This is a genomic window from Enterobacter sp. UCD-UG_FMILLET (assembly GCF_000762975.1).
Lineage (GTDB): Bacteria > Pseudomonadota > Gammaproteobacteria > Enterobacterales > Enterobacteriaceae > Enterobacter > Enterobacter dykesii.
Genome location: NZ_JRJC01000027.1, coordinates 55,009 through 110,783 on the forward strand (window position 1 = coordinate 55,009; position 55,775 = coordinate 110,783).

A 55,775-nucleotide genomic window follows, 5' to 3' on the forward strand; every position below is an offset into this window, starting at 1 on the left:
TTATGCCTTTTCTTTTACTGGCGATCCGGTAACAGCCAGGGAGATTCATTCATTCCTGCGGAGGCATAAAACCAAGTCTTTCACATTCACTCCACCTGGTGGTGATATAGCCCTCTGGCGTGTTGAGGCTGACAGCCTTCAGCGAGTCACCCTGAATAAAAAAGTGGAAACCGTAACCGCAACGTTTGAACAGGCATTTGCACCATGAGCCTTAATGCTGATTATCAAAAACTCGAGCCGGGCAATGAAGTCCGGCTTTTTTCTGTCGATGGTACGGCCTTCGGCATGTCAGATGTGCTTTTCTTCCATGCGCATAATATCGCGCATACACCAGAAGAGATTGATGCTGCTGGTGGGGATGAAAGTAAACTGCCAGCGAAATCCATCTGGTGGCAGGGGCAGGAATACAAAGCGTGGCCCTGCCAGATTGAGGGGATTGAGGCTTCCACCAGTGGGAGCAGCGCGCAGCCTAAATTATCTGTTGCTAACCTCGACAGCTCTATCACTGCGCTCTGTCTTGCCTATGATGATCTGCTGCAGGCGAAGGTCACTATCCATGATACGTTGGCCTGCTACCTTGATGCCCGAAATTTTCCAGACGGGAACCCAGCGGCAGACCCTACGCAGGAAAAGGTGAAAGTATTTTACATCGATGCCAAAACCGCAGAGACGAACGAGTCCGTGGAGTTCACACTTTCAAGTCCGATGGACCTGCAGGGACTGATGATTCCGACGCGACAGCTGCATTCGCTCTGTACCTGGTGCATCCGGAATAAGTATCGCACCGGCGACGGCTGCGACTATGCCGGGACCAACTATTTCGACAAAAACAATAACCCGGTCAGCGATCCGTCCCTGGATGAATGCAGCGGCACTCTGACGGCCTGCAAACTTCGGTTCGGCGAAAATAACGAACTCTCGTTTGGTGGCTTCCCGGGGACGTCTTTGATCAGGAGCTGATATGCATCAGAAAACCATTGATGCCATTATGGCGCATGCTGCAGCTGAATATCCTCGTGAGTGCTGTGGCGTCGTGGCGCAGAAAAGCCGCGTTGAACGTTATTTCCCGTGCCGTAATCTTGCCGAGGCGCCAGAGGACAATTTTGTCCTTTGTCCGGAAGATTACGCAGCAGCTGAAGACTGGGGAACTGTGATCGCCATTGCTCACAGTCACCCTGATGCCACGACGCAACCAAGCGAACTGGATAAAGCGCAATGCGATGCAACGCTTTTACCCTGGCACATCGTGAGCTGGCCGGAGGGGGACTTACGCACCATTCAGCCGCGTGGAGAACTGCCACTGCTGGAGCGTCCGTTTGTGCTCGGACACTATGACTGCTGGGGGCTGGTCATGAGCTATTTCCGGCAAACCCACGGTATCGAGCTCCACGACTATCGGGTTGACTATCCCTGGTGGGAAAAGGGCTATCCGGACAACTTCTATCAGGATTGCTGGTACGAGTGCGGCTTCCGGGAATTCGACGGACCACCGAGGCCTGGCGATATGGTTATCATGCAGGTCCAGGCCGATAAATGGAATCACGCGGGGATCCTGCTTGAGGGCAATATGCTACTGCATCATCTGTACGGACATCTTAGCCAGCGCGTGCCGTATGGTGGTTACTGGCAGGAACGGACGATGAAGATTTTACGTTACAAATCTCTGTGCTAACCTTTTGCAAAACCAAAGGGGTTAGGGATATGAAAAAAACATTATTGGCATTTTCATTGTTAATTATGGCTGGTTGTTCGACAGAGCCAGTTCTCCCGCAGTATGCAAAAGAAGTGTCAGCACCAAAAGAATTTCAACAGAAAACAAACACAACTGCCGTGACTATCATTCGCGATAAAGGTTTCGTTGCTGGTGGGTGCGCTATTACAACCTATATCAATGGTAAGTATTTGGCTGAACTTGATACTGGGGAAAAAGTTACTGCTTTCTTAAACCCTGGCGATGTATTGGTTGGAGCAGGGTTTGCCGGGAAAGGCCTATGTAATGGCGCACCTAAAAAAGAACGGGAGTTTTCAATAAAAGAAAATGCTCCACGAGCTTTAAGGATATTTATCGACCAAAGTGGGAATGTGGACATACTCCCGATGTCGATAAACTAGAGTCTATTTTTAATATTAAAAGGCCACCTTCGGGTGGTTTTTTTATCGGGGTGATTCATGTCAGATGTAATGACACGCATTGAACTTGGCGGCGTTCTAGGAAAGACTTTTGGTAAAACACATTATCGCTCGATAAGCACAACCCAAGAAGCCTGCAAAGCCTTATCTGCAACGATTAATGGTTTCGAAAAATTCATGAATACGAGTAAGCAAAGAGGACTTTCTTATGCGGTTTTTCGAGGGAAGAAAAATATAGGCATTGATGAATTAGGTTTTCCTGTTAAGGGTGAGGTTATAAGAATAGTACCAGTGCCGATTGGAAGTAAAAAAGCAGGTGTATTACAAACTATTTTAGGTGCGGTATTAGTAGCAGTAGGGGTGGTATTGAATTTCACACCATTTGCAGGAGCATCACCATTTTTCTATCAAGCTGGTGGCGCTTTGATCCTTGGTGGTGTTGTCCAAATGCTATCACCTCAACCAACTGGATTAGCCAGCAAACAAAGTGCAGACAACCGCGCCTCATACGCGTTCGGTGGAGTGACAAACACCGCTGCTCAGGGCTACCCGGTACCGCTGCTTTATGGTCGCCGGCAAATCGGCGGAGCGATTATTTCAGCCGGAATTTATGTCGAAGATCAGCAGTAGATAACAAACCTTTTTTCAGGCCACCTTCGGGTGGCTTTTTTATGGGCGCAATATGGCTACAGAAAAAGTGTTAAAGGGCCGCAAGGGCGGCAGTTCCAGTTCCCGAACCCCTACTGAACAGCCAGATGATCTTCAATCTGTAGCGAAGGCTAAAATCCTCGTTGCGCTTGGGGAAGGGGAGTTTGCAGGGCAGCTAACCGGCAAAGATATTTACCTGGACGGAACGGCGCTGGAGAACTCCGACGGCTCACAAAACTTCAGCGGCGTGACATGGGAGTTTCGCGCGGGAACGCAGGCACAAAATTACATTCAGGGCATTCCCGGTACCGAAAACGAAATCAGCGTGGGTACTGAAGTTTCCAGTGTTACCGCATGGACACGCACTTTCACTAACACCCAGCTATCGGCAGTACGCCTGCGTCTGAAATGGCCGTCTCTGTTTAAGCAGGAAGATGACGGGGATTTGGTCGGCTATGCGATCAACTATGCGATTGACCTGCAGACGGACGGCGGAACATGGCAGACGGTACTCAATACCAGCGTGACCGGGAAAACAACCTCTGGTTACGAGCGTAGCCACCGAATTGATTTACCTCAGGCTGGCAGTACCTGGACAATCAGACTGCGTAAGATTACAGCCGATGCTAACAGCGCGAAGACTGGCGACACGATGACATTGCAGAGCTTCACTGAGGTGATCGACGCCAAGTTGCGCTATCCGAACACCGCGCTGCTGTACATTGAATTCGACTCCAGCCAGTTTAACGGCTCAATCCCGCAGATCTCCTGTGAGCCCCGCGGTCGTGTTATCCGCGTTCCTGATAATTATGACGCTGAAACCCGAACCTACAGCGGTACTTGGACCGGGGCGTTTAAATGGGCATGGACGGATAACCCAGCGTGGATTTTTTACGATCTGGTGGTTACCGACCGTTTCGGCCTTGGTAACCGACTTACTGCGGCTAACATCGATAAATGGACGTTGTATCAGGTGGCTCAGTATTGCGATCAGCAGGTACCGGACGGGAAAGGCGGAAACGGTACCGAACCACGGTATACCTGCAACGTCTATATCCAGGACCGTAACGATGCTTACACTGTGTTGCGTGATTTTGCCGCTATCTTCCGCGGCATGACTTACTGGGGCGGGGATCAGATCGTTGCTCTGGCTGACATGCCACGTGATGTTGATTACAGCTATACGCGCGCGAACGTTATTGACGGTCGCTTCACCTATTCGAGCAGCACCACGAAAACCCGATACACCACAGCGCTGGTATCCTGGTCCGATCCGGATAACGCCTACGCTGACGCGATGGAGCCTGTGTTTGAGCAGGCGCTGGTGGCACGTTACGGCTTTAATCAACTGGAGATGACGGCTATCGGATGCACCCGGCAATCAGAAGCAAACAGAAAAGGCCGCTGGGGCATCCTCACCAACAATAAAGACCGTGTTGTTTCGTTCGATGTCGGCCTGGATGGAAACATACCACAGCCGGGCTACATCATCGCCGTGGCCGACGAACTGCTTTCCGGAAAAGTTATGGGCGGCCGCATCAGCGCCGTTAACGGTCGCGTAATCAAACTTGACCGCGTGGCAGATGCGGCAGCAGGTGATCGCCTTATTCTCAACCTACCTTCCGGAGAGTCGCAGAGCAGGACCATTCAGGCCGTGAACGGTGAATTAGTCACAGTTACCACGGCATACAGTGAGACGCCACAGGCCGAAGCTGTTTGGGTGGTGGAATCTGACGAGCTTTACGCTCAGCAGTACCGCGTTGTCAGCGTAAGCGATAACGATAATGGCACCTTCTCGATCACCGCTGCATGGCACGATCCGGATAAATATGCCCGTATCGATACTGGCGCAATTATCGATCAGCGGCCAGTAAGTGTAATACCTCCTGGTAATCAGTCACCGCCAGCTAACATCGTGATCAGCTCGTTTTCAGTGGTTCAGCAGAATATCAGCGTCGAAACGATGCGCGTCAGCTGGGACCAGGCGCAGAACGCTATCGCCTATGAGGGGCAGTGGCGCCGCAATGACGGAAACTGGGTGAACATGCCGCGCAGCTCCACCACGTCATTTGACGTCCCGGGGATTTATTCCGGGCGCTACCTAGTGCGCGTGCGCGCAATTAATGCCGCTGAAATTTCCTCAGGATGGGGATATTCAGAAGAGAAGATCCTGACCGGCAAAGTAGGTAATCCGCCTAAGCCAGTAGGATTCACGGCCACTGGCATTAACTGGGGGATTCGTCTGAACTGGGGTTTCCCGGCAAACACCGGCGATACGCTAAAAACGGAAATTCAGTACACTGCCAACAGTGACTTTTCAGACCCACTCTTGCTCTCAGATGTGCCTTATCCATCTGCGGAATACACCCAACTCGGCCTTAAAGCAGGGCAGGAATTCTGGTACCGCGCGCAACTGGTAGACAGAACGGGTAACGAGTCCGGGTATACCGACTGGATCAGGGGGATGTCTAACGATAACGCCGATGATTATCTAGGTGATATTGCAGACGATTTCCTTACCTCTGCTGATGGGGAGCGCCTCACTGGTGACATCGATACCAATATTGAGGGAATTCTTCAGAACGCCCTGGCGAACCACGGAGCCGTCGAGCACCAGTGGGCACAGTACGGGGAAGTGCGTGCCGATATCCTGGTTGTTAAAACGACCGTTGCTGAAGTTGATAAGGCAATGGCCGAACTTTCAACGCAGGTGCAGGCGCAGATAGAGGACGTTACTGCAGCACTGGAGGACAAGCTTACCGCCGTCGTCGATGCCTCCGGCGCTTCGGCGATCTATACCCTCAAAGCAGGCGTTAGGATAAACGGCATTATGTATAACGCCGGGATGTCGATTGCCGTTCTGGCGCAGGCAGGGCAGCCGATCGTTACCCGCGTTGGTTTCAACGCTAACCAGTTCGTGCTGATGAGTGGCAGTGGAGATACCCAGTATTCACCGTTCGCGGTGATAAATGGCCAGGTATTTATCAGCTCAGCGTTTATTCAGGATGGCACGATCACCAATGCCAAAATCGGCAATTTCATCCAGTCAAATAATTATGTTGCAGGGGCGCAGGGATGGCGAATTGATAAAAACGGGACGTTCGAAATTAACGGCGTAGCTGGAGGGGGGAGAATGTTGATAACCAGCACTCTTATTCAGATTTACGACAGCAACAACGTGCTGCGCGTCAGAATGGGGTTATGGTAATGCCGCAGGGTTTACAATGCTGGGATAGTGCAGGGCGTATTGCTGTAGATCTAACTGATTATGCAATCAGATATATAGGGACCACATCTGTAACGTTTGCTGCTGGAGAAACGGTAAAAGACGTTTATTTTTCGGGTATAACTCAGCATGGCTCATTTATAACGATTGTATCGTCGGGGGTAACTGCGAATGAATATTACTGCCGCGCTTTTAATGGCGGCTTCACTGCATTCTATTTACCGATCACTGGCAGTCCTGCATTCACTTTCACAGTTGAGGTATATAACTTTCAATGAGCGGTTTCGAAGTTTACAACAGTGACGGAAAGTTGCTTGTTGACTCTCAAAACAGGTCCACCCTTTTTTATGATCAGCGCTCGCTGGGTGCTGTTACCGATAAAGGGTTTTACCGCGTGGATAGCCCGTTCGGTGACGGAAGTACGCTGGGTTTCACACAGCAACAATTCTGGAATGACGGAACCTTGCGGTGGCTTAAACTGGACGTGAACAAGTATGGTTTACCCGGAGCTGAGCTTCTTGAAGACAATGCAGGCAGCATGATCCGCACGACGAGAAACATCGGAATGCAGAGCGGCTACCTGGATGTTTTCGATAGTGCCGGAAATCTTATCTGGAGTGCTGCATCAGCATCGAAAATGCCAAGGGTTGTTGGCTTCTTTGACGTGCCGGCGAACTATGACCTGCAGAACAATACCTTTGTGATAAACCTCAGCTTTACCCCGTGGATTCTGGTGAATAACTGCCCCGGAAACCTCAGTGATGATGGAGGGGTAACGGGTTACTCAGGCATTGCTCTGAAGTGGACTGGCTCGCAGCTGCAGGGCCGATACATCTCAAAAAATCAGCGTAGCTGGAGCCAGACACTCCAGGGGCGTGGGTTACGAATCCCCATCGCTCAGTTTGTCGGCATTTGATGCTGGTGGAACGCGGGGGTAATGCGTGGCGATCATGTTTTGCCTAACCCCCTTTGCTGGCTCGAACCTGTACACAACATCAAAATTATCTGCTTTCTTATAGCAAATATTACTCAGTCGCTTATTAACATGACGGCTAAAAATACCATTGCTACTATCGGAAATAACGTTAACTTTCCTTTTTGCACAGTCGATGTTGACGTGAATATCACCACCAAGTGATAAGCGCGCTGCATCTACTTGGTAATCCATTTTGAAATTATATTCTTTTTCATGGCCAGAGCAGCCAAACATAAAAAATGTAATGGCTGTGAGTAAAAGACGAGTTTTCATGTAATTCCCTTTTGTTGTTATGGGTGAATTTTAATCTAATGATGTGTTTTTTCTCAAACACAAAAGGGTTTTTATCCTCAAAAATTTGACCTCGCACCGGCGGGGTTTTTTATTGCCCGAAAGGAGCGCATATGTCTGCAGGAACTATCACCCTGACAAACGGGTCCGCTATTGTTGGCGGTACCGGAACCTCATTCGAAACCGAACTCGTAGCAGGTGACTTTATTGTCTCTACTGTGGGCGGCGTGTCGTATACATTGCCCGTAAAATCGGTAGAGAGTAATGCGCAACTTACGCTGGTCAGCAACTTTACCGGGCCAACACAATCCGGCGCGGCCTGGTCAGCGGTTCCCCGTGTGGCGCTGAACATGGTCACTGCCGCGCTGGTGGCGCAAAGTGCTGAAGCGCTGCGTGGACTGAATTACGACAAACAGAACTGGCAGCAGGTTTACAGCGCAGCCGGAAACATCACTGTGAAGCTGCCAGACGGCACTACCTTCACCGGACCGTCATGGAAATATCTGTCTGACAATATGGCAACCAAGAGCGGTGGGGCAGTACCTGTTAACCAGGGCGGTACCGGTTCGACAACCGCATCAGGCGCTCGCACAAACCTCGGTTTAGGCACATTCGTTACCCAGGAAAATCAGAGCATCGTCTATGGCCCGTCGCAGGATCATGCGCTTGTCGTACGAAAAGACGAGTGGGGCGTCGTTGTTTCGGATAATGGTAATCCGGTACCACTCGGAACCCGATATGGTGGAACTGGTGCAACCACCGGAGATTACTGGGGAGCCTGTACTAATATTGGAGCCATAAGACAAAAGACAGCACGGTTTGCGCCTGGTGATACACCGACGAACATATACTGGAAAAACAGTACCGGCTTCATTACTGGCCAGGTTGAAGGTGGAGCCGTAGGGGCATGGATTGATATTACCTCTGCCGATGAAGCCGCCCGAATGCAGCTAATAGGTTTTTATGGCGACAATAATGGTAAACGTGGGTTCGGTTATAAGGTTTATAACCCCAACTCTCAGTCCTGGTACAATCTCGCCGTAGTGCGTGATACAAGCAACACAACCGTAGATAGCAACGGGTTTATCAAAATCGCGTCACCAATTGTGAAGATTTACGGTGACGGACGATATGAAACTAACGATGAATCAGAAGGCGTTACGGTCACTCGTCTGGATGTAGGCCAATATCTCATTGATGGGTGTGAATCACTCAATTCAGACGCTGCCTGGGGCGGTATCGACGGAGGGTTTGAGATTCCCACAGACCGGAATAAACAACCGCTGATTTGGCTGGATTATGAGGTTAATGCCGATGGTTCTGTGTTGGTCAAAACCTATCATCGTACACACTCTGATGCACCAGCATTCGCCAGGAACGAACAGGACGGTATAAACGATGGAGATCCTGTTGATATCCCTGCTGATCAGTTCGTCTGCGTTCGGGTAGAAATGCCGACTGATTGTTTATTCAACCAAAAAAATTAAAGTTGCTGAGACAGCCCCGACTTAAGTTGAGAAATTTACAAACGGCATAATTCGAAGCGCGTGAGAAACTTAGAAACGAAACGGCGAAGCTTTAAGCAGCCGCTGCTGGGCCTGCATCTTGCGGACACTTACAAATAAAACTACTGTATATAAAAACAGTCTTTGAGGTGTGTGCAATGGAATTCATCAGGCCAACAGAACTGCGAGAAATTATCGCTCTCCCGCTTTTCAGTGACTTAGTACAGTGTGGTTTTCCAAGCCCTGCTGCTGATTACGTTGAACAGCGTATCGATCTCAATGAGTTACTGGTTTCCCACCCGAGCTCAACATACTTCGTCAAAGCCGCGGGTGATTCAATGATCGAAGCCGGGATTAGCGACGGTGATCTACTAGTGGTGGACAGTTCGCGCACAGCTGAACATGGTGACATTGTGATCGCCGCGGTGGAAGGGGAGTTCACTGTTAAACGTCTGCAGCTGCGCCCCACCGTACAACTCAACCCTATGAACAGTGCCTACAGTCCGATTGTTGTTGGCAGTGAAGACACACTGGACGTGTTTGGTGTTGTTACTTTCATCGTTAAATCTGCGAGCTGAATATGTTTGCTCTCTGTGATGTGAATTCGTTCTACGCATCATGCGAGACTGTATTCAGGCCGGACCTGAGAGGGCGCCCGGTAGTCGTCCTGTCGAACAATGACGGCTGCGTGATCGCGCGCAGCGCTGAGGCCAAGGCCGCTGGAATTACCATGGGCGAGCCGTTCTTCAAGCAAAAGGAGCTTTTCCGGCGCGCAGGAGTTGTGTGCTTCAGTAGCAATTACGAGCTGTACGCAGACATGTCGAACCGGGTGATGACGACGCTGGAGGAAATGAGCCCACGGGTCGAAATTTACAGTATCGACGAAGCTTTTTGCGATCTTACGGGAGTGCGAAACTGCCGGGACCTGACAGAATTCGGTAAGGAAATCCGCGCTACGGTTCTGAAGCGTACGCATCTTACCGTTGGTGTGGGTATTGCCCAGACAAAAACTCTCGCTAAACTCGCCAACCACGCCGCAAAAAAATGGCAGCGCCAGACGGGCGGGGTAGTTGACCTGTCAAATATCGATCGGCAGCGTAGGTTGTTGGCGATCGTGCCTGTAGAGGATGTTTGGGGCGTTGGTCGCAGAATCAGTAAGAAGCTAAATGCCATGGGCATCAAAACGGCTCTGGACCTCTCCGAGCAAAGCACCTGGATTATCCTCAAACACTTCAATGTTGTACTTGAGCGAACCGTCCGGGAGCTGCGCGGTGAGCCATGTCTGGATCTTGAAGAGTTTGCGCCAGCAAAGCAGGAAATCGTGTGTAGTCGTTCTTTTGGCGAGCGTGTCACAGAATACGAGCAGATGAGGCAAGCGATATGCTCTTACGCAGCGCGCGGTGCTGAAAAGCTTCGTGGCGAGCATCAGTATTGCCGCTTTATCTCTGCATTCGTGAAAACCTCTCCCTTCGCGCTTAATGAGCCGTATTATGGTAACAGTGCGTCCATGAAGCTTCTTACCCCCACTCAGGATTCACGCGACATCATTAACGCCGCGGTAAAGTGCCTGGACAAAATCTGGAAGGATGGCCACCGGTACCAGAAGGCAGGGATCATGCTTGGGGATTTTTTCAGCCAAGGCGTGGCCCAGCTCAACCTGTTCGATGAGAACGCGCCGCGTGTTGGTAGCGAGAGGTTGATGGAAGTTCTGGATTATCTGAACGGGAAAGATGGAAAGGGAACGCTTTATTTTGCCGGGCAGGGCATACAGCAGCAGTGGCAAATGAAGCGAGAAATGTTGTCGCCTCGATATACGACGAGATATTCAGACCTGCTTAGGGTCCGATAAATTTTCCTGATGTCTTGGGCCGCGTCAGGAGGAAAATTATTGCCGAACGTCTAGCCCTTCTGCCTCCTGTCAACAAGCCTAGCTTTCTGAGATACGCCAGGCGCAAGGAAATCAATATTAACATCAAACGATTAATGCAACAAAAATACGATTAAAGATATTTTATTGCGTGCCGATAGTGCTTTTTTAAAAGGAGAAATCTATGTCTGTCACAATTCAGGGGAATGCCTCAACTGCCATTTTAAACAACTCCGCCCCGGAAGGAACATCAAAAATAGCCAAAATCATGAGACAAATTCAAGTGCTGACTGAAAAGCTTGGGAAAATCTCATCGGAAGAGGGGATGACGCCAGAGCAGAAAAAAGAAATGGCTGCACTAGTACAGAAGCAAATTGAAAGCCTCAGAGTTCAACTTGAACAGTTGTTACGGCAGCAGGCAGAGAAACAGAATAAGGATGCGAAAGTTCAGCCTGATAACAAAGTAGAGAGAAAGGACGATACAAATACTGCCGGCACCATTGATATTTACGTCTGAGTGGTTGCCGTCTCGACACACGCATTAATCAGTGGCGTATTATCCCACCATTCGGGCGGGTAAGACCACAGGACTGGATCAAGATGCAGCTGCTCGTTGCGTTTGCTCAGGAGCAGCACCTTGGTACCGGGCGAGACGATGTTCCTGCCTATAGGTTCCGGGTCGTATGGAATGTCGCGATCGACTTCATCGGCCAGATAGGCCAGATAGGCCAGATAGGCCAGATATTCTTCACGCGTTTGAGCTTGTGCAAAACGTCCGCACATAGAAACCTCCAGCCAAGTCTCAAACTCAAAGTATAGAGCAGGGAGAGAAGGAGGAGCGTAGCGAACCCATTAAGAGATTAATCAATAAAACCAAAAAGTGGTTATCAAAACCCAAAAATCATCATAACTAATCAATAGGTTAGCTTGTGGTCAAAAAAGTGTGATGAACGCGCCAATTATGAGTTTTTGATTGAAAAATCAATGCATCATGATTGATTTAATGAAATACTGCTGCGTCATATGGAGTGGTTCGAAGCCGCAGACCTGATCGTTAAAGGTATGGAAGGCGCGATCAACGCCAAAACCGTTACCTATGACTTCGAACGTCTGATGGAAGGCGCTAAGCTGCTGAAATGCTCAGAGTTTGGCGACGCGATTATCGCGAACATGTAATCCAGTTTCTGGGTTAAACAAGAGCGGGGGCCTGAGGGTTCCCGTTTTTTTTGCCTCTGCCTGCGGGAGACAACACGATGTTAGCCACTGTCCTTATCGCTGTCGTTGCTTTCATTCATCTCTACATTCTTGTGCTGGAAATGTTTCTGTGGAATACCAAAACAGGGCACAAGGCCTTTAATCTGCGTCCCGACTTTGCGCGCGACACCCGCGTGCTGGCCGCGAATCAGGGCCTGTATAACGGTTTTCTGGCGGCTGGTCTGCTCTGGAGCCTCTGGCTCGGTGAAAAGGGTATTCAGGTGGCCATCTTCTTCCTGACCTGCGTGCTGATCGCCGGGCTCTTTGGCGCAGCCACCGCCAGCCGAAAAATTTTGTATGTACAGGCCGCGCCCGCTCTCGCAGCGCTGCTTGCGTTACTCCTCTGAAGCAATGCTTTGGTTGAGATAAGGCGTCCGATATACTGATGGCTTTACCCGTAAAGATTAGCGACGAGACAGTTATGAACAACGATATCCCACTGAAATATTATGACATTGCCGATGAGTACGCGACGGAAGCCGCAGAGCAGGTCGCTGAGTCAGAGCGTGACGCGCTGGCTCATTATTTCCAGCTGCTGATCACCCGTTTATCGAATAATGAGGAAATTAGCGAGGAAGCCCAGCAGGAGATGGCCACTGAGGCCGGGATCCGTGCGGGTCGCATTGATGATGTTGCGAATTTCCTCAATCAGTGGGGAAATGAATAGTCTGCTTCAAAAGCCGTTATGCTGATGCTTTGCGATACAGCTCAGCATCACGCTATCGGACCACATGCATTTTTTCCGCAGAATATGCGAAGCGGGGGCGTCGATAAACAACGCGAAAATAACGGTCAGACAAAAGAGTACTACTGGGAAAAGTAAGGATAATTTCACGTTTTTAACCAAAATAGGAGTGTGCTTCAGGGTAATCTACCGTCTGATTGTGACGACTATATGTTTTTGCGTAAAAAATGGAAACGTCGGAGCGAAAAAAACGGATACGCCGGGCTTCGGGTTACGGTGCGACCCCGGTGAGTCGCTTCGCCAGCTCGCTCCGGGTGAGTGCTTTTGAAAAATACCATCCCTGAATCAGCGCATCGGGATATCTATCTGCAATAAAGCGATATTGAATTTCATTTTCCACGCCCTCGAAAACAAGCGTTTTATTTAATTTTGCAAGGGCATCGGAGAAGATTGCAAAGATGTTTTGCTTATAATGCTCGCTGATGCCGTCCACCAGCGACTTATCAATTTTAATTTCATCATATTCAAGCAGAGACAGGCGTGCGAGATTCGAATTTTGTACGCCAAAATCATCTATTGATATTTTAACGCCGAGCGATTTCAACTCCTGACAGAATCCCTCGAGGATATCTGCCGTGGAAACGGCTTTCTCAGAGAGTTCGACCTTCATCAGCGAAAGGGGAAGGTGATTGGCAAAACACGCACGACGCAAAATGGTAATGAACTGTCCATCTTCAATTTCCTTGTGCCCAACGTTTATTGAGACTATCAGCTGGTGTTTTATCGCCAGAGGGGCAATTTCGGAAAGGGATTTTTCGATAATATTACTATAATATTTTTTATACAGACCGATCTTCTTAATTAATGGGATAAACAGCTCCGGAGAGACGTCCCCGTGCTTTTGATCGCGCCATCTCGACAGAACTTCTACACCTACGATTTTTTGATCGTGAATGCGGATAATGGGCTGATAGTTAACGCTGATGGTATTCGTGATAACGGCTTTTATCAGCGTACGTTCCAGAGAAAAACGGTCTTCATAGATACGGAAGATAAATAACGTTATCGCGATCCAGATAAAAAAGAGAATAACCGCGAGAAGCGCAAAGATAAACGGAGGTAACGACGCCAGCCCGGCGTCGTGATGCTTCACGATGACGCACAGGTCCCAGAAGGCGCTGCACTGTGTCAGAGTCAGGGTAAACAACGTCGAATGCAGCCAGCTCTGCTGATTTAGTTCCGTGGCGGCCGAAAAAAAGACTCTGCCGAAGTCTTTGGTGGTTGCACTGAGCGAATAGCTTGCGGTAACCGGGGTGAATTTATCGTAAGCATAGCGTGAGGTGAAGATAATAATATTGTTATAAATTGCCGCATTGCCCGTGAAAAAGTCTTTTCTCGAAAACTGAGCCAGGAGAAAGCCCCTCGGCGTTTTATGCAGTTCTGCAGGAAGTGCAACGGGCGTCGCGAGTTTCCCCCAAAAAGCGGTACAGACAATTTTTCCCTTCTCAATAAAACCAATATCGGCGAAATAAAGATTATTAAGCTTAATTTGTCTGTAGCGATCGAGGCTGGATTTATCGCATCCCTGCGTCGTGATGCTTTTGAGACCCAGTGCCACGCTTTGGGACACGTCTTCTGAATAATGTAAAAGGGTACGGGATATTTCAAGCTGTTTGCTCTTCTGCTGACCGATGATTACAGCATTGACCACATAAAGAGACAGGAAGACCAGAAGCGTTGAAACGATAGCAACGGCAATGAGCTTTTTCATTTTCCAGATATCCAGTCCGCTCCCTGATTGCACAAATCTTAACACAGCCAGGGCATGGAACAAGCCTGATAGTAACGTCATGTGAGTAAATGCCGGCAGGTGAACTCATACGAAAGCATCAGTTTTTTAAGATAATTCTTAGCTAAGCTATTTTCATTGTTATAAGCAATACCGGGTTAGCACAGGCTCTTCTTTCAGAACATCGATGTTTGTTTTTTTTATTAAGGAAAACATCGTGCGCAACGTGATGATCCCTATTCTTAGTGCTCTGTTCCTTTTTCTGAGCGGCATTCTGATTATTAACTGGCAGCTATGGCAGATGGAGAAGCTGAGTTACACTTCCCTTCCCGGGAACGGCGTGTTGATTATACCGCAGACCAAAGGGTTGATGGCAAAAGTGGTGACCCAGCTTAAGCCGCTTTTGCCTAAGCTACCGGACGGGTTTCATATTGGGGTGAACATCAGCGCCAGACATATTAATGCGCCTTCATTTATCGGTGACTGTCGCGTCTTCGGGAAGGGGTTTCAGGGTAAAGAGGTCAAACTGGTTCTCGAGGTGACCGAGCGTGAACCGCTGATCGATAATCCTCACCTCGTGGAAAACCTCAACATGCTGCATAACGCCGGTTTTGTTATTGCCCTGGACGATTTTGGTACGGGTTATTCCGGGCTGTCATGCCTTAATGCACTGGCCATTGATTATATTAAAATTGATAAAAGCTTTGTGAACCGGGTTTCAGATGAAAAGGACTCAACGATCCTGCTGGACTGCGTCATTGACCTGGCGAAAAAACTCTCCTTGCGCATTGTGGCTGAAGGCGTAGAAACGAAAGCGCAGCTGGAGTATCTCAACCGTAATGAGATTACTTTGTTGCAGGGGTATTATTTTGGTAAGCCCGTCTCCTGTATCGATTTTATTAAAGTCATTTTATCTAAGCCCCGGGAGACGGTCAGTCTGTAAAACGAAATTAAGACGAGCTTCTGTTGTACGCTTAAGTGCAATTCATTTTCCTCTTATCCTGAGCTTTGTTACAGTGACACGAGTTGTCAGCCAGGGATGTCAGGCGTGATAAGGTGGAAAAGCTCGTGCATGTGAAAAATACTTTTTACACAACAACCATTACCGTCATCATTGTCTCATTGATCATCTCGCTGTCGCTTGCCGTCCAAATTGCCACGTCCAGACAGCAGTCAATCCAGCAAATTAATACCAGCGTCGCCAACCTGAGCCATACCCTTGATGTCTACACCGAGGGGATCATGCGCCAAAGTGAAATGTTAATTACTACCGTTTCCGACATAATCGAAATTTATGGCATGACGCCGCAACAGGCGAACCATATTCAGCGAATGATAAATAATCAGGACAATCTGCTTACCCAGATTAATAACGTGGTTGTTTACAATGCGCAGGGCGATATCTTCACCGCGCTGCAGGAAAGTTTTACGGGGCCACGCAAAGGCTCTGACAGAGAGTTTTTTATCTACCACAAGGAAAATAAAAATCAGCAGATTTTTATTGGCGAGCCCGTAGTCAGCAGAACCAATGGTAAATGGGTCATCACCATTAGTCGGCGCCTTGAAACCCACACCGGGGCATTTAATGGTGTTGTGGTGGTGACGCTGGGTATCGAGAATTTTCTCGCGCTCTACGGGCAGATTAATATTGGTCATGCGGGGGTCATTGGCTTAACAACCGAGTCAGGCGTGCTGCTGGTCCGTTATCCTTTTAAAAATACCTATATCGGCACGATTGTTTCTGATTCACCGCTCTTCAGGAAATACCTCAAGGTGCAAAATACCGGGATAGCCAGTTCCATTTCGCGATTTGATAAAATCGAACGCATTTATGCCTATGAGAAAAACCGACGCTACGGGCTGGTCACCACCGTGGCGCAAGCAGGCCATTCAACTGGCGCTACTCATTTTCGTTTTCACTGCGATACTCATCGTCGCGTCATACTTCCTGTATTCCGACTTATCCAGGAAAACCAGAGATAATAAGGCGCTGAAGATTATCGCCTCTGAGGATGCGCTAACCGGGCTTTACAACCGTCGCATTTTTGATGAAAAAATCCTCTCGGAAATCGCGCTTTGTGCCGCGCATGATGCGGCAATTTCGATATTGATTGTGGATGTGGACTACTTCAAAAAATACAACGATAACTACGGGCATCCGGAAGGGGACCGGTGTCTGGCTCTGCTGGCAAACAGTCTCAGGGAGAGCCTTACCCGTGATAATCAGATTGTGGCGCGCTACGGCGGAGAGGAATTTGCGCTGATATTACCTGATACGGATATCCAGGAGGCGCTTCGACTGGCGCAGACGATTATTCGCAACGTGTTTTCCCTGCAAATCTCGCATGCTTTTAGCCCCTTCGGGCGGGTGACGGTAAGCGTTGGGATTTCCACCGCGCGTGCGGTCGACATCGCGGGCAGCCAGCAGAATATTATTATTGCCGCCGACCAGGCGCTCTATCAGGCAAAGCGTGCAGGACGTAACCGGTACGCGTTTGTTGGGGTATGAACTAAAAAAAAGCCCACTCAGGAGTGGGCAAGAAATACTGGAAGCAATGTGAGCAATGTCGTACTGAATACCTGAGTGTTTCGCTCAACTATTCAGTGTTGAGAAAGATAATCTTTCTCAACAAAAGATGCAACCCCACAGTTTATGTGGCCCGTTCTTTTTGTTGATGAATAATTGCGCACTCTCTCTTTGTGATGCCTATCACAAATTTCCTTTCTGAAATCCTGTGCTATTCTTTTTTGTGTCGTTGATTTAATGACAAAAACCATACAGAGAGGAAAGTTATGGGAATTTTATCCTGGATTATCTTTGGGCTTATTGCGGGTATTCTGGCGAAGTGGATCATGCCGGGCAAAGATGGCGGTGGGTTTATCGTCACCGTAATACTGGGTATTATCGGCGCGGTAGTCGGCGGCTGGATCAGTACGCTGTTCGGTTTTGGTAAAGTCGATGGCTTTAACTTCGGCAGCTTTGCCGTCGCGGTGATCGGTGCGCTGGTTGTTCTGTTTATCTACAGAAAAATCAAAAGCTAAGGCTTACAAGCGTTAAAAAAGGCTGCCAGATGGCGGCCTTTTTACGTAGTGGCGTTTACCACCAGCCAAGCTGTGTGCCGGCAAACGCCGCGATGGCAACGATCAGCATAACGAGGGTCGTTTTTCTCATTTATGCCCCAGGCGCCGCGTAACCACCGACAAAAAACCATGCTAAAAAAATCACCGCCGTTATAAAAATAACGACCGGGAAGAGGATCCCTATTCTCATATCATCACCTGTTTCGGTTTTTGTAACGCCGTAGAGTGTACGGGGTTAATCCATAGTGAGAAAGCGTGTTTTGCTTTTTCCTTTCTTATCCTGATACATCGCGACATCCGCGTCGCGTAATGCGCTGTCCGGATCGGTTACCTCAGGGTCCACTTCGATAACGCCGAGACTTGCTCCGGGATAAATGAGGTTCACGCTACCTAGCCAGTATTCACCGGCAATGCAGGCGCTGAGGCGCGTTTTGAGCAGAGTGACCTGCGCGTTATCTCCGTCTCTTTGATATGCGCTTAGTGAAGCCACCAGAAACTCATCACCGCCCAGCCGGCCAATGATATCGTCCTGCTGTTTTTCTTCCGTCAGACGCTTGCCCACTTCTATCAGGAACTGGTCACCAGCCTCGTGTCCGTAGCGATCGTTAATCAGCTTGAAATCATCCAGATCGATGAACGCAATGACGGTGTTACGTTTAAGGTGGCGCGCCAGGGAAAACAGCGTGGTCAGATCTTCAAAAATGGCGCGACGGTTGGGTAAACCGGTAAGGGCATCCGTGTAAGAGTGGGCGATGAGGGCCGCGTTGGCTTCGCGAAGCTGAGTCATCAGCGACTCTTTCTGAATGGACTGGGCAATCAGCCCGGCGAATAACTTCAGAACCTGTTCACCGCGCTCGCTAAGCGGCTTTCTGGCCGTGCTGGTGGCGCAGAGCGTTCCGTAGAGTGAACCATCTGCAAGATGGACAGGAATACTCATGTAGGTCGTAATGCCGAGTGCTTTCGCCGCCTCGCACTCCGGCCAGCGTTCGGGAACGTCGTTGCTGAATACGGTGCCGCTATCCAGCGCGCGCTTGCACAGTGTTTCATCCCATGGGACGCTCAGCCCCTCAGGGATTGTCATCTGCTTGCTGTTGCGGGCGTAGAGGATATGCTGCAGTCGGGCTTCGATATCCACCTTGGTGAGGTAAGTCGACTCCATGTCAGTCACTATTTCCAGCATCTCCAGCAGTTGGCGAACGAGACCTTCAAGGGATTGTTCAGTGGCGAGGGTTTCTGAAACACGGGCAAGGATAATATCCGACATGACGTAGAATGACTCCCATGCAGAAGACGTCTGCATCTGCATGTTATGCTGAATTTTTAGGCTTCAGGCATAGTAAAACATGAATATAAAAAATTTAATATATGCAGGGAGGGGGCAGCAGCAGAGAAAAAAAGCCCCGTTGTTGAGACCGGGGCAAAGACATCTTGATTACGGAATGATGTTCTCTGGTCATATCGAGAACATGCCACACTATAGTGTTGAAAAGTGCAGTTAAAATGGAGAAATCATGGAGAACGCGGCGATGAACCGTTACCCTTAGATTGTAATGATGTCACAAGGATCAATGAGATGAGATTTCTGCTTCTGGCGCTGGCGCTTCCCCTGGTGGCCTGTACCGCAAAAACAACCCCACCCGATGCGCCGAAACCGCCGCACGCTGTCGGTATGGCGAACCCGGCCTCCGTGTACTGCCTGGAGAAAGGCGGGGAACAGATCCCGGTTCAAAGCCCGCAGGGCGTACGCACGGAGTGCAAACTACCGGGGGGTGAAGTGATAGATGAATGGACGCTCTACCGTCGCGATCATCCGCAACCCGCCAGGTGACAGACATATATTGCCTGCGATACACTTCTCTTTAGGATTAATCTTAGCCAGTTTCTGGCGTTAGTTTCTGCGAGAGAAGTATGTTCCAGCTTAAACCGGGCAGCATGGCGATGATCGTGGGTGCCCGCACGGCGTCAGGCCGTCGCAATATTGGTAAATCTGTTGAGCTGTTTGGCCTGTGCGAGCCTGGCCTGCGTTTCGTGAACCCGGTCAACGGCGTGATGACGCAACTTCCCGTAACTGCGGATCGCGCGCTTTGGCTGGTGACAGGCGACGTTTACGCCTTTGACAATCAGCACGGCTTTGCGTTTGTCCGCGCCGAACATCTGATGCCGCTCACTCCCGATGAAGCCCCACAAATTCTCGATGAGCTGGCGATCGGCTGATCAGAGATGGCGCAGCCAGTCGGCTAATACCAGGGCGTGATTTTGCTCTGTGTTTTTGGCAGCAAAGAGCAGGGTGACGGTCTGCCTGTTCGCCAGCGTCGCCAGACGTCTTCCCTCATCAGCGTGCTGCGCCAGTTCTTCCCGATAGGCCTTAGTGAAGGCGGTGAAATCAATGGTTTCGCTATGAAAGGCCTTGCGTAATTCATTCGAGGGCGTGAGCGCTTTGCACCATTCATCATACGCGAGGTCCGTTTTTTTGACCCCGCGCGGCCACAGCTTGTCCACCAGCACCCGATAGCCGTCGTCCGGAGCTGCCTGTTCGTATACGCGTTTGCATTGGATCATGATTCCACCCTCCCAATTTAAGGTATTGTGATAATTGCAGAAGATCGGTAGTCTGAGGTTCCTTATGTTATCTGATAATACTCTGGCATAAGGAACCTTTCATGGAACACCTCCCGGTTAAAACGACGCTGCGCATTGCGCTGGTTGGCGATTACAATCCCAGTGTTATTGCGCATCAGGCGATCCCGCTGGCCATTGACGACGCCGCCGCAGTCCTTGACCTCACCGCCGATTACGACTGGCTTGCCACCACGGAGCTGACGAGCCCTGAAGATCTGGTGGGCTACGATGCCATCTGGCTGGTGCCTGCCAGCCCCTATAAAAACACCGAGGCGGCCTTTATCGCCGCGCGCTACGCCCGTGAAAACGGCGTACCGTTCCTTGGCACCTGCGGCGGATTCCAGCACGCGCTGATTGAGTATGCCCGAAACGTGCTGGGCTGGGCTGATGCGGCACATGCCGAGACGGATACCGAAGGCACCATGGTGATTGCGCCGCTGACCTGCTCGCTGGTGGAAAAAACCGATGCGATTGAGCTGCGCAAAAATACGCTGATCGCAAAAGCGTACGGCAAGCCGGAAATTGAAGAGGGATATCACTGTAACTATGGCGTGTCGCCGGCGTTTGCACAGGCGCTGGAAAGCGGTGATATGCACGTTACGGGCTGGGACGAACAGGGGGAAATTCGCGCCGCGGAGCTGGTTACGCACCCGTTCTTCGTGATCACCTTATTCCAGCATGAACGTAGTGCGCTGGAGGGACGCCCGGTCGTGCTGGTGCAGGCGATGCTGCGCGCGGCGCGCGGGTAAGAAAAGGCAGACCCAATGGTCTGCCACAGTCTTTAACGGGGCGCGATCTCCCGGTCTCGCCCGGCGAGCACGCCGCAAATAGCCATTATCACGGCGGCCAGGGCGCAGCCCAGAAGCGGGATCCGCCAGTCTCCCGCGCTGTCGTGAATTTTCCCCATCAGCGGAGGGCCGCAGGCGGCGAGCAGATAGCCAATCGACTGCGCCATGCCGGACAGGGCCGCAGCCTGATGCGCAGAGCTGGCGCGCAGACCGATGAACGTCAGGCCGAGGATCATCGTTGCTCCGGAGCCGAAGCCAAACACCAGCGTCCACATCACCGCCATATCAGGCATAAACCACAGCCCCGCCGCGCTAACCGCGCACATCAGTGCAACCGCACCGGCGATCCCCCGCTGATCTTTCAGACGGTGGAGGATCAGCGGAACGGCAAGCCCCGGCACGGCCGTGGCCAGCTGCAACAGCCCGTGCACCGAGCCGGCCTGAGCTTCGCTGTAGCCGTGGCTGAGCAATATCGCCGGCAGCCAGCCAATGATGACGTAGTAAATCAGCGAGTTAATCCCCAAAAAGAGCGTCACCTGCCAGGCGAGTGCCGAGCGCCAGATGGCGCGATTATGCAGCGCGCCAGCGCCCGTTACCGTCGCAACGTGTTTCTGACGCCACTGCGGCAGCCAGAGCAGCAGCGCGACCAGCGGAAACGCCATCAGCATCAGCAGCGCGCCGTGCCAGCCCGCATTACCCTGCGCCAGGGGAACAATCAGCGCCGAGCCAAGCGCCGCCGAGACGCCCATCGTCAGGGAGTAGGCTCCGGTGAGTTTCGCCACCTGGCCCGGAAAGTCACGTTTAATTAATCCGGGTAACAGCACGTTCCCTAGCGCAATCCCGCAGCCTATGACCGCCGTTCCGATGAAAAGCAGCACGGCGGAAGGCAGAGAGCGAAGTGCAATTCCGACGCAAATCAGCAGCAGGGCGACAAACAGGCTGCGCTCCATGCCGATACGTCGGGCAACGCCTGCGGCGAGCGGCGAGATAAGGGCGAAAGCCAGCAGGGGCAGGGTGGTCAGCAGACCGGTTTGCGCCGTGCTTAAGCCATAATCAAGACGAATAGTGTCGAGCAGCGGGGCTGCCCCGGTAAAGGTGACGCGAAGCGTAGTGGCAATCATCAGGATGCCTGCAATCAACAGCGCGCCGTGTTTTCCTGAGGTGCGAATAGCAGTAGTCATTATGTTCTCATACGTTCAAGCGAGCGCCCACAATACCGATTTTCCCGGCGGTTTAAATCAGGCTAAAATGACAGTTTATCGCTAATATCGGACAAACTGATGATTGGTCTGGGACTGGACGGCTATGATCCCGATAGCCAGCACGATGCGGCCGTCGCATTTCGCATCCGCGTGGTGGCGGAGGAACAGTATATTCCCCGACATCATCACCGTAAGGGGCAGTTGATTCTGGCCCTCGGCGGCGCGATCACCTGCGAAGTGGAAAATGCCATGCTGATGGTTCCACCCCAGTACGCCGTCTGGATCCCCGGCCAGATGCCGCACAGCAACAGGGCCACCCCTGGCGCACAGCTCTGCTTTTTGTTCATTGAACCGGGGGCGGCAAGCTTGCCCGACCGCTGCTGCACCCTGAAAATCTCCCCTCTGGTGCGGGAGCTGATTTTATCCCTGGCGGAAAAATCGCCTGAACAACTCACTCTTGCGGCCACCTCGCGCCTGGTGGACGTTCTGTTTGACGAGCTGCCGCTCCAGCGTCAGGAGCATCTGCAGCTGCCCGTCTCGCCTCATCCTAAAATTCGGCTGATGAGCGAGAAAATGGCGGAAGAGCCCGCCGCCTGGCAGACGCTGACGCAGTGGGCGAGCCACTTTGCCATGAGCGAACGCAACCTGGCGCGGCTGGTGGTGAAAGAGACCGGCTTAAGCTTTCGCCGCTGGCGTCACCAGCTGCAGCTGATCGTGGCGTTACAGCATTTGATCGGTGGGAAATCGGTGCAGCAGGTGGCACAGACACTCGGCTATGACTCGACCACCGCGTTTATCACCATGTTCAGAAAGGGACTGGGCCAGACGCCGGCGCGCTATATGGCCAGCCTGACTACGACTTCCCGATAAACAGAGAGACAAGGCCTGCTGCAATCAGCGGCCCCACCGGAACGCCGCGAAAGAGCGCCACGCCCAGCACGGTGCCCACCAGCAGACCCGCCACCAGCGAGGGCTGGCTGCTCATCAGCGTAACGCCGCGCCCGCCCAGCCACGAAACAAAAATCCCCACCGCGATCGCCACCAGCGATTTCCAGTTCACAAACGAGTGCAGCAGCGTTGAAGCGGGAAGCGTGCCGCTGGCGATGGGCGCCATTACCCCGATGGTTAAAATGATGATCCCGATGGTGAGGCCTTGTTTTTCTATCCACGGGAAAAAGGTATTTAACGGGGTCACGCGAACAATAATCAGCACCAGAATCGAGATGGCGACGGTGGTGTTATGGCTGACAAAGCCGAGCGCGGCCAGTGCCAGAAGAATGAGCAGAGTAGGGTCAAACATAGGGAATCCTTGCCAGAAAAATTGTTCTGTTTACTGTACGCGCAAACGCGGCAGAGAACAGTTTTAAAAAGATTTTGTCGTTGTCATAACCTTGTCATTTACGCGGATTAAAACGAAGGCAGATATCGCAAAAGGGGTCGCCATCATGAACGATCATATGTTTGTTGAAACGCTGATTATCTCCTCATCGTTTTTCGCTATTGCCGCTATTCTCGTTGCCTCCGTACTTTTTCTGGAACGAAAAGGCTGACAGGAGCGCCAGCCATCGCAGTTACGCTTTGTGGAAGGTGACGAGCTCAGGACGGGCGATGCGCAGGTAATCCTGGGTATCCATAATCACGGATTTCTCCAGTAAACCGGCGTTAAAGGCGATTTCGTCAAAGCGCTCGAACAGCAGCGGGTCGGCGACCAGCGCCAAATCAGGGTGGAAGCTAAAGGGCGGGATAGCGCCGAAAACGCAGGCGGTCAGGGTATCGACCTCGGCCGGGCTGGCGAGGGAGGCCTTCAGCCCGCCAAAATGGCTGGCAAGCTGGCTCAGGTCGGCCTGCAGATCGGCGGCGAGGATCGCCAGAACGTGTTTTTTTACGCCGTTTCCCTTCACCTTGCAGACCAGGGCTTTTGCGCCTTGCCGCAGATCGGTCCCGCGAATTTCACTTACCGCTTCGCATTTCCCAACCGCCTCATGCTCCATGACGCGAAACCGCGCGCCCTGCTCGGTGAGTAAGGTAATCAGCTGCTGGTGGGTTCCTGCCCCAATAACGTCGTCAGTCATAACCATTTCCCGGTGATAATCCTGTATGCAGGGTTCTACATTAGCACGGGATGAACGGGGTCGAAAGAAAACAGCCAGCGCGTTCGCTGGCTGTTGGATTATGCGTTGCTGGTAGCAGATTGCTTATGGAACAACTCCCTGAACACCGGATAAATATCATCCTGGTCACGGATATGCTGCATGGCAAAATTATCGAACATTGCCTGCAGATGTTCATACTCCCGCCACAGGGTCTGGTGCGCGCGACGGGTAATTTCGATATAGCTGTAGTAACGCACCACCGGCAGAATTTTCTTCGCCAGAATCTCGTGACACAGCGGTGAGTCATCGGCCCAGTTGTCGCCATCGGACGCCTGCGCGGCATAAATGTTCCACTGCGCCGGGTCGTAACGCTCTTTGACCACTTCATCCATCAGCTTCAGAGCGCTTGATACGATGGTCCCACCGGTCTCCTGCGAGTAGAAGAACTCATGTTCATCTACTTCTTTCGCCTGAGTGTGGTGGCGGATATAGACCACCTCCACGTTCTTATAGGTTCTGCTCAGGAACAGGTAGAGCAGAATATAAAAACGCTTCGCCATATCCTTGGTGGCCTGGTCCATCGAGCCGGAAACGTCCATCAGACAGAACATCACCGCCTGGCTGGAGGGTTCAGGGCGTTTTTCGTAATTCTTGTAGCGCAGGTCGAAGGTGTCGATAAACGGTACCCGTTCAATCTTCGCCCTCAGCTCGGCAATTTCTTTACGCAGACGCTCCTCTTCCAGCAGTTGCGCCGGTTCCGTGTTTTCCACGACCTTCAGGCTGCTCTCCAGCTCGCGCAGTTCGCGCCGTTTGCCCGCCGTCATGGCCGTTCGTCGCGCCAGCGAATTCTGCAACGAACGCACGACGCTGATATTGGCGGGCACGCCGTTGGCGGTATAGCCCGCGCGATGGGTTTTATATTCGTTAAGCTGACGATGCTGATTCTTTTTCAGATTCGGCAGCGCAAGGTCTTCAAACAGCAGGTCGAGATATTCGTCTTTCGAAATCTGGAAGACAAATTCGTCCTGACCTTCACCGTCCTGGCTGGCCTGTCCCTGACCGCTTCCTGAACCACCGCCGCCGCCCTGAGGACGCTCAATTCTGTCGTTCTGAACGAAGTGGTCATTACCTGGGTGTACGCGATGGCGCAGGCCGCCACGCCCCTGATGAAACATCGGTTCGCTGATGTCATCGGTGGGGATGGAGACAGACTCGCCGCTGTCGACGTCGGTCACCGAGCGTTTGTTGATGGCCTCGGAGATAGACTGTTTAATTTGCGCTTTATAACGACGCAAGAAGCGCTGGCGGTTCACCGTGCTCTTGTTTTTGCCGTTAAGACGCCGGTCAATAAACCAGGTCATATACCCCCCGTACTGCATTTGCCAACTTGCATTTTGTAGGCCCGGTCAGCGCTAACCGCCACCGGGCACTTGTTTTTAAGACGATTTACGCACGCGCAGATACCATTCGCAGAGCAGGCGGACCTGCTTGCGGGTGTAGCCTTTTTCCATCATACGGTCGACAAAATCGTCGTGCTTTTTCTGCTCATCGGTTGAGGTTTTGGCGTTAAACGAGATCACCGGCAGCAGCTCTTCGGTATTGGAGAACATTTTCTTCTCAATGACCGTGCGCAGTTTCTCGTAGCTGGTCCAGTTCGGATTGCGCCCGTTGTTATGCGCTCTGGCGCGCAGGACAAAGTTCACAATCTCGTTACGGAAGTCTTTCGGGTTGCTGATCCCGGCAGGCTTCTCAATTTTTTCCAGCTCCGCGTTCAGGGACTCACGGTCAAACAGCTGGCCGGTATCCGGGTCGCGGTACTCCTGATCCTGGATCCAGAAGTCAGCATAGGTGACATAACGGTCGAAAATGTTCTGCCCGTATTCTGAATAGGATTCCAGGTAGGCCGTCTGGATCTCTTTGCCAATGAACTCGGCGTATTTCGGGATCAGGTAACCTTTGAGGAATTCAAGATAGCGTTCAGCCTGCTCCTGCGGGAACTGCTCGCGTTCGATTTGCTGCTCCAGCACGTAGAACAGATGAACCGGGTTGGCCGCCACTTCCGCATGGTCGAAGTTAAAGACGCGGGAGAGGATCTTAAACGCGAAACGCGTGGACAGACCGTTCATCCCCTCATCAACCCCGGCATAGTCGCGGTATTCCTGATATGACTTCGCTTTCGGGTCGGTATCTTTCAGGCTTTCACCGTCATAGACGCGCATTTTCGAATAGATGCTGGAGTTTTCCGGCTCTTTCAGACGCGAAAGGATGGAGAAGCGCGACAGCGTTTCCAGCGTTCCCGGTGCGCAGGGTGCATGCACCAGCTCGCTGTGGTTAAGCAGTTTCTCGTAAATTTTGATCTCTTCGGAGATCCGCAGGCAATAAGGCACCTTGACGATGTACACGCGGTCAAGGAAGGCCTCATTGTTTTTATTATTACGGAAGGTCACCCATTCAGATTCGTTCGAGTGGGCGAGGATAATCCCGTTAAACGGCAGGGCGGAAATACCTTCCGTACCGTTGTAGTTGCCTTCCTGGGTAGCCGTCAGCAGTGGATGCAGCACTTTAATCGGTGCTTTAAACATCTCGACGAATTCCATTATCCCTTGGTTAGCACGGCACAGCGCGCCGGAGTAACCGTAGGCATCCGGATCGTTTTGCGCGAAGTTTTCCAGCTTACGGATATCGACTTTACCCACCAGAGCCGAGATATCCTGGTTGTTCTCATCACCGGGTTCTGTTTTGGCGATGGCGATCTGCTCAAGGATAGACGGCCAGACCTTCACCACGCGGAATTTGGTTATGTCACCACCAAACTCGTGCAGGCGTTTAGCCGCCCACGGCGACATGATGGTGCCGAGGTAGCGACGCGGGATGCCATACTCTTTATCCAGAATCTGCGCGTCTTCCTGCGGATTGAACAGGCACAGCGGATGGTCGTTCACCGGGCTGCGTTCACCGTTGGCACTCAGCACATAGATAGGGACGCGCTGCATCAGCGACTTCAGGCGTTCCGCCAGCGAGGATTTACCACCACCCACCGGGCCGAGTAAATAGAGGATCTGTTTCTTCTCTTCCAGACCCTGAGCGGCATGCTTCAGATAGGAGACAATCTGTTCGATGGCATCTTCCATACCATAGAACTCTTCAAACGCCGGGTATCGGGCGACCACCCGATTCGAAAAGAGACGGGAAAGCCGAGGCTCCAGGGCAGTGTCAACCATGTTTGGCTCACCAATAGCCATCAATAGCCGTTCTGCCGCATTGGCATAGGCACTGCGATCTTGCCGACAGATGGTAAGAAACTCCTGCAGTGTGAACTCTTCGTCCTTGGCAGCTTCATAGCGCTGGCGATAGTGATCGAATATATTCATGGCATGCCGTCCTTTCGTTTTTTAGCACAGGATAAGAGCCGTTCGTATGAGTAGTGGAGGCTCCCGGAAGAGAATCTCTCGCACCTCACTGCCAGAGCAGCAACCTGTGTGCCAGGTCAGACGCTAAGAACCGCAGGGTGTTCAGGAAAACTCTTCTTAAATTAAAGCGTAGATGGCATTTGCAAAACTTGCATGCCCAGAAAATCTACTTTCAATGACATATCAATAACTCATCCAAAAATTTCCACTGTCGCTATAAGACAAATGCACGTTTTTCATTCAGTGGTCATATAAATGAAAGCGTGTTGTCATCTGAAAAGTTAAAAATAATGGGTTAATCAGACTGATTAGCAGGCAAAAAATTTTGGGATGTACGGGAATGGCGGTTACACTTCACCCGCTGATTATTTGACTACAGGAAAGAATGGATTGTGACCAAACTCAAACTTCTGGCATTAGGCATCCTTGCCGCGACCGCAGTAAGCACCGCACAGGCGGAAAGTCAGTGGACGGTTGGCGCGGGTGTTGGCGTCATTAACAGCCCGTACAAACAGTATGACCGTGATGTTTATCCTGTTCCCGTTATCACTTATGAAGGCGATAACGTCTGGTTCCGCGGGCTCGGCGGCGGCTACTATCTCTGGAACGACAAGGCCGATAAGCTCTCCATCATGGCCTACTACGATCCAACGCACTTCAAGCCGGGCGACAGCGACAGCCATGCGCTTCGCCAGCTCGACAAGCGTAAAAGCACCATGATGGCCGGACTCTCCTATGTACATAACACCGAGTATGGTTTCCTGCGTACTGCCCTGGCGGGTGACACGCTGGATAACAGCAACGGCTTTATCTGGGACCTGGCATGGTTGTACCGCTACACCAACGGTGGGCTCACCCTGACGCCGGGTATCGGTGTGCAGTACAACAGCGAGAACTACAACGACTACTACTACGGCGTCTCTAAAAACGAGTCCCGTCGCAGTGGTCTGAAAAGCTACAGTGCAGATGACGGCTGGGATCCTTATCTGGAGCTGACCGCGACCTACAACTTCCTCGGCGACTGGAGCGTGTACGGTACGGGCCGCTATGAGCGTCTGAGCGATGAAGTGAAGGATAGCCCGATGGTCGATAAGTCCTGGGCAGGCATCTTCTCTGTGGGTGTGAGCTACAAGTTCTGATTGCGCACTAATATCGTGCAATTGATGTATTAAAACGGGGCGCTTGCGCCCCGTTTGCTTTAGCGTGGTGCAGCGAATTTATCGCTTAACAATGCGGATCGTCTGCCCTAAACGAGATGGCTTTTCTTCACTCGCTTTCTGCGGATTGGTCACGCGGGCCGTTTCCACGCAGACAAACGTTTTATACCCTTCATCCGTCATGTCGGCCATGCTGGCGGAAAGGGCAGGGCCCGGGTTCCAGCCCACCACGTCGCTGTGATGATGATGGACCACTTCAATGCCGCGGTTCAGGGCGCCGTCGTGGATCACGCTGCACGCTTCCGGGTGCAGGTAAACGCGATCGGTACGGTCAGGGAATGCCTGAACGCCGTCGCTCAGTTTGCCTTCTTTCGCGTTATCCACTTTGTCGATATAGGTATCGCCCAGGCCGCTCACCTTCACTGCGCTGATATCACCCACGTTGAAATAGGTGTGCAGGGCGGAGGTGGTTTCGAACTCGCCGTGAGCTTCCAGTTCGATTTCACAGGTTTTACCCAGCTTGAAGCGGGCATACAGGGTGAAATCGTGCGGCCAGAGGGCACGAGTTTCATCGTTAGCCTGTAGCTCAAAGGTCAGCACGGCGCCGTTGTCATCTTCGTTATGCGCTTTTAGCGTCCACTGCTGGTTACGGGCAAAACCGTGAGAAGGCAAACCCTGCTGGGCGGACGGACCGAACCACGGCCAGCAGATCGGCACGCCGCCGCGAATCGCTGCCCCTTTTTTGAAGGAGGTCGCATCGCTCAGCCATAAGCCTTCAGCTTCGCCTTCCGGTTTCCAGGAAAGCAGGTGGGCGCCGTTCAGCGCCACGGAGGCCTTAACGCGCGGGTGGTCAACGACGATGATATCAGCGCCGTCAATCTGACGGCGGGAGAGCACAGGGGTAAGCTGTTCGACTACCGGAAGTGCAAAAATTTTATTAATCATTAAGCAATCCTCTGTCTTATAAATAAAAAAAGGCGACCGAAGTCGCCTTTTTGGATCAAGCACTCATCTCAACTTATTTGGAGATGTGAGCGATCAGGTCCAGTACTTTGTTAGAGTAGCCAGTTTCGTTGTCGTACCAGGAAACCAGTTTCACGAAGTTGTCGTTCAGTGCGATACCAGCTTTAGCATCGAACACGGAAGTGCAGATTTCGCCGTTGAAATCGGTAGATACAACGTCGTCTTCGGTGTAGCCCAGAACGCCTTTCATTGCGCCTTCGGAAGCAGCTTTGATTGCTTTCTTAATTTCTTCATAAGAAGCAGCTTTTTCCAGACGAACGGTCAGGTCAACAACGGATACGTTAGGAGTTGGAACGCGGAACGCCATACCAGTCAGCTTGCCGTTCAGTTCTGGCAGTACTTTACCTACAGCTTTAGCAGCACCGGTAGAGGATGGGATGATGTTCTGAGCCGCGCCACGGCCGCCGCGCCAGTCTTTGTGAGACGGGCCATCAACGGTTTTCTGAGTAGCGGTGGTCGCGTGAACGGTAGTCATCAGACCTTCGATGATGCCGAAGTTGTCGTTGATAACTTTAGCCAGCGGTGCCAGGCAGTTGGTGGTGCAGGATGCGTTAGACACGATATCCTGGCCAGCGTAAGTTTCGAAGTTTGCACCACGAACGAACATTGGGGTGTTGTCTTTAGAAGGACCAGTCAGAACAACTTTCTTCGCACCAGCGGTGATGTGTTTACGCGCAGTTTCGTCGGTCAGGAAGATACCGGTTGCTTCAGCAACAACGTCAACACCGATTTCGTTCCACTTCAGGTTAGCTGGGTCTTTTTCAGCAGTAACGCGGATGGTTTTGCCATTAACAACCAGGTGGCCGTCTTTCACTTCAACGGTGCCGTCGAAACGACCGTGAGTTGAGTCGTACTTCAGCATGTACGCCATGTATTCAGCGTCCAGGAGATCGTTGATACCAACGATTTCGATGTCAGAACGTTTCTGAGCAGCACGGAAAACAATACGGCCGATACGGCCAAAACCGTTGATACCTACTTTGATAGTCATATATTCCACCAGCTATTTGTTAGTGAATAAAAGGTTGCCTGTAAAATTACAAAAACCTTACGCAGCGTCAAGCGGAATCGTGTCAATCATTGCGACAAATCAATCCTGTGACTAACGTTTGTGCGACTGACTCGCCTCACTTTCCCTTTGAGCTTGCACCCATATGGGGGCTGCGCCGGGATTTTAAAGTCCTCGCAGGATAAAAATGTGAACGTGATCACAATTGCCTGACCGCTTATTCGCGACACATAAGTTTAGAACAAAAGTACACGCAAGGGTGTTAATGTTTTGTTAGAATCCGGGTTAAAAGATGTCTGTTTCTACAGCGAGATGTAAGCATATGTCGAACCAAAGTAACCCTGACGATTTGAAAAAAAATCTCACAGAAATGCAGTTTTACGTGACGCAGAATCACGGAACGGAACCGCCGTTCACCGGGCGTTTACTGCACAACAAGCGAGACGGCGTGTACCACTGCCTGGTCTGTGATGCCCCGCTGTTCAATTCACAAACGAAATTTGATTCTGGCTGCGGCTGGCCGAGTTTCTACGAGCCGGTGAGCGATGAGGCCATCCGCTACCTGACCGACTCGTCGCACGGCATGGTGCGCACGGAAATTCGCTGCGGCAACTGCGATGCGCACCTTGGGCACGTCTTCCCGGATGGCCCACAGCCTACGGGCGAGCGTTTCTGCGTAAATTCAGCCTCAATGAGCTTCACCGATGATGAAAACGGTGACCAGATTAAGGGTTGAAAAAACGATTCAGCAAATTATTCCTTTGAAAGAGCGTGAGAGTGAATATTGATGACATGATTAGCGGCATGACGCCGGAGATTTATCAGCGTCTGGTGACCGCTGTAGAACTGGGAAAATGGCCCGACGGCGTTGCGCTGACGCCGGAGCAAAAAGAGAACAGTTTGCAGCTGGTAATGCTGTGGCAGGCGCGCCATAACACCGACGCGCAGCATATGACCATTGACACCCAAGGCCAGATGGTGATGAAGAGCAAGCGCGAGCTGAAAGAAGATTTTGGCATCACGCCGAAGCCGATTGCGACGATGAAAATGCAATAACGGTGCAGCTTGATACCCTCTCCCACAGGGAGAGGGCGTAAAAGACTACGCCTGCGTTTCCAGCCAGTCTTCGAGCGTATACAGCGTTGCGCCTTCCGCAGCCATATCCATAAACGCCTGAGCGCTGTCCTGCGGTTGAATGTTCACTCCGCGGCAGCCGTCGGTGATGACGCTGACGGTATACCCCAACTGGAGCGCGTCCAGCACGGTAAACTTCACGCAGTAATCCGTCGCCAGGCCCAGCACGATCAGCTCCGTGATTTCATGGTGACGTAACCACGCGTCCAGCGCCGTTTTCTGGCGATGCCCGTTATCAAAAAACGCGCTATAGCTGTCGATAGCCGGGTTTTCACCTTTATGGAACACCGCGTCGATGGCTTTCTGGTTCAGGAGCGGATGCAGCTCCGCGCCTTCCGTCTGCTGTACGCAGTGATCCGGCCAGAAGGTTTGCGCCAGCCCGTCGAGTTCCCCCTGAGTGAACGGCTCAACGTTGTGCTGGCTGGCAAAGCTGCCGTGGTTCGCCGGGTGCCAATCCTGGCTTGCGACAACCGCTTCACCGCGGGCTTTGCACCAGTCAATCAGCGTGTTGGCCACGTCAACGGTACTCTCACCTTCGGCGACGGCCAGCGCACCGCCCGCGCAGAAATCATTTTGCAAATCGACCAGTAGCAGGGCGCGTTGCTTCATGAGCACTCCTTATTCGTCCGGGGTCAGCTCGCCGCGCAGGTTTTGCATCATCGCGCTGCGAATGGACTGAATGTCCAGATCCTGACTCAGTAAATAGTGAAGTTTAGTCAGCGTTGCCTCAACGGTCATATCGAAGCCGCTGATCACCCCGGCGTGCGCCAGCGCGTTGCCGGTGGCATAGCCGCCCATATTCACTTTACCGGACATACACTGGGTCAGGTTCACGACCACAATTCCGCGCTCGCTGGCTTCCTGGAGCTCTTTCAGGAATTCGCCGTTCTGCGGCGCGTTGCCTACGCCATAGGAGCGCAGAATCAGCGCTTTCACCGGCTGGCGCAGGAAGTTACGCACCACATCAGCGGAGATACCCGGGTAAATAGTGACCACGCCAATCGGTTGCGGAGTGATCGGATGCACGATCAGCTCGCCGGCGGTGTTCGGCGCAGGCGGCGTACCCAGACGACGAATATGAATCCCGGCCTCCAGCAGCGGCTGCAGGTTAGGGGAGGCGAAGGCGTCAAAGCCGTCGGCATGGGCTTTGGTGGTGCGGTTGCCGCGATACAGACGGTTGTTGAAAAACAGCGACACTTCGTTAATCGGGTAATTCGCCGCCACGTACAGGGAGTTCAGCAGGTTGATCTGCCCGTCCGAGCGCAGCTCCGCCAGGGGGATTTGCGACCCGGTGACGATAACCGGCTTGCTCAGGTTCTCCAGCATGAAGGAGAGCGCCGAGGCGGTAAACGCCATGGTGTCGGTGCCGTGCAGGATCACGAAGCCGTCGTACTGGTCGTAATGAGCTTTAATGTCATCCGCGATGTGCTGCCAGTCTTCCGGCGTCATGTCGGAGGAGTCCATCAGCGGCTCGTATTCGTGGATGGTGAAGTCAGGCATTTCCGGACGGTGGAATTCCGGCATCAGCGCAAGCTGACGCTGCAGGTGGCCGGAGACAGGGATATAGCCGTTTTCGGAGCGCTGCATACCGATGGTACCGCCAGTGTAGGCTACATAAATCGATTTCTTCTGCATGGTAGTGAGTTCTTGTTCTTCAAAAGAAAAAAATCCCCTCTTCGCGGGAAGAGGGGACGGTTTTTAACGGACGTTAGCGCAGGTCAGGCAAAACGCGTAACGACTCTGTGGATCGTTAAAGGCCGCGAGCTTATCGCTCTCTGCCTTCATCGCTTTCGCCGCCGTGGCGACCGGCGCAGGCAGGTAAGCCTGCATCGCCTCCGGCAGCATGGCGCGTACCGAGCCGGACATGCTGTCCATGACCATATCGAAGAACGACGGCTCGTCCTGGTAATACTCGATATGCCACTGCTTCAGCTTCGCCAGCTCGGCGGCTTTCTTCACCGCGTCATCGAAATCGCCCAGGCTGTCGACCAGACCGTTGCTCTTCGCATCCTGACCGGTCCAGACGTGGCCCTGCGCGATCTGGTCGATCTGCTCTGGCGTCTTTTTACGCGAGTCCGCCACCAGGGTGATAAAGCGCTTATAGCCGTTCTCAATGCTGAGCTGCATCATCTCAGAGACTTCCGGCGGCAGGGATTTGGTCACCGACACATCCGCCAGCGGAGAGGTCGCTACGCCATCGGTATGCACGCCCAGAGAATCCAGGCTGTTCTCTACGGTGTTGATCACCCCGAAGATACCAATCGAGCCGGTCAGCGTGCTTGGGTTAGCCACGATGTAGTTGGCTGGCGTTGAGATCCAGTAACCACCGGAGGCGGCCATTCCGCCCATGGATACAACCACCGGCTTGCCGGCGGCGCGTGCCGCGGCCAGTTCAGCGCGGATCACCTCGGAGGCGCTGACGCTGCCGCCAGGGCTGTTGACCCGCAGGACAATCGCCTTCACTTTTGGATCCAGGCGAGCATCGCGAATTTGTGACGCGGTAGTATCGCCGCCCACGTTGCCTGGGGTCTCCTGACCGTCCATGATGGCGCCGTTGGCAAACACCACCGCGACGCTATCACCGCTGTCATCCGGCTTTTTCGCCGAGTAATCGTACATGCTGATGGCGCTGTAGTTTTTGTCCTCTTTGCTCCAGCCAAACTGTTTGCTCAGGGATTTTTCAATCTCGGCGCTGGTGCCCAGGGCATCAACCAGTTTGTTATCCAGCGCATATTTCGCGGTATCACCGTCAACCTTACGCAGGCCATCCAGCACGCCCTTCGCGCCAGGGAACGCCTGCTCAGGCGTAATCTGGCGGTTAGCGGCAACGGTGCCGAGATAGTTCTGCCACAGCTCGCCAATCCAGCGGCTGTCAGCTTCACGGGCGGCAGGAGACATGTCGTCGCGGATAAACGGCTCGACGGCGGATTTATACGTGCCGACGCGGAAGACGTGGGTGGTGACCTTCAGCTTGTCGAGCAAGGATTTGTAGTACAGGCCGTTGGTGGCAAAGCCGTGCAGATCGACCGTCCCCTGCGGGGAGAGCCAGATTTTATTGGCGAAGCTCGCCAGATAATATTGCCCCTGGCTGTAGCTGTCGCCCACGGCAATCACCGGCTTGCCGCTGTCGCGGAATTCGCGCAGCGCTTTACCGATGTACTGCATTGAAGGCTGATCGCCCCCGGCAAAATCTTTCAGATCCAGCACGATCCCGGTGATGTTGCGGTCGTCTTTGGCCTGACGGATGGTATCGACGATATCGAACAGGGAGTTTTCCTGCAGGCGGTCTGACGTCGCGCCAAACAGCTGACGGCTGATTGCCCCCAGGCGGTTGCTGGCGGACGGTTTATCAACGATAACGCCGGTGATATCGAGTAACAGAGCCCCGCGAGTCGAATGCTGCGCCTGATTCGCGTTGCTGATATGCATCCAGATGCCCGCGCAAACCAGAACCAGCAGGATGAAGAAGATGTTCATCACCAGGTTGCGGACGAAGTTGAGCAGTCGCCACGTCCATTTAAAGAAACCGGCAATGATTCGCCAAAGGGTTCGCATGTATTCTCCCTAACCAGAAAATGACTGTTTCCGTCGCCACTGGACGGTAATGTTGGGTTATCGTAATGACCCAACCGCCACTTGTCAGCAGGAATCGCCTGCCAGGCTGTAACAAAATCTGCCGTCGTGTTAATTTTGTGAGTAAATTTCAAGAAAGGAGTTAACCAATGGACGCACTCGAACTGCTTGTTAACCGCCGTAGCGCTTCCCGTCTGGCCGAACCTGCACCGGCAGGCGAGCAGCTGGAGAACATTCTGCGTGCCGGCATGCGTGCCCCCGATCACGGTACGCTGCAGCCGTGGCACTTCTTTGTGATTGAAGGCGAAGGCCGCGATCGTTTCAGCCAACTGCTGGAGCAGGGCGCGGTTGCCGCCGGTCAGGATGAGAAGGGGATTGATAAAGCCCGCAACGCGCCGTTCCGCGCCCCGATGATTATCGCCGTCGTGGCAAAATGTCAGGCCGACCATAAGGTGCCGGTCTGGGAACAGGAAATGTCTGCGGGCTGTGCGGTGATGGCGATGCAAATGGCCGCCGTCGCGCAGGGCTTTAACGGTATCTGGCGTACCGGGCCGTTGACGGAGAGCGCAGCCGTGCGGGCAGGATTTTCCTGTGGCGAACATGACAAAATTGTCGGTTTCCTTTATCTCGGCACCCCGCAGCTTAAAGCCTCCAGCACCATCAGCATTCCGGACACCACGCCTTTCGTCAGCCGTTTCTGATCACGCACGCTAAACTGTCTGGATTCTGAGCATCTGCCGCAGAATTCAGACAGTCATACTTACCTCTTTATGGAATGAGCGCTACCATAGCGCGATTGAGATGACAGGAGACGTCCATGAGCGAGCAAACCATTCGTTTAACGCAGTACAGCCACGGAGCCGGTTGCGGTTGTAAAATTTCCCCGAAAGTACTGGAGACCATCCTGCACAGTGAACAGGCGAAGTTTGTCGACCCGAACCTGCTTGTCGGCAACGAAACGCGTGACGATGCTGCAGTTTATGACTTAGGTAACGGCACCAGCATTATCAGTACCACCGACTTCTTTATGCCGATCGTCGACAACCCGTTCGACTTTGGGCGCATTGCGGCCACCAACGCCATCAGCGATATCTTCGCGATGGGCGGTAAGCCGATCATGGCGATTGCCATTCTGGGCTGGCCGATCAACACCATCCCGCCGGAAGTGGCCCGTGAAGTGATTGATGGCGGTCGTTTTGCCTGCCAACAGGCGGGGATTGCCCTGGCCGGCGGTCACTCTATTGATGCACCGGAGCCTATCTTCGGCCTGGCCGTCACCGGCGTGGTGCCGACCGAGCGCGTGAAGCGCAACAGCACCGCGCAGGCGGGCTGCAAGCTGTTCCTTACCAAGCCGCTGGGCATTGGCGTGCTGACCACCGCCGAGAAAAAATCCCTGCTGAAACCGGAGCACAAAGGCCTGGCAACCGAAGTCATGTGCCAGATGAACCTCGCCGGTGCGGCGTTTGCCAATATCGACGGCGTGAAGGCGATGACCGACGTGACCGGTTTTGGTCTGCTGGGACACCTCTCTGAAGTGTGTCAGGGCGCGGGCGTTCAGGCGCAGGTCTGGTATCAGGACGTGCCGAAGCTGCCGGGCGTGGAGGAGTATATTGCTCAGGGCGCGATCCCGGGCGGTACCCAGCGCAACTTCGCCAGCTACGGTCACCTGATGGGCGAAATGCCTGAAGAGTGGCGCAACCTGCTGTGCGATCCGCAAACTTCCGGCGGCCTGCTGCTGGCGGTGACGCCGGAATCCGAAGCCGAGGTTCAGGCCACGGCCGCCGAGTTCGGCATCACCCTGACGGCGATCGGCGAGCTGGTGACCGCGCGCGGCGGTCGTCCGATGATTGAGATCCGTTAATTCGATGCGGTTGTTTATTGCCGAAAAGCCGAGCCTGGCCCGTGCCATCGCCGACGTGCTGCCTAAGCCGCATCGCAAGGGCGACGGCTTTATCGAATGCGGTAACGGGCAGGTGGTCACCTGGTGTATCGGTCACCTGCTTGAGCAGGCGCAGCCGGATGTCTACGACAGCCGCTACGCCCGCTGGAATTTGAACGATCTGCCCATCGTGCCGGAAAAATGGCGGCTGCAGCCCCGTCCCTCCGTCACTAAACAGCTCAACGTGATCAAGCGCTTCCTGCATGAAGCCGAAGAAATCGTGCACGCGGGTGACCCGGACAGGGAAGGACAGCTGCTGGTCGATGAAGTGCTGGACTATCTTGAGCTGGCGCCGGAAAAGCGCCAGCAGGTGCAGCGCTGCCTGATCAACGACCTCAACCCGCAGGCGGTCGAGCGGGCGATTTCGCGCCTGCGCGCCAACAGCGAGTTTATCCCGCTGTGCGTCTCGGCATTAGCCCGCGCCCGCGCCGACTGGCTGTACGGCATCAATATGACCCGCGCCTACACCATTCTTGGGCGCAACGCGGGCTATCAGGGCGTGCTTTCCGTGGGGCGCGTGCAGACGCCGGTGCTGGGGCTGGTCGTGCGTCGCGATGAAGAGATTGAAAACTTCGTCGCTAAAGATTTCTTTGAGGTGAAAGCGCATATCGTCACGCCTAAAGACGAGCGCTTCACCGCCGTCTGGCAGCCGAGCGATGCCTGCGAGTCGTATCAGGATGAAGAGGGGCGCTTGCTGCATCGTCCGCTGGCGGATCATGTGGTTAACCGCATTACCGGCCAGCCGGCTATCGTCACCAGCTATAACGATAAACGGGAATCAGAACCTGCGCCGCTGCCGTTTTCGCTTTCTGCACTTCAGATTGAGGCGGCCAAAAAGTTTGGCTTGAGCGCGCAGAACGTGCTGGATATCTGCCAGAAGCTCTACGAAACCCATAAGCTCATCACCTATCCGCGTTCGGACAGCCGCTATCTGCCGGAAGAGCACTTTGCCGGACGCCATTCGGTGATGAACGCCATCGGCGTACACGCGCCGGATCTGCTCCCGCAGCCGGCGGTGAACCCGGACACCCATAACCGCTGCTGGGACGACAAAAAGGTCGATGCCCACCACGCGATTATTCCGACTGCGCGCGCCAGCAGCGTCAACCTGACCGACAACGAAGCGAAGGTCTATAACCTGATCGCCCGTCAGTACCTGATGCAGTTCTGCCCGGACGCGGTATTCCGTAAGTGCGTGATTGAGCTTGAGATTGCCAAAGGCAAGTTTATCGCCAAAGCGCGTTTCCTTGCGGAAGCGGGCTGGCGCACGCTGCTCGGTAACAAAGAGCGCGACGAGGAGAACGACGGCACGCCGCTGCCGGTGGTCGCCAAAGATGACGAACTGCTGTGCGAGAAGGGCGAAGTGGTTGAACGTCAGACCCAGCCGCCGCGCCATTTCACTGATGCGACGCTGCTGTCGGCGATGACCGGTATCGCCCGGTTTGTGCAGGATAAAGATCTGAAGAAGATCCTGCGCGCCACCGACGGTCTGGGGACGGAAGCGACGCGAGCGGGGATCATCGAGCTGCTCTTTAAGCGCGGTTTCCTGGAGAAAAAAGGGCGCTATATCCACTCAACGGAACCGGGCCGGGCGCTAATCCACTCTCTGCCGGAGCTGGCCGCCAGGCCGGACATGACCGCGCACTGGGAATCGGTGCTGACGCAGATCAGCGAGAAGCAGTGTCGCTATCAGGACTTTATGCAGCCGCTGGTCGGGACGCTTTACCAGCTGATCGATCAGGCCCGCAGCACGCCGGTGAAAACGTTCAGAGGGATGGTTGCCCCCGGTGGCGGCGCGAAGAAACCGTTTAAAAAGAAAAAGAGCGCGGCCTGATACGCCCGGTTTTCTCCCCCACCCCGTGGGAGAGGGCCGGGGTGAGGGCACCCGGCCACACGCGATAAACCTTAAATCACGCCCTGCCCAATCATCGCATCCGCGACCTTCACGAACCCGGCGATATTCGCGCCGCGCACGTAGTTGGTTTGCGACGCCTCGCCGCCGTACTCCACGCAGGCATGGTGAATATCCAGCATGATGTGGTGCAGGCGCGCATCCACTTTCTCCGCCTTCCAGCCGAGACGCGCGGCGTTTTGCGCCATTTCGAGGCCGGAGGTCGCCACGCCGCCCGCGTTAGCGGCCTTGCCCGGCGCAAACAGCACGCCCGCTTCCAGGAACAGGTCCGTCGCATCGATGGTGGTCGGCATATTTGCCCCTTCGGCCACCGCTTTTACGCCGTTGCTAATCAGGGTACGCGCGGCGTCCGCATCCAGCTCGTTCTGCGTGGCGCACGGCAGGGCGATATCCACCGGAACGCCCCACGGCTGTTTCCCTTCCAGGTTGGTCAGGCCAAACTCCCGGGCATAATCCGCCACGCGGCCATCGCGGCTGGCTTTGATTTCACACAGGCGCGCCAGCTTCTCTGCCGTGAAGCCCGCTTCATCCACCACCGTGCCGCTGGAATCAGAGGCGGTCACCACGCGAGCGCCAAGCTGCATCGCTTTCTCAATAGCGTACTGCGCCACGTTACCGGAGCCGGACACCGCGACGCGCATACCTTCGAAGCCCAGGCCGTGACGCTTGAGCATCGCCTCGGTGAAGTAAACCAGGCCGTATCCTGTCGCTTCCGGGCGGATCAGGCTCCCGCCAAACGACAGTCCCTTGCCGGTAAAGACGCAGGCGCTGTTGTTGGAGAGCTTTTTCATCATCCCGGCCATAAAGCCCACTTCACGTCCGCCCACGCCGATATCACCGGCAGGAACGTCGGTATCCGGGCCGAGGTGACGGTAGAGTTCGGTCATCAGCGCCTGGCAGAAGCGCATGACTTCGCCTTCGCTTTTGCCTTTCGGGTCGAAATCGCTGCCGCCTTTGCCGCCGCCCATCGGCAGCGTGGTGAGGGCGTTTTTAAAGGTCTGCTCGAAGCCGAGGAATTTCAGAATCGACAGGTTCACGGACGGATGAAAACGCATGCCGCCCTTAAACGGGCCAATCGCCGAGTTAAACTGAACGCGCCAGGCGCGGTTAACCTGTACCTGGTTGCGATCGTCAACCCACGTCACGCGGAACTGGATCACGCGCTCTGGCTCGACAAGGCGTTCAAGCAGCGACATCTGGCGATAACGCGGGTTTTGTTCAAGGAAGGGCCACAGGGTGGTCATAACTTCACGCACGGCCTGCGCGAACTCGCTTTGGTGAGGGTCGCGCTGCTGAACATGGGCAAGGAAACTTTCCAGAGAGCGTGTCTGATCCATAGATATAAGAACCTCTTATCGTATTTTATGTGTATTACTTATGCGATTTGTGTTGTTTTTTTGACTATACCACCCGTACCGCTTTGTGAGGCAAGCAGAAATTTATGACGAAAGGGAAATTAATGAGAGGACGGGCGTCATAACGAAAAGCGATGAAGAGATAAATTAAAGGTTCCGCTCTGGTTTACCGTTATAGTCAATATCAGGACACAACAGGAAGACAAGTCGATGAACCGTTATGTGATGACCGCGTTATGTTTAATGTTTACCGCTGGCGCTCAGGCTGACCGCATTCGTCCGGATGTGGAAGTGAATGTTCCCCCGGAAGTGTTTAGCTCCAGCGGCCAGAATCAAACGGTGCAGCCCTGTAATCAGTGCTGTATCTATCAGAATCAGAACTACTCGGAAGGGGCCGTTGTGAAAGCGGACGGCATTCTGCTGCAGTGCCAGCGCGACGAGCGCGCCATCAGTACGAACCCGCTGGTCTGGCGTCGCGTAAAACAATAAACGCTTCCAGCAGCGGAATATCCGCGGGGGCTAAGGCGTAGCCAAACGCCTCTTCCGGCGTACACCACGCGAGCGCGCTGTGGTAGTGCGCCGTGAGCTCGCCGCGAAAAGCAGGAACGTGCCACGCATGCAGATTAATCAACCGCTGCGAGACTTCGCGCTGGTGGCTTGCCACGTATTGTGCAGGCTGCGCTTCAATACCCAGCTCTTCACGCAGCTCGCGGATAAGCGCTTCTGGCTGGGTTTCTCCGGCCTCGACTTTACCGCCTGCAAACTCCCACATTCCTGGCTGATCGGCATGGGCAGGGCGCTGCGCCAGTAAAATGTTGCCGTCTTTTTCGATGATGGCGGCAACGACATCGAGTGTTTTCAGCATGGTCGTCAATAATTGATAGTGAAAAAATAAATGCGCCCGGAAGGGCGCACAGGAAAAGGATTTTTAAAAGGCTTACGCGTCATTACAGCTTGAATTTAGCCCACACCGGCGCGTGGTCAGACGGTTTTTCCATGCTGCGGATCTCGTAGTCGATCCCGGTTTCGATGCAGCGCTCGGCCAGCGGCGAACTGGCGAGCAGCAGGTCGATACGCAGGCCGCGGTTGTCGTCAAAGCCTTTTGAGCGGTAGTCAAACCACGAGAAGCGGTCCTGCGTTTCCGGGTTGGCGGTACGGAAGGTATCCACCAGCCCCCAGTCCAGCAGGCGCTGCATCCACTCGCGCTCTTCCGGCAGGAAGGAGCATTTGCCGGTACGCAGCCAGCGTTTGCGGCTGTCTTCACCGATGCCAATATCCAGATCGGTCGGGCTGATATTCACATCACCCATGATCAGCACCGGATTGTCTTTGTTCAGTTCGGTGGTTAGATAGTCCTGCAGATCCTGATAAAACTTGGCTTTAGCCGGGAATTTGGTCGGATGGTCGCGGCTCTCGCCCTGGGGAAAGTAACCATTAATCACGGTTATGTTCCCCAGCGGGGAAGGCAGTTCCGCCATGATGATGCGGCGCTGCGCTTCTTCGTCATCGCCGGGAAACCCACGGCGGACTGAAACTGGCGTCTCTTTGGTCAACAGCGCAACGCCGTAATGGCCTTTCTGCCCATGATAGAAGACGTTGTAGCCGAGCTTCGCCACCTCTTCGAGGGGGAACATGTCGTCGTGAACCTTGGTCTCCTGCAGGCCGATCACATCTGGCTGATGTTGTTCAACGATAGCTTCAAGCTGATGGGGGCGGGCGCGCAGGCCGTTGATATTAAAAGAGACAAATTTCATAGTCGCTGCCAGTGCAAGGTGAATAGTGCATGGATGGTAGCAGAATTTGCGTCAACTGTTACCGGGTTCGGCCAATAACTGCGACAGATAATGCCGGTGGTGCAATATTTGCACCATTCTGACGCGACTCGCCCTCAAACAGGGCGTAAATGACCGATAAATTTCGCGAGCGATCACAATTCCAGAATTATATTTGGCCTGTGCATACTCTTTCTGCTTTTCATGCGGCAAAGCGCCGCTTGTCGTAAAAATATTCACTTTTTATGCACTAACAGTGAATAACTCCATATTGTAACTTATTGATATTCTGTTACCTCAACCCGTTTATGCAATTTTATCGCTGGCTGGCACGAAGGCTGCAATCTACATTCACAGTGCAAACACTCAATTATTTAACATTCAAATAACTTTTTATTTACCGGATGAGGTCGCTATGTCTCTGTCAATTACGCGTGAAAATTTCGATGAATGGATGATGCCGGTTTACGCTCCGGCGGCTTTTATTCCGGTTCGTGGGGAAGGCTCGCGCCTGTGGGATCAGCAGGGTAAAGAGTATATCGACTTTGCAGGTGGGATTGCGGTCAACGCGCTGGGGCATGCGCACCCGGCGCTGCGTCAGGCGCTGAATGACCAGGCGGCGAAGTTCTGGCATACCGGCAACGGCTTTACCAACGAGCCCGCGCTGCGCCTGGCCAAAAAACTGATCGACGCGACGTTTGCCGAAAAAGTCTTTTTCTGTAACTCGGGGGCGGAAGCCAACGAAGCGGCGCTGAAGCTGGCGCGCAAATATGCGCACGATAAATTTGGTGCCCACAAGAGCGGCATCGTGGCGTTTAAAAATGCCTTCCACGGGCGCACGCTGTTTACCGTCAGCGCGGGCGGCCAGCCTTCCTACTCGCAGGATTTCGCCCCGCTGCCGCCGGATATCCGTCACGGCATTTATAACGATCTGCAGTCCGCCAGCGAGCTGATTAACGACACCACCTGCGCGGTGATCGTCGAGCCGATGCAGGGCGAGGGCGGCGTGCTTCCGGCGCAAAAAGCGTTCCTGCAGGGGCTGCGCGAGCTGTGCGATCGCCACAACGCGGTCCTGATTTTCGACGAAGTGCAGACCGGCGTGGGCCGCACCGGCGAGCTGTATGCCTATATGCACTATGGCGTGACGCCGGACGTGCTTTCGACCGCCAAAGCGCTGGGCGGCGGCTTCCCGATTGGCGCGACGCTGACCACCGATAAATTCGCCAGCGTAATGACCGTGGGTACCCACGGCACCACCTACGGCGGCAACCCGCTGGCCACCGCCGTCGCCGGGCAGGTTCTCGACATCATTAACACGCCTGAGGTGCTGAAAGGCGTTAAGCAGCGTCACGACTGGTTTGTTGAACGTCTGAACGCCATCAACGGCAAAACGGGGCTGTTTAAAGAAATTCGCGGTCTGGGGCTGTTAATCGGCTGCGAGCTCACCGCTGAGTTTGCCGGAAAAGCTAAACTTATTTCACAGGAAGCGGCAAAAGTGGGCGTGATGGTGCTGATTGCCGGTGCCAACGTGGTGCGTTTTGCGCCGGCGCTGATCGTCAGCGAGGAAGAGGTGCAAACCGGTCTCGACCGTTTTGCGCTGGCGTGTGAAAAAGTGAAATCCGGGGTGTCATCATGATGGTCATCCGTCCCGTTGAGCGCGGCGATCTCGCCGGGCTCATGCAGCTTGCCGGTAAGACGGGAGGCGGGCTGACCTCGCTTCCTGCCGATGAAAAAACGCTGTCGGCGCGCATCGAGCGCGCCCTGCAAACCTGGCAGGGGACGTTGCCAAAAAGCGAACAGGGTTATGTGTTCGTGCTGGAAGACACCGACACGGGGACCGTGGCCGGGATCTGCGCCATCGAAGTGGCCGTCGGGCTTAACGACCCGTGGTACAACTATCGCGTCGGCACCATGGTTCACGCCTCGAAAGAGCTGAACGTCTATAACGCGCTGCCTACGCTGTTTCTCTGCAATGACCACACGGGCGCCAGCGAGCTCTGCACGCTGTTCCTCGATCCGGCGTGGCGCAAAGAGGGCAACGGCTATCTGCTCTCTAAGTCGCGCTTTATGTTTATGGCCGCCTTCCGCGATCGCTTTAACGAAAAAGTGGTCGCCGAGATGCGCGGCGTAATCGACGACACCGGCTACTCGCCGTTCTGGGAGAGCCTGGGCGAGCGCTTCTTCTCGATGGAGTTCAGCCGGGCGGACTATCTCTGCGGCACTGGCCAGAAAGCCTTTATTGCCGAGCTGATGCCGAAGCATCCTATCTATACCCATTTCCTCAGCCCGGAAGCGCAGGCGGTGATTGGCGAAGTCCATCCGCAGACCGCACCCGCCCGCGCGGTGCTGGAGAAAGAGGGCTTCCGCTACCGGAACTATGTCGACATCTTTGACGGCGGCCCAACGCTTGAGTGCGATATCGACCGCGTGCGCGCGATCCGTAAGAGCCGTCTGGTTGAGGTCTCTGAAGGTCAGCCCGCGCCGGGTGACTGGCCCGCCTGTCTGGTGTCGAACGAAAATTACGCCAACTTCCGCGCCATGCTGGTGCGTACCAACCCGAAATGTGAACGTCTGGTGCTGACGGCTGCAGAACTGGATGCCCTGAAATGTAACGCCGGCGATACGGTTCGCCTGGTGCGTCTCTGCCCTGAGGAGAAAACAGCATGACATTATGGATTAACGGTGACTGGGTCACGGGCGAAGGCGAAGAGCGCGTAAAGACCAATCCGGTTGGAAAAGAGGTGCTCTGGAAGGGGCTTGACGCCAGCGCCGCGCAGGTGGAACAAGCCTGCCGTGCCGCGCGCCGCGCGTTTCCGGCGTGGGCAAAACAGCCTTTCGCCGTGCGCCAGGAAATTGTTGAAAAGTTCGCCGGCCTGCTGGAGGCAAACAGGGCCGAACTGACGCGCATCATCGCGTCTGAAACCAGTAAACCGCGATGGGAAGCGGCAACCGAAGTGACGGCCATGATCAACAAAATCGCTATTTCGGTGAAGGCGTATCACACCCGCACCGGCGAACAGCACACCGACATGCCGGACGGCGCGGCCACGCTGCGCCACCGGCCGCACGGCGTCCTGGCGGTGTTTGGCCCCTATAACTTCCCGGGACACCTGCCAAATGGTCACATTGTGCCCGCGCTGCTGGCGGGCAATACCGTCATCTTTAAACCGAGCGAGCTCACGCCATTCACCGGCGAGGCGGTGGTTAAGCTGTGGGAACAGGCCGGCCTGCCCCCGGGCGTTCTGAACCTGGTGCAGGGCGGGCGGGAAACCGGTCAGGCGCTGAGCGCGCTGAGCGATATCGACGGCCTGCTGTTTACCGGCAGTGCCGGTACGGGCTATCAGCTACATCGCCAGCTGGCAGGGCAGCCGGAGAAAATCCTGGCGCTGGAGATGGGCGGCAACAATCCGCTGATTGTGGAAGACCCTGACGATATCGACGCCGCGGTGCACCTGACGATCCAGTCCGCCTTTATTACCGCCGGACAGCGCTGCACCTGTGCCCGCCGCCTGCTGGTGAAACAGGGCGCACGGGGGGATGCCTTCCTGAAACGTCTCGTTGAAGTGGGCGCGCGTCTGGTGCCAGCCGCGTGGGATGCCGACCCGCAGCCGTTTATCGGCGGGCTGATTTCCGAACAGGCCGCGCTGAACGTGCTGAAGGCCTGGCAGGACCACGTCGCGCGCGGCGCGAAAACCCTGCTGGAGCCGAAGCAGGTTCAGGCGGGTGCTTCGCTGCTGACGCCGGGCATCGTAGAGATGAGCGGCGCAAGCAACGTGCCGGATGAAGAGGTCTTTGGCCCGCTGCTGTGCGTCTGGCGTTACGACGATTTCGATGCGGCCATTGCGATGGCGAACAACACCCGCTACGGCCTGTCGAGCGGGCTGATTTCGCCGCATCGCGAGAAGTTTGATCGGCTGCTGCTGGAAGCGCGCGCCGGGATTGTTAACTGGAATAAACCGCTGACCGGGGCCGCGAGCACCGCGCCGTTCGGCGGCGTGGGCGCGTCGGGCAACCATCGCGCCAGCGCATGGTATGCCGCCGATTACTGCGCGTGGCCGATGGCGAGCCTGGAGACCCCGGCGCTGACGCTGCCGGAGACGCTTAATCCGGGGCTGGATTTTACCGGAGGGGATCGTCATGAAAGCGCGTGAGGTTAACTTTGACGGGCTGGTGGGGCTGACGCACCACTATGCCGGTCTCTCTTTTGGTAATGAAGCCTCGACGAAGCACCGTTTTCAGGTGTCGAACCCGAAGCTGGCGGCGAAGCAGGGGCTGCTGAAGATGAAGGCGCTGGCGGATGCCGGTTTCCCGCAGGCGGTGATCCCGCCGCAGGAACGCCCGAACGTGGCTGTCCTTCGTCAGCTCGGCTTTAGCGGTACCGATGAGCAGGTGGTAGAAAAAGCGGGTACGCAGACGCCGCACCTGCTCTCCGCGGCAAGCTCTGCCTCCTCTATGTGGGTGGCAAACGCGGCGACCGTCGCGCCGTCAGCCGACACGCTGGATGGCAAAGTTCATCTGACGGTGGCGAACCTGAACAATAAATTCCACCGCGCCACCGAAGCGGAAACCACCGAGCGCGTGCTGCGCGCCATTTTCAACCATGACGCCCATTTTGAGGTGCATCAGGCCCTGCCGCAGGTGGCGATGTTTGGCGACGAAGGCGCGGCCAACCATAACCGCCTGGGGGGCGATTATGGCGACCCGGGCCTGCAGCTGTTTATCTACGGGCGAGAAGAGGGGGGCCACGCCGCGCCAACCCGTTATCCTGCGCGTCAGACGCTGGCGGCCAGCCAGGCGGTTGCCCGCCTGAACCAGGTCAATCCTTCGCAGGTAGTTTTTGCCCAGCAAAACCCGCACGTGATTGACCAAGGCGTGTTCCATAACGACGTGATTGCCGTTTCTAACCGTCAGGTGCTGTTCTGTCACGAGCAGGCGTTTGCCCATCAGGAGAAGCTGCTCGCCACGCTGCATGAGCGCGTGCGCGGCTTCACGCCTATCCAGGTGCCAACGGAGGCGGTGAGCGTGCAGGACGCGGTAGAAACCTATCTGTTCAATAGCCAGCTGCTGAGCCGTGACGATGGCAGCATGATGCTGGTCCTGCCGCAGGAGTCCCGGGATCATAAAGGCGTGTGGCGCTACCTGACGGAGCTGGTCAAGGCCGATAACCCGATTGACGAACTGCGCGTGTTTGACCTGCGCGAAAGCATGGCCAACGGCGGTGGTCCCGCCTGTTTACGTCTGCGCGTGGTCTTGACTCAGGACGAAATGCAGGCGGTGAACCCCGCGGTAATGATGAACGATACGCTCTTTACGCGGCTGAATGACTGGGTCGATCGCTACTATCGGGATCGTCTGACGCAGGCGGATCTGGTTGACCCGCAGCTTCTGCGTGAAGGGCGCGAGGCGCTGGACGCGTTATCGACAATCCTGCAACTGGGATCGGTTTACCCGTTCCAGCGCTAAAGGAGTGGATATGGAAAATTTACTGGCGCTGACCCTGGCCGATGAGACGCCGGAACAGAAAGAGGGGGATGGCCCCTCATTTCGCTGGCGGTGGCTGGGGCGCGGGGTGCTTGAGCTGACGCCGACCGTAAAAAGCGATCTGTCGCTGCTGCTTTCAACGGGTCTCCACGGGAATGAAACCGCACCCGTTGAGATTGTCGATCTGCTGCTGCGTGCGCTGTACCGCAATGAGATCGCCCTGAAGTGCCGCGTGCTGGTGGTGCTCGGCAATCCTCCTGCGCTGGCGCAAAACAAACGGTATCTGGTGAGCGACATTAACCGCATGTTCGGCGGCCGCTGGTCGCAGTTTCCCCAGAGCGATGAAACGGCGCGGGCCGAGTGGCTGGAGAACGTCGTGACCGCGTTTTTTGCCGCTGCGGGGCCCGTGCGCTGGCATCTGGATCTGCATACGGCAATCCGCGCGTCTTACCACGTCCGCTTCGGCGTTCTGCCGCAGCGCAGTCAGCCGTGGGATGAAGCGTTCCTGAGCTGGCTGGGAGACGCCGGGCTGGAGGCGCTGGTCTTTCATCAGTCGCCGGGCGGAACGTTTACCCATTTCACCTGTGAACGTTTCGCTGCGCTGTCCTGCACGGATCTCACTCGCTTTGCGCCAACGCATCTCGCCCTTCGGGCGCTGCTGGGAGGAACGGCTCCTGAACATGCGCATCAGCCCGTCGAGCGGTATCGGGTCGTACAGCAGATCACGCGGCGCAGCGACGCCTTCCTGCTCCATATGGCCGCGCATACTCTGAACTTCACGCCGTTTCGCAAAGGGGCGCTGCTGGCCGAGGATGGCGAGGAGCGTTACGAGGTGCAGAACACCACCGAGTATGTTTTATTCCCTAACCCGAGCGTGGCGTTTGGCCTGCGGGCCGGGCTGATGCTGGAAAAAATATCCTGAACCTTTCCCCTCTCATCCGGGAGGGGGAGGTAAAAAACTTTTCTTAACGATTAAAGCGCTTGCACTTGTTTTGCAGAATATTCCTGGTGAATTGCTTTATTATTGATCTTCACTTCGCTATACTCCTGCTTAATCTCTTTAAAATCATCGCATTGAATATTTCTTGTTGCAACTCTCCACGCTTTATCCTTATTTCCTCCACATTTGGCGAAAATTTGTTTTTTACACTTTCATTGTTTTACCGTTGCTCTGACTAATTGACGATAAACCCCGTAAAGTTAATCTCGTCAACACGGCATAGCGCCGAAGAATAACTGAAAGAAAGGAAATAAATTATGCGTAAGTTTACTGCACTGTTTGTTGCTTCTACCCTAGCTCTGGGCGCTACCAGCATGGCGTTCGCCGCAGATACTGCGACCACTGCACCTGCCGCGCCTGCTGAAGGCAAAATGATGATGCATCATAAAGGTCCGGGTATGCACAACGAGATGATGATGTTTAAGGATCTCAACCTGACGGATGCGCAGAAGCAGCAGATCCGCGACATCAGAAAAGGTGAACGCGACCAGATGAAACGTCCTCCGCTTGAAGAGCGCCGTGCGATGCATGACATCATCGCCAGCGACAGCTTCGATAAGGCGAAAGCCGAAGCGCAGATCGATAAAATGGCCGAGCAGCACAAAGCCCGCATGCTGGCTCACATGGAAACCCAGAACAAGATCTACAACATTCTGACCCCGGAACAGAAAAAACAATTTAATGCGAATTTTGAGAAGCGTCTGACAGAACGTCCGGCGATGGAAGGTAAAATGCCAGCACCAACCGAATAATCGGTTCACTCTCTTAAGACCGCCGGGATCCTGTCCACAAAAGCGCAACCGCTGTGGACAGGACCGGCGGTTTTTCTTTCCTGCCCTCTTGCCTGCCGCCGCCAGCGCGGTATCCTCCTGTAGTCGCTTCAGAGAATGTTTGCAGAGTCATGGCGTTAGAATTTTTATTAACGTTCCGCTAAGGCCTGCCCGCTCTGCTGCCGATACTGTTTCTGTGAATACCCAACGATAACAAACAAGACAGCAACGATAGCGATATCCTTGCCCTGGCACGGGTTGTGCCATTCAGGAGTGGTGATGGAGTTCTTTGATATCCGTAAGATGCCGGTCAGCCTCTGGCGCAATGGTGCTGGCGAAACGCGTGAGATTTGCTGCTTCCCTCCCGCGACGCGCGATTTTCAGTGGCGCGCCAGTATCGCGACGATTGCCAGCAACGGCGAATTCTCCTCGTTTCCCGGTGTTGACCGGGTGATTACCTTGCTGGAAGGGGGAGAGGTGACGCTGGACGCGGGTCAGGCGTTCTCCCATACCCTCAAGCATCATCAGCCCTACAGTTTTGCCGGCGATTTGCCGGTGAAAGCGCTGCTTTCAGATGGGCGGATGGCGATGGACTTTAATATCATGACCCGGCGCGACTGCTGCCGGGCGAAGGTGCGTGTTGCTGACCGAACCTTTACCACCTTTGGCTCACGCGGGGGCGTGGTGTTCGTGCTAAGCGGGGCGTGGCAGTTGGGCGATAAATTGCTGACGGCCGATCAGGGTGCCAGCTGGGAGGAGGGTACCCATACGCTGCGTCTGCTGGAGGCTCAGGGTACCTTATTGTTCAGCGAAATCACGTGGCTGCCGGGTCATTGAGCACAATGATCTCAAACTTTCCTGCCAGGACCGGTTTACAGAGAATTTTGTAGCCATCGTGGTCAAATCCGGCGGGCGTGCGCAGCAGGGTTGCCGCGTCGTTGAGGTCGTCGACAGCGCCCAGCCAGAGCCAGTTATTGACGATGTGATACTGGGTCATGGCCTCGCCCACTTCTTTTAGCGCAACGGCGCTTTCCCAGGGCCAGCAGTTTACGCTGATGGCCGCCAGACCGGTGAGAAGCCGGGCGTGATGCGCCTCAACGCTCTCTTTCCCGCAGCAGGCACCGGCGCAGCGCTTCAGCGCGGATCGAAAACAGGCGCGTCCGCGGGTAGTTGCCTCCAGACCTAAAAGGCTGTAGCAAAGCTGTAAATCGTCCGCCAGCGTCTGCAGCGCCTGGAGCGCGGCGCGTTTATTGGCGAACAGCCCATAGAGATTCGGGGCATGAGAAAAATCGACGTCGCGCGCGTAGACGACCTGCGGCTTGCCATCGTTTATCTGCAGCGAGCAAAGCTGACGGTTGCGGCGCAGGCGCTTGTTGAACAGCGGCTGTTGTTCTTTTATCAACCGCGCCTCCAGCAGCAGCGCACCCATTTCTCCCGCCGTCTGGAACCAGGTAATGCGCCGCGACTGGCGCAGCATGGTGGCCTCGTCCGGCGTACGGAGATGGGATAGCACCCGGCTGCGAATGTTAACGCTTTTGCCGATATAGAGCGGCAGGGTGTCGCTTTCACCGTGAAAAATGTACACGCCCGGCTGTTTAGGCAGCGCCTCAAGCCAGGGGCGAAGGTGTTCGGGATATTCGTAGATAGCCGCCGCTTCAAACTCAAGACGCGGGGCGGATTGACGCCTGCTCACATACTGCTCCATATACTGTTCAGGCATACAGTGTAGCAGGAGTGTGGTGGTTAAAAAAGAGCCGGGTGGCGGCTAAGCCTTACCCGGCCTAGAAAACGGGTTACCGTTTTGCGTTTATTTCCAGAAGTCGTCAAACACCGTAATAGGCGTGTGGCGCTTGTGCTCGGTTTTCAGATACCAGCCCTCGATGATTTTCGCGGTCCGTTCATCCAGCTTTTTGCCTTCCAGATAATCATCGATGTTGTCATAGGTGACGCCAAGGGCCGCTTCATCCGGCAGGGAAGGGCGATCGTCTTCAAGGTCCGCTGTCGGCGCTTTCTTATACAGATGCTCAGGACAGCCCAGCGCGGCCAGCAGCTGCTTACCCTGACGCTTGTTGAGACGGAAGATCGGGTTAATGTCGGTGCCGCCGTCGCCATATTTGGTGAAGAAACCGGTGATCGCTTCTGCCGCATGGTCGGTGCCGACGACAACGCCTTTGGTCATCCCGGCGATGCTGTACTGCGCTTTCATGCGCTCGCGGGCTTTCTCGTTGCCGCGGACAAAATCGCTCAGCTCAATGCCCGCTTCGCGAAGCGCCTGCTCGCTTGCAAGCACCGAGCCCTTAATATTCACGGTCAGCACGCGGTCTGGCTGAATGAAGGCAATGGCATCCTGGCAATCCTGCTCGTCCGCCTGTACGCCATAAGGAAGACGCACGGCGATAAACTGCAGTTTCTCATCGCCCGTCTCTTCGCGAAGCTCTGAAATCGCCATCTGGCAGAGTTTACCGGTCAGGGTAGAGTCCTGCCCGCCGCTGATGCCCAGCACCAGGGATTTCAGGAAAGCGTTCTTTTTTAAGTACGATTTTAAAAAATCCACGCTGCGGCGGATCTCTTCATGTGCATCTACCGTAGGCTTCGCGCCCAGTGCCTGAATAATCTCTTGTTGCAGAGCCATCACGCCCTCCATATGCAGTACATAAACAGAATGTGTTAGCTGTTAAAACTAACCCTTTGGGCGAGAAACGACAAGGATCACAGTTTCGAGTGCGCTAATTTGCGCCGATTTAGCAGGTTATCGTTGTTTTATTAGAATTTTCCGAAATTCGTCTGGCGTAACTCACAAAGTTGAACAATAGTACTTTTTATCCCATGCTTAGATAACACGCTGATAAACAAGAGGACGGAATATGAACAAGAACGTAGCAGGAATTCTTAGCGCAGCGGCGGTACTGACTATGCTGGCAGGGTGTACGGCTTACGATCGCACTAAGGATCAGTTTACGCAGCCCGTAGTAAAAGACGTTAAAAAAGGGATGACCCGTTCGCAGGTGGCTGCGATTGCCGGTAAACCTTCTTCTGAAGTGACCATGATTCATGCGAAAGGGACCTGCCAGACCTATATCCTGGGTCAACGTGATGGTAAGGCAGAAACCTACTTCGTCGCCCTGGATGATACCGGTCATGTGATCAACTCCGGCTATCAGACCTGTGCTGAATACGACACCGATCCACAGGCACCTAAGGCGCAGTAACCCTGCTTGCCTGAGGATGTTAACAAACCGGCCCATGGGCCGGTTTTTTTATGCATCAGAAAATCTTATTTCTTTGCGCGAATTATTTGCCCGAAATGTGAAGGGAGTCAACAAGCTAGGTCAATAAGAGACAATTTGAGCCTATCCAGAATTATCCCCTATCTGTACCATTGCGTATACTCACTCCAACGATAAACAACAGTACGCAAGCTACCTGTCTGCCGGGACAGCGAGTCGAGTGATAGCGCGATGGCAGGTAGTTATACAAGAAGGAAATCACGATGGAAAAGAAACATATCTACCTGTTCTGCTCAGCGGGCATGTCAACGTCGCTTCTGGTGTCAAAGATGCGTGCGCAGGCTGAAAAGTATGAAGTCCCTGTGGTGATTGAAGCGTTTCCAGAGACGCTGGCGGGCGAAAAAGGCCAGACAGCCGATGTTGTTTTACTGGGGCCGCAAATTGCCTATATGTTGCCCGAAATTCAACGACTGTTACCGAATAAACCGGTCGAAGTGATCGACTCGGGGCTGTACGGCAAGATTGATGGTTTAGGTGTTCTTAAAGCTGCTGTGGCAGCCATTAAAAAAGCGGCTAATTAATTTTTATTTTTCCCGTCAAAGAGTTATTTCACACACAATACGCCGTAACATGCGTTACGGCATTTAAGGGTATTTTCCTATGAGTAAAGTCATCGCTTCACTTGAAAAGGTACTCCTTCCTTTTGCTGTTAAAATAGGAAAGCAGCCTCACGTTAACGCCATCAAAAACGGCTTTATTAAATTAATGCCGTTGACGCTGGCCGGGGCCATGTTCGTTTTAATTAACAACGTTTTTCTGAGCTTTGGTGAAGGTTCCTTCTTTTATTCATTAGGAATTCGGTTAGACGCATCCACTATTGAAACCCTTAATGGTTTTAAAGCCATCGGCGGCAACGTCTATAACGGTACGTTAGGGATTATGTCGCTGATGGCGCCTTTCTTTATTGGAATGGCGCTGGCAGAAGAGCGTAAAGTGGATCCGCTGGCTGCCGGGTTATTATCTGTGGCCGCCTTTATGACCGTCACGCCTTATAGCGTGGGCGAAGCCTACGCCGTTGGCGCCAACTGGCTGGGCGGGGCCAACATCATCTCCGGTATTGTTATCGGCCTGGTGGTGGCAGAAATGTTCACCTTTATTATCCGCCGCAACTGGGTTATCCGCCTGCCGGATAGCGTACCGGCTTCCGTTTCTCGTTCATTTTCCGCGTTGATTCCAGGCTTCATTATTCTTTCCATCATGGGGATTATCGCCTGGGCGCTCTCCCACTGGGGCACAAACTTCCACCAGATCATCATGGACTCTATCTCTACGCCGCTGGCGTCGATGGGTGGCGTGGTCGGTTGGGCGTATGTGATTTTCACCTCTCTGCTGTGGTTCTTTGGCGTGCATGGTTCACTGGCACTGGCCGCGCTGGACAGCGGAATTATGACCCCCTGGGCACTGGAAAACGTTGCGCTTTACCAGCAGTACGGCTCCGTTGACGCGGCGCTGGCTGCGGGCAAAACCTTCCATGTGTGGGCGAAGCCGATGCTTGACTCCTATATCTTCCTGGGCGGTACCGGGGCGACCTTGGGTCTGATCATCGCGGTCTTTATTGTCTCTCGTCGTGCTGACTATCGTCAGGTCGCGAAGCTAGCGCTGCCATCCGGCATCTTCCAGATTAACGAACCGATTCTGTTCGGTCTGCCAATCATCATGAACCCGGTAATGTTCATTCCGTTCATCCTTATTCAGCCGCTGCTGGCCGCGATCACCCTGACGGCGTATTACATGGGCATCATTCCACCGGTCACCAACATTGCGCCTTGGACCATGCCGGCGGGTCTGGGCGCCTTCTTCAACACCAACGGCAGCGTTGCGGCCTTCCTGCTGGCGATATTCAACCTCGGGGTCGCTACCCTGCTGTACATGCCGTTCGTGGCGATTGCCAACAAAGCCGCCACCATTATTGATGAAGAAGAGAGCGAAGAGGATATTGCCCTCTCACTGAAATTCTAAGATTGACCGGCGCGGGGAAGCCCGCGCCAGCCACAAGGAGCTTAAACATGTTAGATTTGGATAGTATTGTCGCAGACGAAGCCGTCGAGAACGATCTCGAAGAAGTGGTGATGGGGCTTATCATCAACTCCGGACAGGCCCGCAGCCTGGCCTATGCCGCACTGAAGCAGGCCAAGCAGGGGGATTTCGCCGCGGCGAAAACCATGATGGACCAGTCCCGCACGGCGCTGAACGAAGCGCACCTGGTGCAGACAAAGCTGATTGAAGGCGATCAGGGCGAAGGGAAAATGAAGGTCAGCCTGGTGCTGGTCCACGCGCAGGATCACCTGATGACCTCGATGCTGGCGCGTGAGCTGGTGGCGGAGCTCATTGAGCTTCACGAGAAAATGCAGTAAGTCAGATTCAGTAGCAGGAGGTCAGCACGATGGAAATTAAAACCGCACTTGAACAGCAGCTGTTTAACGGCAAAAATTTTCACGTGGTTATCTACAACAAGACGGAGAGCGCCAGTGGTCTGCACCAGCATGACTACTACGAGTTCACGATTGTTCTGACCGGCCGCTACTACCAGGAGATCAACGGTAAGCGCGTCCTGCTTGAGCGAGGAGATTTTGTCTTCCTGCCGATGGGCTCTTATCATCAGAGCTTTTATGAATTTGGTGCCACCCGCATTCTGAACGTGGGCGTCAGCAGACGTTTCTTTGAGAAGCACTATCTGCCGCTGGTGCCGTTCTGCTTTGTGGCCTCCCAGGTCTATCGGGTCAAAAACGAGTTCATGACCTGGATTGAAACGGTTATCGCCTCGCTTAACTTCCGCGACAATGAATTTGATGAGTTTAT

General features: G+C 54.0%; 58 protein-coding genes and 4 pseudogenes (2 of these 62 only partly in view). 41 read left to right on the forward strand and 21 right to left on the reverse strand.

Features of this window, described 5'->3' with window-relative positions:
- The 7 genes from LA04_RS12980 to LA04_RS13015 all read left to right on the forward strand — a co-directional run.
- Positions 1-208, forward strand: the 3' portion of a protein-coding gene (locus tag LA04_RS12980; RefSeq protein WP_047651991.1) for a phage tail protein. It extends 140 nt beyond the left edge of the window; the window shows 208 of its 348 coding nt (coding positions 141-348); its start codon lies off the left edge, out of view; the stop codon is at positions 206-208.
- Positions 205-960 (forward strand): phage minor tail protein L, encoded by a 756-nt coding sequence (locus LA04_RS12985; RefSeq protein WP_047651894.1) that lies wholly within the window; start codon positions 205-207, stop codon positions 958-960. The genes LA04_RS12980 and LA04_RS12985 overlap by 4 nt, the downstream gene beginning before the upstream one ends.
- Before the next feature lies 1 nt (position 961).
- The gene (locus LA04_RS12990) at positions 962-1,672 is read left to right on the forward strand and encodes a C40 family peptidase (RefSeq protein ID WP_047651895.1); all 711 of its coding nucleotides are present in this window, start codon (positions 962-964) and stop codon (positions 1,670-1,672) included.
- Between the two features lie 29 nt (positions 1,673-1,701).
- Entirely contained in the window at positions 1,702-2,112 is a 411-nt protein-coding gene (locus LA04_RS12995) for a hypothetical protein (RefSeq protein ID WP_200882527.1), read from the forward strand.
- A 57-nt stretch (positions 2,113-2,169) separates the two neighbouring features.
- Positions 2,170-2,760 (forward strand): tail assembly protein, encoded by a 591-nt coding sequence (locus tag LA04_RS13000; RefSeq protein ID WP_047651899.1) that lies wholly within the window; start codon positions 2,170-2,172, stop codon positions 2,758-2,760.
- A 52-nt stretch (positions 2,761-2,812) separates the two neighbouring features.
- Positions 2,813-5,986 carry a host specificity protein J gene (locus LA04_RS13005; RefSeq protein WP_047651901.1) on the forward strand — a complete coding sequence of 1,058 codons (3,174 nt, stop codon included), beginning with the start codon at positions 2,813-2,815 and terminating at the stop codon, positions 5,984-5,986.
- Positions 5,987-6,278: 292 nt separating this feature from the next.
- Entirely contained in the window at positions 6,279-6,920 is a 642-nt protein-coding gene (locus LA04_RS13015; protein ID WP_047651904.1) for a hypothetical protein, read from the forward strand.
- Here the strand turns inward: LA04_RS13015 and LA04_RS24430 are convergent.
- Positions 6,885-7,253, reverse strand: coding sequence for a hypothetical protein (locus LA04_RS24430; protein ID WP_152594370.1), 369 nt, complete (start codon positions 7,251-7,253; stop codon positions 6,885-6,887). The genes LA04_RS13015 and LA04_RS24430 overlap by 36 nt on opposite strands.
- Before the next feature lie 131 nt (positions 7,254-7,384).
- Here LA04_RS24430 and LA04_RS25015 point away from each other — a divergent pair, with 131 nt between their 5' ends.
- The 4 genes from LA04_RS25015 to LA04_RS13035 all read left to right on the forward strand — a co-directional run bounded on the left by LA04_RS25015 (position 7,385) and on the right by LA04_RS13035 (position 11,160).
- Complete coding sequence (locus LA04_RS25015; RefSeq protein ID WP_052119549.1) at positions 7,385-8,758, forward strand: phage tail fiber protein; 1,374 nt, start codon at positions 7,385-7,387, stop codon at positions 8,756-8,758.
- 176 nt (positions 8,759-8,934) lie between these two features.
- Positions 8,935-9,354 carry a translesion error-prone DNA polymerase V autoproteolytic subunit gene (locus tag LA04_RS13025; RefSeq protein WP_041162658.1) on the forward strand — a complete coding sequence of 140 codons (420 nt, stop codon included), beginning with the start codon at positions 8,935-8,937 and terminating at the stop codon, positions 9,352-9,354.
- A 2-nt stretch (positions 9,355-9,356) separates the two neighbouring features.
- A complete protein-coding gene (locus tag LA04_RS13030; RefSeq protein ID WP_047651906.1) occupies positions 9,357-10,625 on the forward strand; it encodes a Y-family DNA polymerase in 1,269 nt (422 codons plus the stop codon).
- A 202-nt stretch (positions 10,626-10,827) separates the two neighbouring features.
- Complete coding sequence (locus LA04_RS13035; protein WP_040017211.1) at positions 10,828-11,160, forward strand: FlxA-like family protein; 333 nt, start codon at positions 10,828-10,830, stop codon at positions 11,158-11,160.
- On the opposite strand, the pseudogene LA04_RS13040 reads toward LA04_RS13035, so the two are convergent.
- Positions 11,160-11,426 (reverse strand): annotated as a pseudogene (locus LA04_RS13040) (SOS response-associated peptidase family protein); the annotation flags it as partial. The gene LA04_RS13035 and the pseudogene LA04_RS13040 sit on opposite strands and share 1 nt — an antisense overlap.
- A gap of 222 nt (positions 11,427-11,648) precedes the next feature.
- On the opposite strand from LA04_RS13040, the pseudogene LA04_RS23635 reads away from it, so the two are divergent.
- From LA04_RS23635 to LA04_RS13050, 3 genes and pseudogenes are all read left to right on the forward strand, one after another.
- Positions 11,649-11,819 (forward strand): annotated as a pseudogene (locus LA04_RS23635) (NADP-dependent isocitrate dehydrogenase); the annotation flags it as partial.
- Positions 11,820-11,896: 77 nt separating this feature from the next.
- Entirely contained in the window at positions 11,897-12,244 is a 348-nt protein-coding gene (locus tag LA04_RS13045; RefSeq protein ID WP_047651907.1) for a DUF1304 domain-containing protein, read from the forward strand.
- A gap of 74 nt (positions 12,245-12,318) precedes the next feature.
- Positions 12,319-12,564, forward strand: coding sequence for a DUF2543 family protein (locus tag LA04_RS13050; RefSeq protein ID WP_047651908.1), 246 nt, complete (start codon positions 12,319-12,321; stop codon positions 12,562-12,564).
- A 289-nt stretch (positions 12,565-12,853) separates the two neighbouring features.
- Here the strand turns inward: LA04_RS13050 and LA04_RS13055 are convergent, their stop codons facing one another.
- On the reverse strand, positions 12,854-14,353 hold the full coding sequence (locus tag LA04_RS13055; RefSeq protein ID WP_047651909.1) for an EAL domain-containing protein: 1,500 nt from the start codon (positions 14,351-14,353) through the stop codon (positions 12,854-12,856).
- A 361-nt stretch (positions 14,354-14,714) separates the two neighbouring features.
- Between LA04_RS13055 and LA04_RS13060 the strand changes: the two are divergent.
- The 3 genes and pseudogenes from LA04_RS13060 to LA04_RS13070 form a co-directional block, all read left to right on the forward strand.
- Positions 14,715-15,314: pseudogene (locus tag LA04_RS13060) on the forward strand (EAL domain-containing protein); the annotation flags it as partial.
- A gap of 125 nt (positions 15,315-15,439) precedes the next feature.
- Positions 15,440-16,880: pseudogene (locus LA04_RS13065) on the forward strand (sensor domain-containing diguanylate cyclase).
- Between the two features lie 284 nt (positions 16,881-17,164).
- Complete coding sequence (locus LA04_RS13070; RefSeq protein WP_006174788.1) at positions 17,165-17,413, forward strand: GlsB/YeaQ/YmgE family stress response membrane protein; 249 nt, start codon at positions 17,165-17,167, stop codon at positions 17,411-17,413.
- Between the two features lie 130 nt (positions 17,414-17,543).
- Here LA04_RS13070 and LA04_RS24435 read toward each other — a convergent pair whose 3' ends face one another.
- Together LA04_RS24435 and LA04_RS13080 are read right to left on the reverse strand one after the other, a co-directional pair.
- A complete protein-coding gene (locus LA04_RS24435) occupies positions 17,544-17,642 on the reverse strand; it encodes a YoaK family small membrane protein (protein WP_029739841.1) in 99 nt (32 codons plus the stop codon).
- A gap of 45 nt (positions 17,643-17,687) precedes the next feature.
- Positions 17,688-18,716 (reverse strand): sensor domain-containing diguanylate cyclase, encoded by a 1,029-nt coding sequence (locus LA04_RS13080; RefSeq protein WP_047651995.1) that lies wholly within the window; start codon positions 18,714-18,716, stop codon positions 17,688-17,690.
- A 309-nt stretch (positions 18,717-19,025) separates the two neighbouring features.
- Here LA04_RS13080 and LA04_RS13085 point away from each other — a divergent pair, with 309 nt between their 5' ends.
- Together LA04_RS13085 and LA04_RS13090 are read left to right on the forward strand one after the other, a co-directional pair.
- A complete protein-coding gene (locus LA04_RS13085) occupies positions 19,026-19,280 on the forward strand; it encodes a putative hemolysin (protein ID WP_047651910.1) in 255 nt (84 codons plus the stop codon).
- 80 nt (positions 19,281-19,360) lie between these two features.
- The gene (locus tag LA04_RS13090; RefSeq protein ID WP_047651911.1) at positions 19,361-19,666 is read left to right on the forward strand and encodes a periplasmic protein; all 306 of its coding nucleotides are present in this window, start codon (positions 19,361-19,363) and stop codon (positions 19,664-19,666) included.
- Here LA04_RS13090 and LA04_RS13095 read toward each other — a convergent pair whose 3' ends face one another.
- Positions 19,667-20,011, reverse strand: coding sequence for a DUF488 domain-containing protein (locus LA04_RS13095; protein WP_047651912.1), 345 nt, complete (start codon positions 20,009-20,011; stop codon positions 19,667-19,669).
- 101 nt (positions 20,012-20,112) lie between these two features.
- Here LA04_RS13095 and LA04_RS13100 point away from each other — a divergent pair, with 101 nt between their 5' ends.
- On the forward strand, positions 20,113-20,820 hold the full coding sequence (locus tag LA04_RS13100) for a CTP synthase C-terminal region-related (seleno)protein (RefSeq protein WP_047651913.1): 708 nt from the start codon (positions 20,113-20,115) through the stop codon (positions 20,818-20,820).
- Between the two features lie 32 nt (positions 20,821-20,852).
- Here LA04_RS13100 and LA04_RS13105 read toward each other — a convergent pair whose 3' ends face one another.
- Complete coding sequence (locus tag LA04_RS13105; protein WP_047651915.1) at positions 20,853-22,040, reverse strand: CynX/NimT family MFS transporter; 1,188 nt, start codon at positions 22,038-22,040, stop codon at positions 20,853-20,855.
- A 99-nt stretch (positions 22,041-22,139) separates the two neighbouring features.
- Between LA04_RS13105 and LA04_RS13110 the strand changes: the two genes are divergently transcribed.
- Positions 22,140-22,931: an AraC family transcriptional regulator gene (locus LA04_RS13110; RefSeq protein WP_047651916.1), complete on the forward strand. Its 792-nt coding sequence runs from the start codon at positions 22,140-22,142 to the stop codon at positions 22,929-22,931.
- On the opposite strand, the gene LA04_RS13115 is transcribed toward LA04_RS13110, so the two are convergent.
- Positions 22,915-23,361 carry a DUF441 domain-containing protein gene (locus LA04_RS13115; RefSeq protein WP_024908579.1) on the reverse strand — a complete coding sequence of 149 codons (447 nt, stop codon included), beginning with the start codon at positions 23,359-23,361 and terminating at the stop codon, positions 22,915-22,917. The two genes, LA04_RS13110 and LA04_RS13115, sit on opposite strands and share 17 nt — an antisense overlap.
- A 145-nt stretch (positions 23,362-23,506) precedes the next feature.
- Here LA04_RS13115 and yoaI point away from each other — a divergent pair, with 145 nt between their 5' ends.
- The gene (gene yoaI / locus LA04_RS24440; protein ID WP_111965575.1) at positions 23,507-23,611 is read left to right on the forward strand and encodes a small membrane protein YoaI; all 105 of its coding nucleotides are present in this window, start codon (positions 23,507-23,509) and stop codon (positions 23,609-23,611) included.
- 21 nt (positions 23,612-23,632) lie between these two features.
- On the opposite strand, the gene LA04_RS13120 is transcribed toward yoaI, so the two are convergent.
- The 3 genes from LA04_RS13120 to yeaG form a co-directional block, all read right to left on the reverse strand.
- On the reverse strand, positions 23,633-24,133 hold the full coding sequence (locus LA04_RS13120) for a YbaK/prolyl-tRNA synthetase associated domain-containing protein (RefSeq protein WP_047651996.1): 501 nt from the start codon (positions 24,131-24,133) through the stop codon (positions 23,633-23,635).
- A 98-nt stretch (positions 24,134-24,231) separates the two neighbouring features.
- Complete coding sequence (locus LA04_RS13125) at positions 24,232-25,515, reverse strand: YeaH/YhbH family protein (RefSeq protein WP_032651499.1); 1,284 nt, start codon at positions 25,513-25,515, stop codon at positions 24,232-24,234.
- Between the two features lie 75 nt (positions 25,516-25,590).
- Positions 25,591-27,525: a protein kinase YeaG gene (yeaG, locus tag LA04_RS13130; protein WP_008500713.1), complete on the reverse strand. Its 1,935-nt coding sequence runs from the start codon at positions 27,523-27,525 to the stop codon at positions 25,591-25,593.
- A 431-nt stretch (positions 27,526-27,956) separates the two neighbouring features.
- On the opposite strand from yeaG, the gene LA04_RS13135 reads away from it, so the two are divergent.
- On the forward strand, positions 27,957-28,703 hold the full coding sequence (locus LA04_RS13135; protein ID WP_047651918.1) for a MipA/OmpV family protein: 747 nt from the start codon (positions 27,957-27,959) through the stop codon (positions 28,701-28,703).
- 78 nt (positions 28,704-28,781) lie between these two features.
- Here LA04_RS13135 and LA04_RS13140 read toward each other — a convergent pair whose 3' ends face one another.
- Together LA04_RS13140 and gapA are read right to left on the reverse strand one after the other, a co-directional pair.
- Positions 28,782-29,666, reverse strand: coding sequence for a D-hexose-6-phosphate mutarotase (locus LA04_RS13140; protein ID WP_047651919.1), 885 nt, complete (start codon positions 29,664-29,666; stop codon positions 28,782-28,784).
- Positions 29,667-29,739: 73 nt separating this feature from the next.
- Positions 29,740-30,735 carry a glyceraldehyde-3-phosphate dehydrogenase gene (gapA, locus tag LA04_RS13145; RefSeq protein ID WP_023311257.1) on the reverse strand — a complete coding sequence of 332 codons (996 nt, stop codon included), beginning with the start codon at positions 30,733-30,735 and terminating at the stop codon, positions 29,740-29,742.
- 340 nt (positions 30,736-31,075) lie between these two features.
- On the opposite strand from gapA, the gene msrB reads away from it, so the two are divergent.
- Complete coding sequence (msrB, locus tag LA04_RS13150; protein ID WP_047651920.1) at positions 31,076-31,489, forward strand: peptide-methionine (R)-S-oxide reductase MsrB; 414 nt, start codon at positions 31,076-31,078, stop codon at positions 31,487-31,489.
- Positions 31,490-31,545: 56 nt separating this feature from the next.
- Positions 31,546-31,809, forward strand: a complete 264-nt coding sequence (locus tag LA04_RS13155) for a YeaC family protein (protein WP_244997183.1) — start codon at positions 31,546-31,548, stop codon at positions 31,807-31,809.
- A 45-nt stretch (positions 31,810-31,854) separates the two neighbouring features.
- On the opposite strand, the gene pncA is transcribed toward LA04_RS13155, so the two are convergent.
- The 3 genes from pncA to sppA all read right to left on the reverse strand — a co-directional run bounded on the left by pncA (position 31,855) and on the right by sppA (position 35,442).
- On the reverse strand, positions 31,855-32,496 hold the full coding sequence (pncA, locus tag LA04_RS13160) for a bifunctional nicotinamidase/pyrazinamidase (RefSeq protein WP_047651924.1): 642 nt from the start codon (positions 32,494-32,496) through the stop codon (positions 31,855-31,857).
- Between the two features lie 9 nt (positions 32,497-32,505).
- Positions 32,506-33,522, reverse strand: coding sequence for an asparaginase (ansA, locus tag LA04_RS13165; RefSeq protein WP_008500705.1), 1,017 nt, complete (start codon positions 33,520-33,522; stop codon positions 32,506-32,508).
- A 63-nt stretch (positions 33,523-33,585) separates the two neighbouring features.
- The gene (gene sppA, locus LA04_RS13170) at positions 33,586-35,442 is read right to left on the reverse strand and encodes a signal peptide peptidase SppA (protein WP_047651925.1); all 1,857 of its coding nucleotides are present in this window, start codon (positions 35,440-35,442) and stop codon (positions 33,586-33,588) included.
- A 167-nt stretch (positions 35,443-35,609) separates the two neighbouring features.
- Here sppA and LA04_RS13175 point away from each other — a divergent pair, with 167 nt between their 5' ends.
- From LA04_RS13175 to LA04_RS13185, 3 genes are all read left to right on the forward strand, one after another.
- A complete protein-coding gene (locus LA04_RS13175; RefSeq protein ID WP_047651927.1) occupies positions 35,610-36,161 on the forward strand; it encodes an NAD(P)H nitroreductase in 552 nt (183 codons plus the stop codon).
- 116 nt (positions 36,162-36,277) lie between these two features.
- Positions 36,278-37,321 carry a selenide, water dikinase SelD gene (selD, locus tag LA04_RS13180; protein ID WP_047651929.1) on the forward strand — a complete coding sequence of 348 codons (1,044 nt, stop codon included), beginning with the start codon at positions 36,278-36,280 and terminating at the stop codon, positions 37,319-37,321.
- Positions 37,322-37,325: 4 nt separating this feature from the next.
- Positions 37,326-39,233 carry a DNA topoisomerase III gene (locus tag LA04_RS13185; RefSeq protein WP_047651931.1) on the forward strand — a complete coding sequence of 636 codons (1,908 nt, stop codon included), beginning with the start codon at positions 37,326-37,328 and terminating at the stop codon, positions 39,231-39,233.
- Between the two features lie 71 nt (positions 39,234-39,304).
- On the opposite strand, the gene gdhA is transcribed toward LA04_RS13185, so the two are convergent.
- Entirely contained in the window at positions 39,305-40,648 is a 1,344-nt protein-coding gene (gene gdhA, locus LA04_RS13190; RefSeq protein WP_047651932.1) for an NADP-specific glutamate dehydrogenase, read from the reverse strand.
- Positions 40,649-40,876: 228 nt separating this feature from the next.
- Here gdhA and LA04_RS13195 point away from each other — a divergent pair, with 228 nt between their 5' ends.
- Positions 40,877-41,155, forward strand: coding sequence for a DUF1496 domain-containing protein (locus LA04_RS13195; RefSeq protein WP_047651934.1), 279 nt, complete (start codon positions 40,877-40,879; stop codon positions 41,153-41,155).
- Here LA04_RS13195 and LA04_RS13200 read toward each other — a convergent pair.
- Positions 41,115-41,531: a pyrimidine (deoxy)nucleoside triphosphate diphosphatase gene (locus tag LA04_RS13200; RefSeq protein ID WP_047651935.1), complete on the reverse strand. Its 417-nt coding sequence runs from the start codon at positions 41,529-41,531 to the stop codon at positions 41,115-41,117. The two genes, LA04_RS13195 and LA04_RS13200, sit on opposite strands and share 41 nt — an antisense overlap.
- Positions 41,532-41,613: 82 nt before the next feature.
- Complete coding sequence (gene xthA / locus LA04_RS13205) at positions 41,614-42,420, reverse strand: exodeoxyribonuclease III (RefSeq protein ID WP_047651936.1); 807 nt, start codon at positions 42,418-42,420, stop codon at positions 41,614-41,616.
- 433 nt (positions 42,421-42,853) lie between these two features.
- Between xthA and astC the strand changes: the two genes are divergently transcribed.
- From astC to ves, 7 genes are all read left to right on the forward strand, one after another.
- Positions 42,854-44,074, forward strand: coding sequence for a succinylornithine/acetylornithine transaminase (gene astC, locus LA04_RS13210; protein ID WP_047651938.1), 1,221 nt, complete (start codon positions 42,854-42,856; stop codon positions 44,072-44,074).
- The gene (gene astA, locus LA04_RS13215) at positions 44,071-45,105 is read left to right on the forward strand and encodes an arginine N-succinyltransferase (protein WP_023311275.1); all 1,035 of its coding nucleotides are present in this window, start codon (positions 44,071-44,073) and stop codon (positions 45,103-45,105) included. Before astC ends, astA begins: the two co-directional genes overlap by 4 nt.
- Positions 45,102-46,589 (forward strand): succinylglutamate-semialdehyde dehydrogenase, encoded by a 1,488-nt coding sequence (gene astD / locus LA04_RS13220; RefSeq protein ID WP_047651939.1) that lies wholly within the window; start codon positions 45,102-45,104, stop codon positions 46,587-46,589. Before astA ends, astD begins: the two co-directional genes overlap by 4 nt.
- On the forward strand, positions 46,576-47,901 hold the full coding sequence (gene astB, locus LA04_RS13225) for an N-succinylarginine dihydrolase (RefSeq protein ID WP_047651940.1): 1,326 nt from the start codon (positions 46,576-46,578) through the stop codon (positions 47,899-47,901). Before astD ends, astB begins: the two co-directional genes overlap by 14 nt.
- 10 nt (positions 47,902-47,911) lie before the next feature.
- Positions 47,912-48,841, forward strand: a complete 930-nt coding sequence (astE, locus tag LA04_RS13230) for a succinylglutamate desuccinylase (protein WP_047651941.1) — start codon at positions 47,912-47,914, stop codon at positions 48,839-48,841.
- Positions 48,842-49,176: 335 nt separating this feature from the next.
- Complete coding sequence (gene spy, locus LA04_RS13235) at positions 49,177-49,671, forward strand: ATP-independent periplasmic protein-refolding chaperone Spy (RefSeq protein ID WP_047651943.1); 495 nt, start codon at positions 49,177-49,179, stop codon at positions 49,669-49,671.
- Between the two features lie 297 nt (positions 49,672-49,968).
- Entirely contained in the window at positions 49,969-50,526 is a 558-nt protein-coding gene (gene ves, locus LA04_RS13240) for an environmental stress-induced protein Ves (protein ID WP_045401506.1), read from the forward strand.
- On the opposite strand, the gene cho is transcribed toward ves, so the two are convergent.
- The gene (gene cho / locus LA04_RS13245; protein ID WP_200882528.1) at positions 50,504-51,382 is read right to left on the reverse strand and encodes an excinuclease Cho; all 879 of its coding nucleotides are present in this window, start codon (positions 51,380-51,382) and stop codon (positions 50,504-50,506) included. The two genes, ves and cho, sit on opposite strands and share 23 nt — an antisense overlap.
- Positions 51,383-51,496: 114 nt before the next feature.
- Complete coding sequence (nadE, locus tag LA04_RS13250) at positions 51,497-52,321, reverse strand: ammonia-dependent NAD(+) synthetase (protein WP_047651945.1); 825 nt, start codon at positions 52,319-52,321, stop codon at positions 51,497-51,499.
- A 232-nt stretch (positions 52,322-52,553) separates the two neighbouring features.
- Between nadE and osmE the strand changes: the two genes are divergently transcribed.
- From osmE to chbR, 5 genes are all read left to right on the forward strand, one after another.
- On the forward strand, positions 52,554-52,898 hold the full coding sequence (osmE, locus tag LA04_RS13255; protein WP_010430142.1) for an osmotically-inducible lipoprotein OsmE: 345 nt from the start codon (positions 52,554-52,556) through the stop codon (positions 52,896-52,898).
- 281 nt (positions 52,899-53,179) lie between these two features.
- A complete protein-coding gene (chbB, locus tag LA04_RS13260) occupies positions 53,180-53,497 on the forward strand; it encodes a PTS N,N'-diacetylchitobiose transporter subunit IIB (RefSeq protein ID WP_008500676.1) in 318 nt (105 codons plus the stop codon).
- Positions 53,498-53,576: 79 nt separating this feature from the next.
- On the forward strand, positions 53,577-54,935 hold the full coding sequence (gene chbC / locus LA04_RS13265) for a PTS N,N'-diacetylchitobiose transporter subunit IIC (RefSeq protein ID WP_032657878.1): 1,359 nt from the start codon (positions 53,577-53,579) through the stop codon (positions 54,933-54,935).
- Between the two features lie 47 nt (positions 54,936-54,982).
- On the forward strand, positions 54,983-55,330 hold the full coding sequence (gene chbA, locus LA04_RS13270; RefSeq protein ID WP_047651946.1) for a PTS N,N'-diacetylchitobiose transporter subunit IIA: 348 nt from the start codon (positions 54,983-54,985) through the stop codon (positions 55,328-55,330).
- A gap of 29 nt (positions 55,331-55,359) precedes the next feature.
- Positions 55,360-55,775: the 5' portion of a transcriptional regulator ChbR gene (chbR, locus tag LA04_RS13275; protein ID WP_029740446.1), read on the forward strand. The gene runs 403 nt beyond the window's last position; the window shows 416 of its 819 coding nt (coding positions 1-416); it begins with the start codon at positions 55,360-55,362; its stop codon lies beyond the right edge, outside the window.

Coding starts and splice junctions, on each gene's coding strand:
- LA04_RS12985 (WP_047651894.1), top strand. CDS start 205: ATGAGCCTTAATGCTGATTATCAAAAACTCGAGCCGGGCAATGAAGTC.
- LA04_RS12990 (WP_047651895.1), top strand. CDS start 962: ATGCATCAGAAAACCATTGATGCCATTATGGCGCATGCTGCAGCTGAA.
- LA04_RS12995 (WP_200882527.1), top strand. CDS start 1,702: ATGAAAAAAACATTATTGGCATTTTCATTGTTAATTATGGCTGGTTGT.
- LA04_RS13000 (WP_047651899.1), top strand. CDS start 2,170: ATGTCAGATGTAATGACACGCATTGAACTTGGCGGCGTTCTAGGAAAG.
- LA04_RS13005 (WP_047651901.1), top strand. CDS start 2,813: ATGGCTACAGAAAAAGTGTTAAAGGGCCGCAAGGGCGGCAGTTCCAGT.
- LA04_RS13015 (WP_047651904.1), top strand. CDS start 6,279: ATGAGCGGTTTCGAAGTTTACAACAGTGACGGAAAGTTGCTTGTTGAC.
- LA04_RS24430 (WP_152594370.1), bottom strand. CDS start 7,253: ATGAAAACTCGTCTTTTACTCACAGCCATTACATTTTTTATGTTTGGC.
- LA04_RS25015 (WP_052119549.1), top strand. CDS start 7,385: ATGTCTGCAGGAACTATCACCCTGACAAACGGGTCCGCTATTGTTGGC.
- LA04_RS13025 (WP_041162658.1), top strand. CDS start 8,935: ATGGAATTCATCAGGCCAACAGAACTGCGAGAAATTATCGCTCTCCCG.
- LA04_RS13030 (WP_047651906.1), top strand. CDS start 9,357: ATGTTTGCTCTCTGTGATGTGAATTCGTTCTACGCATCATGCGAGACT.
- LA04_RS13035 (WP_040017211.1), top strand. CDS start 10,828: ATGTCTGTCACAATTCAGGGGAATGCCTCAACTGCCATTTTAAACAAC.
- LA04_RS13045 (WP_047651907.1), top strand. CDS start 11,897: ATGTTAGCCACTGTCCTTATCGCTGTCGTTGCTTTCATTCATCTCTAC.
- LA04_RS13050 (WP_047651908.1), top strand. CDS start 12,319: ATGAACAACGATATCCCACTGAAATATTATGACATTGCCGATGAGTAC.
- LA04_RS13055 (WP_047651909.1), bottom strand. CDS start 14,353: ATGAAAAAGCTCATTGCCGTTGCTATCGTTTCAACGCTTCTGGTCTTC.
- LA04_RS13070 (WP_006174788.1), top strand. CDS start 17,165: ATGGGAATTTTATCCTGGATTATCTTTGGGCTTATTGCGGGTATTCTG.
- LA04_RS24435 (WP_029739841.1), bottom strand. CDS start 17,642: ATGAGAATAGGGATCCTCTTCCCGGTCGTTATTTTTATAACGGCGGTG.
- LA04_RS13080 (WP_047651995.1), bottom strand. CDS start 18,716: ATGTCGGATATTATCCTTGCCCGTGTTTCAGAAACCCTCGCCACTGAA.
- LA04_RS13085 (WP_047651910.1), top strand. CDS start 19,026: ATGAGATTTCTGCTTCTGGCGCTGGCGCTTCCCCTGGTGGCCTGTACC.
- LA04_RS13090 (WP_047651911.1), top strand. CDS start 19,361: ATGTTCCAGCTTAAACCGGGCAGCATGGCGATGATCGTGGGTGCCCGC.
- LA04_RS13095 (WP_047651912.1), bottom strand. CDS start 20,011: ATGATCCAATGCAAACGCGTATACGAACAGGCAGCTCCGGACGACGGC.
- LA04_RS13100 (WP_047651913.1), top strand. CDS start 20,113: ATGGAACACCTCCCGGTTAAAACGACGCTGCGCATTGCGCTGGTTGGC.
- LA04_RS13105 (WP_047651915.1), bottom strand. CDS start 22,040: ATGACTACTGCTATTCGCACCTCAGGAAAACACGGCGCGCTGTTGATT.
- LA04_RS13110 (WP_047651916.1), top strand. CDS start 22,140: ATGATTGGTCTGGGACTGGACGGCTATGATCCCGATAGCCAGCACGAT.
- LA04_RS13115 (WP_024908579.1), bottom strand. CDS start 23,361: ATGTTTGACCCTACTCTGCTCATTCTTCTGGCACTGGCCGCGCTCGGC.
- yoaI (WP_111965575.1), top strand. CDS start 23,507: ATGAACGATCATATGTTTGTTGAAACGCTGATTATCTCCTCATCGTTT.
- LA04_RS13120 (WP_047651996.1), bottom strand. CDS start 24,133: ATGACTGACGACGTTATTGGGGCAGGAACCCACCAGCAGCTGATTACC.
- LA04_RS13125 (WP_032651499.1), bottom strand. CDS start 25,515: ATGACCTGGTTTATTGACCGGCGTCTTAACGGCAAAAACAAGAGCACG.
- yeaG (WP_008500713.1), bottom strand. CDS start 27,525: ATGAATATATTCGATCACTATCGCCAGCGCTATGAAGCTGCCAAGGAC.
- LA04_RS13140 (WP_047651919.1), bottom strand. CDS start 29,666: ATGATTAATAAAATTTTTGCACTTCCGGTAGTCGAACAGCTTACCCCT.
- gapA (WP_023311257.1), bottom strand. CDS start 30,735: ATGACTATCAAAGTAGGTATCAACGGTTTTGGCCGTATCGGCCGTATT.
- msrB (WP_047651920.1), top strand. CDS start 31,076: ATGTCGAACCAAAGTAACCCTGACGATTTGAAAAAAAATCTCACAGAA.
- LA04_RS13155 (WP_244997183.1), top strand. CDS start 31,546: ATGATTAGCGGCATGACGCCGGAGATTTATCAGCGTCTGGTGACCGCT.
- pncA (WP_047651924.1), bottom strand. CDS start 32,496: ATGAAGCAACGCGCCCTGCTACTGGTCGATTTGCAAAATGATTTCTGC.
- ansA (WP_008500705.1), bottom strand. CDS start 33,522: ATGCAGAAGAAATCGATTTATGTAGCCTACACTGGCGGTACCATCGGT.
- sppA (WP_047651925.1), bottom strand. CDS start 35,442: ATGCGAACCCTTTGGCGAATCATTGCCGGTTTCTTTAAATGGACGTGG.
- LA04_RS13175 (WP_047651927.1), top strand. CDS start 35,610: ATGGACGCACTCGAACTGCTTGTTAACCGCCGTAGCGCTTCCCGTCTG.
- selD (WP_047651929.1), top strand. CDS start 36,278: ATGAGCGAGCAAACCATTCGTTTAACGCAGTACAGCCACGGAGCCGGT.
- LA04_RS13185 (WP_047651931.1), top strand. CDS start 37,326: ATGCGGTTGTTTATTGCCGAAAAGCCGAGCCTGGCCCGTGCCATCGCC.
- gdhA (WP_047651932.1), bottom strand. CDS start 40,648: ATGGATCAGACACGCTCTCTGGAAAGTTTCCTTGCCCATGTTCAGCAG.
- LA04_RS13195 (WP_047651934.1), top strand. CDS start 40,877: ATGAACCGTTATGTGATGACCGCGTTATGTTTAATGTTTACCGCTGGC.
- LA04_RS13200 (WP_047651935.1), bottom strand. CDS start 41,531: ATGCTGAAAACACTCGATGTCGTTGCCGCCATCATCGAAAAAGACGGC.
- xthA (WP_047651936.1), bottom strand. CDS start 42,420: ATGAAATTTGTCTCTTTTAATATCAACGGCCTGCGCGCCCGCCCCCAT.
- astC (WP_047651938.1), top strand. CDS start 42,854: ATGTCTCTGTCAATTACGCGTGAAAATTTCGATGAATGGATGATGCCG.
- astA (WP_023311275.1), top strand. CDS start 44,071: ATGATGGTCATCCGTCCCGTTGAGCGCGGCGATCTCGCCGGGCTCATG.
- astD (WP_047651939.1), top strand. CDS start 45,102: ATGACATTATGGATTAACGGTGACTGGGTCACGGGCGAAGGCGAAGAG.
- astB (WP_047651940.1), top strand. CDS start 46,576: ATGAAAGCGCGTGAGGTTAACTTTGACGGGCTGGTGGGGCTGACGCAC.
- astE (WP_047651941.1), top strand. CDS start 47,912: ATGGAAAATTTACTGGCGCTGACCCTGGCCGATGAGACGCCGGAACAG.
- spy (WP_047651943.1), top strand. CDS start 49,177: ATGCGTAAGTTTACTGCACTGTTTGTTGCTTCTACCCTAGCTCTGGGC.
- ves (WP_045401506.1), top strand. CDS start 49,969: ATGGAGTTCTTTGATATCCGTAAGATGCCGGTCAGCCTCTGGCGCAAT.
- nadE (WP_047651945.1), bottom strand. CDS start 52,321: ATGGCTCTGCAACAAGAGATTATTCAGGCACTGGGCGCGAAGCCTACG.
- osmE (WP_010430142.1), top strand. CDS start 52,554: ATGAACAAGAACGTAGCAGGAATTCTTAGCGCAGCGGCGGTACTGACT.
- chbB (WP_008500676.1), top strand. CDS start 53,180: ATGGAAAAGAAACATATCTACCTGTTCTGCTCAGCGGGCATGTCAACG.
- chbC (WP_032657878.1), top strand. CDS start 53,577: ATGAGTAAAGTCATCGCTTCACTTGAAAAGGTACTCCTTCCTTTTGCT.
- chbA (WP_047651946.1), top strand. CDS start 54,983: ATGTTAGATTTGGATAGTATTGTCGCAGACGAAGCCGTCGAGAACGAT.